Here is a 57671-nt window from a genome sequence, read left to right as displayed (position 1 = left end):
TTTCGAGGAGACCACCGAGACCGAGCTGCGGGAGCTGTTCGAACTGCACGTCTTCGGTCCGGCCGCCCTCACCCGCGCGGTGCTGCCGCACATGCGCGAGCGGCGCTCGGGCGCGGTCGTGCAGATGAGCAGCATGGGCGGCCAGATGTCCTTCGCCGGGTTCTCCGCCTACAGCGGCACCAAGTTCGCGCTGGAGGGCCTGTCCGAGGGGCTCGCCGACGAGGTGCGCGAGTACGGCGTGAAGGTGCTGATCGTCGAGCCGGGCGCCTTCCGCACCTCCCTGTTCGCGGGCAACCGGGCCGGAGCGAGCGCCGACAGCGGCCTGTACCCGAAGGTGAGCGAGACCCGCGCCTTCGTCGAGGGCGGCGACGGCAGCCAGCCCGGCGACCCCGCCAAGGCCGCCGCGCTCATCCTCCAGGCCCTCGACGCCGAGGAGACCCCGCTGCGCCTGCCCCTCGGCGACGACGGCGTCTCCGCGGTCCTCGGCCACCTGGACCAGGTCCGCGCGGAGATCACCGTCTGGGAGAAGCAGGCCCGGGCCACCGCCTTCGACGAGTGACCCGGCCCCTCACCCCCAGGAGAACGGCGACGGCTCCGCCACCCACCCCACCGCCAGCGCCACCCGACTGTGCCGGTGCACCGCAAGGAACCCGAACGGCCGCTCGAACGCCGCCTCGACGCGCGTCGTCCGCCACCGCAGCCTCGGCACCGCACCCGCCCCCGCCACGCCGAACGAGGACACCGCCGCCGCCTGGAACCCCTCCGCGTCGAACCGCGCGACCGCCGCCTGCCGGGCGGAGTTCACGGCCAGCGGCAGGCTGCCGCTGATGCCGGAGAAGTGGCCCACGCTGTCGTCGCGCGCGGCCGTCAGCCCGAACACCTCGTGCAGCGCCAGCAGATCGTGCGACGCGGCGACGTCGTACGCCACCGTCGTCACGTCCAGCACCGGCGGGTCCGGCGTCCGCGACAGCTCCCGCACCACCCGCAGCCCCGGCCCCACCTCCCCGAGCGGCAGCCGCGGCCCCGGCAGGACCGGATGCCGGCCCGCGACGATCCCGACGCCCGCGGCGAGCACCTGACCCGGCGTCATGCTCTCCTCCCCGAGCAGCAGCCGCACGTCGATGCCGTTCCCGCCGTGCACCGTCAGCCCGGTGACCAGGCCGCCGGGCGTGTCCGCGACGCCGACCCGGTCCAGCAGCGTGCTCCTGCGGCCCAGGCCGAGCAGCGTACGGCCCTGCCACGGCCCGTGCCCCACCCGCAGCGGGAAGTCGTCGAACGGCCGCGGCCACCGCGTCCGCAACGCCAGCGCGCTCGCCAGCACCAGCTCGGTGTCCTTCTCCAGCACCACCGGCATGGCCTCGACCAGCCCGCCCGTGTGCCGCGCCGCCCACGCGTCCAGCGCCCCGCGGTCGCGGTCCTCGTCGCCCGTGAGGACGCCGTGCGCCCCCACCGGGAGCCCCGCCTCCCACGCCTCCCGCAGCTCCAGCGTCCGCTTGGTCCACAAGCCGAGCGCGCTGTCCAGCCCCCGCATCGCGCGCAGGCCCGCCAGCAACTCCCGTGCCGCGGAGGCCGCTTCGCCCGCCGGCAGCCCGACCCCCTCCGCCAGCTCGGCCCGCGCCGGCCCGTGCGCGCCGTCCGCCAGGAAGGCGAGCAGCGGCCACACGCCGAGCGCCGAGCAGACGGTGTTGCCCGGACTTTCCCCGAGCGCGCCCGCCCAGCGCGCCCCGAGCCGGTTCACGGCCCGGACCGTCTCCTTGGTGACCGGCATTCCTCCCCCGTTCCCCGCCCGCTTACGATGCGCCCAGTCGTACGTCAGTTCCCGCATCTGGCGCATCCGCATTTTCCGACCGCCCCACGGTACGAACCAGGAGCACGGCACCCGTGTCCATACCCCCGCCCCCCGGGCCCCCGCAGCCCCCGTCCACGCCGGGCCCCCACGGCATGCCGTCGCAGGACCCTCACCAGGCGCAGGGCCCCTACCAGGCGCCGGGCCCGTACCAGATGCCGGGCCCTTACGGGTCGCCGTACCAGCCCTGGGGGCAGGGCTACAGCCCGTTCAACCGGCCCGCGCCGGTCAACGGCCTCGCCATCGCCGCCCTCGTCCTCGGCCTGCTCTGCTTCGTGCCCGCCGTCGGCCTGGTGCTCGGCGTGCTCGCGCTGGTGCAGATCCGCAGGAAGGGCGAGCGCGGCAAGGGCATGGCGATCGCCGGGTCCGTGCTGTCGTCGGTCGGGCTCGCCCTGTGGGTCCTGGTCCTCGCCACGGGCGGCGCCGGGGACTTCTGGGAGGGCTTCAAGGAGGGCGCCCGCGGCAGCGCCAACGCGAACCTGACCAAGGGCCAGTGCATCGACATGCCCGGCGGCCTGGCCGAGAAGGACGTGTTCGACGTCGACGAGGTGCCCTGCTCCGGCAGGCACGACGGCGAGGTGTTCCACACCTTCGAGATGGGCGACGGCTCCACCTACCCCGGCGAGAGCGCCGTGGACGACGCCGCCGAGTACGCCTGCTACCCGCACGTGAACGACTACGTCATGGACAGCTGGGCCATGACCGACGACATCGACGTGTACTACATCGGCCCGACCGCGGACACCTGGGACTTCGGCGACCGCCTCGTCGCCTGCATCCTCGGCCACACCGACGAGGGCAAGACGCTGACCGGCTCGCTGCGCAGCGACGCGACCACCCTGGACGGCGACCAGCTCGCCTTCCTCAAGGCGGGCAACGCCGTCGACGACGTCCTCACGGAGGAGCCCGAGGCCTTCCCCGAGGACGACCTGAAGGTCAATCAGGACTGGGCCGGCGATGTCCGCGACAGCCTCGCCACCCAGATCGCCGCGCTGCGCGGGCACACGTGGCCGGCCGGGGCGCAGGCCCCCGTGGACGCCTACCTGAAGGATCTGGAGTCCGCGCGCGCGGAGTGGGCGAAGGCCGCCTCCGCGGCGGACTCCGACACCTTCTACGTCCACTACGGCAACGGCTGGGACCACCTGGAGGCCGACTCCGCCGTCGACGCCCGCCGCGCCCTGAGGCTCGCGACCACGCCGCCGGACGACTCCGCCGGCGACAGCGGGGACGGCGACGGCGGCGGCGACACCGGGTCCACGGGCGGCGGCCTGGACGTGTGAGCGTCCGTGTGATCGTCACATCCGGGCCGCGCAGGTGTGAACGCGGCCATAGCGGGGAGAAACTGCCTGCGTAAAGGCCTCTCCCCGCACAAGTCATCACATCGAGTGATTCTCTGGCCTTTGCTTGCCCGGCACGACCGTGGGTTGCCACGCTGTTGCTGTCTGTACAACCTGATGGGAGCGGCCAGTGACTTTCGGTGAGCAGCCGGCGTACCTGCGCGTCGCGGGTGATCTCCGCAAGAAGATCGTCGACGGCTCGCTCCCACCGCACACCCGCCTCCCCTCCCAGGCCCGCATCCGCGAGGAGTACGGCGTCTCGGACACCGTCGCCCTGGAGGCGCGCAAGGTCCTCATGGCGGAGGGGCTGGTCGAGGGCCGCTCCGGCTCCGGCACCTATGTGCGCGAGCGGCCCGTGCCCCGCCGTATCGCCCGCTCCGGGTTCCGCCCCGCGGGCGGGGCCACCCCGTTCCGGCAGGAGCAGGCGGACGCCGAGGCGCGCGGCACCTGGGAGTCCAGCAGCGAGCAGACCGGGGCCAGCGCCGCCGTCGCCGAGCGGCTCGGCATCGAGCCCGGCGACCGCGTGATGCGCACCCGCTACCTCTTCCGGGAGGCGGGCGAGCCGATGATGCTCTCCACCTCCTTCGAACCCCTCGCCGTGACCGGGCGTACGCCGGTGATGCTGCCCGAGGAGGGACCGCTCGGCGGCATGGGCGTGGTCGAGCGCATGCGGGCCATCGACGTCATCGTGGACAACGTCACCGAGGAGGTCGGCGCCCGCCCCGGCCTCGCCGAGGAACTCCTCGCGCTCGGCGGCGTCCCCGGCCATGTCGTGCTCGTCGTCCAGCGCACCTACTACGCCTCGGGCCGCCCGGTCGAGACGGCCGACGTGGTCATCCCCGCCGACCGCTTCCGGGTCGCGTACCACCTCCCGGTGAAGTGAGCCGCGGGGGGCACCCGACCCCGTAGACCCCGCCGGCCCGTGTGAATTGGCACACGCTTGCGGGGGGTGGCGCACAACCCCGCGGCAGTTGCCCCCGGCAGCACCCACTCCGGGACGCCCCGCGCGCCCTTCGCGCGCCGTCGCGTTTCGGCCGTCTTCGCAGGTCGCCCCCGGTGTGCCCGGAATGCCCCCGAGCGGGAGCGGTGTCGTGCGGGCACGGCGCGTTCGGCGTCGTGCGCCCCTTGCGTACTGGCCGGTTGCGTACCTCTTCGTGAAAAGCCGTGTTCGCTGCGTAAAGGTAAGGCGTAGGCTCGGGCATATGCGGATTGCGGTTTCCTTGGCGGGCGGGGCACGGCGCGGACCGCGGACGGGACGCGGCCGGACCGGGGCGGGAAGGAGCGGTGGGGGACGATGAACGACAGCGTGGTCTCGCTTCCCTGGCTCGTCATCAGGCAGGACGACAACGGCAATCGCTACCGCGTCGGCCGGTACGCGACCCGCGCCGAGGCCCAGAAGATCGCCGACAGCCTCGACGCCCGCGGACACAAGCAGCTGTACTGGGTCGAGCGCATCGGGCAGCACGGCGAGGCCGCCCGCAACTGACCGGCGCGCACGCTCCCGTAGGCTCCCGCCCATGAGCGAACCGATCGTGGTGGTGGGCGCCGCCCTCCTCGACGGCGGCAGGCTGCTCGCGGCCCGCCGCAGCGCGCCCCCCGAGCTGGCCGGACGCTGGGAACTGCCCGGCGGCAAGGTGGAGCCCGGCGAGCACCCCGAGACGGCCCTCACCCGCGAACTCCACGAGGAACTGGGCGTCATCGCGGATCCGGTCGAACGCGTCCCGGGGGAGTGGCCCCTGAAACCGCCGTACGTCCTCCAGGTCTGGACGGCCCGCCTGCGCCCCGGCTCGGCCCGGCCCCGGCCCCTCCAGGACCACGACGCCCTGCGCTGGCTGACGCCGGGCGAGCTGTGGGACGTGCCGTGGCTGGACCAGGACGTCCCGGCGGTGCGGGAAGTCGCCGCCCGCTGGGACGTCCTGTAACCGCACACCCCCGAGCGCACAGACGCTCCACGGCCCACGGGGTACGCCGTTCGTGCCACAGTGCGCCCGCCCGGACGGTACCGCTCCCCGGATATCGGGTATGTGCCCATTAACCCCAAGAAACCGGACAGGGGTGCCCCCGCTGGCCTGGGAAGTGATCGGCGTGATCGACACCGAAGGCGACTGCGCCGAGTGGACCTTTCCCGCGGAGCCCGGTGCCGTGCGCACCGCCCGCGCCGCCGTGCGGGCCCGGCTGACGGCCTGGCACCTCGAAAGCCTCGGTGACATCACCGCCCTGCTCGTCAGCGAGCTGGTCACCAACGCCCTGCGGCACGCCACCGGCCCCATCGGCGTCCGCCTGGTACGGCCGGACGGTCCCGCCGGGCACGACGGCTACGGCGGCGTCCTGCTGGTGGAGGTCTCCGACCCGCTGCCCGACCCGCCGCGCGAGCGGGCCGCCCGCCCCGAGGACGAGAGCGGCCGGGGCCTGCAACTGGTGGCGTCCGCCGCCCGCCGCTGGGGCACCCGGCCGGGGGACAACGGCAAGACCGTGTGGTTCGAACTGACGGTTCCCGGGTGAACCGGGGGCACACGGGGCGGCAGGGGTGTGCACGCCGGGGTGGCACGGGTGTACACGGCGGGTGACGGTGTCGGCCGCCGTGCCCCGGCCGCCCATGATTGCCGGAAGGCGTGATTCGACGCCGTGTCCCCTGGTTAGAAGACTGGAAGTGTTCGCGCAGGACGGTCCGGAAAACACCTGGACCGTGCTGTGATCGTGAACACCGTGTTGCGCGGCGCCGTAGTGCTGGATACTGCGGGCAGCCGCCCCCGGTGACCGGTGCCGGACGCGGTGAGCTGGAGGGGACGGTTCGCGTGAGCGAGATACCAGCGAAGGCCACGGAGTCCGAGGACCCGTCGGACGGCGCGAGGACGGCCGCGGGCGCGCTCGCGGCCGACGCCACCGAGGCCCTCGCCCGCGCGGCGGCGGGCGCGGCCGCCGGTGGCGCGGGGCGGCCGGGTGACGCCCTGTGGCAGAGCAGCCCGCCCGGCTCGATCTACGACTACATCAAGGTCGCGTCCTTCTCCATCGGCCCCGACGGCCTCGTGGACCAGTGGAGCCTGCGCGCGGAGCAGATCTTCGGCATCCCGGCCGACCGGGCCGTCGGCATGGACCCCGTCGAGGCGTTCATCGACCCCGACCTGCGGGAGAACGGCCAGCGCAGGATGGCCGAGATCCTCGACGGGCGCGAGTGGACCGGCGTCGTCCCCTTCCGGATGCCCGACGCCGAGGGCGGCGGACGCGGCGAGGACGGACTCGCCGAGGTCTACGTCATGCCGACCCGCAACAAGGGCGGCGAGAAGGCCGCGGTGTGCATCGTCGTCGACGTCCGCACCCTCCGCAGCATCGAAACCGACCTAGCCGCCTCGCAGGCGATTTTCGGCCAATCCCCGTTCGGCTTCCTGCTGATCGACACCGAACTGAAGGTGCGCCGCGCCAACCAGCGCTTCGCCTCCATCTTCGGCGGCAGCCCCGACGACCACCGCGGCAAGGGCGTCCACGACTATCTGCCCCGGGCCGAGGCCGACCGGGTCTCGGCCACCCTGCGGCGGGTCCTGGAGACCGGCGAGTCCATCACCGACATGCACGTCACCGGCCATGTCCCGGGCTCCGAGGAGCGCCGCCACTGGTCGATCAACCTCTACCGCGTGCACAGCGGCTCCGGCCGCCCCATCGGCATCGCCTGGCTCGGCACCGACATCACCGCCCGCCGCGCCGCCGCCCGTGAGGCCGCCGCCGCCCGCCGCAACCTCGCCCTGCTCAACGAGGCCGGCGCGCGCATCGGCAACTCCCTGGACCTGGAGACCACCGCCCGCGAACTCCTCGACGTCGTCGTCCCCGGCTTCTGCGACCTCGCCACCGTCGACCTCTACCAGGGCCTGCTGGCCGGCGACGAGACCCCGCCCGGCCTCGCCGACGGCAGCGCCGAACTGCGCCGCGTCGCCTTCGCCAGCGCCGTCTCCGACGCCCCCTTCCGCGGCGGCTCCGGCGAACCCGTCGGTGTCGGCGCCGTCCACCACTACCCGTTCAACTCACCGTGCGCCGACGCCCTGCGCACCGCCCGCCCGAAGACCGTGCCCGGCGAGGAGGGCGGGCTCGTGCAGTCCACGCTCGCCGTGCCGATGGTCGCCCACGACACCGTCGTGGGACTCGCCCAGTTCGCGCGGACCAAGGGCAGCGAGCCGTTCGGCGACCGGGACCGCGACCTTGCCGTGGAGCTGGCGGCGCGGGCGGCGGTCTGCATCGACAACGCCCGCCTGTACCGGCGCGAGCACGAACGGGCGCTGATACTGCAACGATCCCTGCTGCCGCCCGGCGACCCCGTCGCCTCCGGCCTCGACATCGCCTGCCGCTACCTGCCCGGCAACGCCTCCACCGGCCGCACCGGCGAGGTCGGCGGCGACTGGTTCGACGTCATCGAACTGCCCGGCCACCGCACCGCGTTGGTGGTCGGCGACGTCATGGGCCGCGGCCTGCGCGCCGCCGTGGCGATGGGCGAACTGCGCACCGCCGTCCGCACCCTGGCCCTGCTCGACCTCGAACCGGCCGAAGTGCTCTCCGCGCTGGACGAGATCGCCCGCGGCCTCGGCACCCCCGGCGGCGTCCAGCAGGCCACCCGCGCCGCCCGCCGCCCCCGCGAGGCCGACCTGTCCGAGGTGTACCTGGCGACCTGCGTGTACGCCGTCTACGACTCCGTCACCCGCCGCTGCACCTTCGCCAACGCCGGTCATCTGCCGCCGGTCCTGGTCGAGCCCGGGGAGCCGGCGCTGATGCTGGACGTGCCGCCCGGGATGCCGCTCGGCGTCGGCGGGGAACCCTTCGAGGAGGTCGAGGTCGAACTGCCCGAGGGCGCGCTGCTCGCCCTCTACACCGACGGCCTCGTCGAGTCCCGCGACCACCCCCTCGACGAGGGACTGCAGGCCTTCGTCGGCGCGCTCACCGACCCCTCCCGGCCCCTGGAGGACGTCTGCGACCACGTCCTCAACACCCTCGACACCCACCACGGCGAGGACGACATCGCCCTGCTCATGGCCCGTGTGCAGGGGCTGCCCGCCGAGTCCGTCGGCGACTGGACGCTGCCGCGCGAGCCGCGCAGCGTGGGCCGCGCCCGTGAGTACGCCCGCGGGCAGCTGCTCAGCTGGGACTTGGAACCCCTCGTCGACACGGCCGAGCTGCTGGTCAGCGAGCTGGTCACCAACGCCCTGCGGTACGGCGAGGGCGAGATCCGCCTGCGGCTCCTGCTCGACCGCACCCTGGTGTGCGAGGTGTGGGACTCCGGCCTGGTGCAGCCCCGCAGGCGGCGCGCCCGCGACACCGACGAGGGCGGCCGGGGCCTGCAACTGGTCGGCCTGCTCTCCGCGGCCTGGGGCTCCCGGCGCACCCCGCGCGGCAAGACGGTGTGGTTCGAACTGCCGCTGCCCGACGGGGAGACGGGGCTGGCGGATCCCGCGGAGGCCCTGCTGAGCCTGTTCTAGCGCGTACGGTCCGAGCCCGGACAGGCGCAGGTCCGAGCGCTCAGCCGAGCCGGGCCCGGGTCTGCGGGCCGCCGAAGCGCGGGGGTGTGCCGCCGGGGAGCACGATCCCGCCGAGCACCGCGCCCGCCGCCCCGGCATCGGGGTCCTCGGGCGTGTCGGCGGACGGGGTGCCGTGCAGCCGTACGTCCTGCTCGGCCAGGTCCCTGGCCCGCCGGGCCAGCGCGTCGGCCCGTACCAGGGCGGGCAGCCCGGAGGCGCCGGACGGCCCGTCCGCGTCGAGCAGGTCCCGTGCCGCCGCCAGCAGCGTGCGGGCCGCCGCGCCCACCGCTCCCCGGTGCGTCGCGACGAAGGCCTCCGCCGCCGCGACGGCGCTGCCCGCGGTGAGCCGGGCCGCCGCCGTCAGCACTCCTGCCCTGCCGGTCGCGACCGGCGCGAGCGCCGCCACGACCCGCCGCAGCGCGGCCAGCGGGTCATGCGGCCGCCCTGCGGTCACCTCCTGCCGTACGGAGGCCAGCACGGCGTCGGCATGCAGGACCCGGGAGCGCAGCTCGCCCGGCGGGATGTCCGGGGTGCCCGGCGGTGTGCTCTCCTGCGCTGCGGGGACCGCGCCCGCCATCGCGCCCATCCCCGCGTCCCCCGGCTCCCCGCCCTCCCGCGCGGGCGGCAGTACGGCCCGTACCGCCGACAGCTCGGCCTCCGCGCCCGTGAGCGCGGGGGCGAGCAGCTCCCCGGCCCGGCCCAGCTCGGCCGCCAGCCGCGCGACCGCGTGGACGAACACCCCGGCCTGCGCGATGGCGCCCTCGGCGGCCCGCAGCCGTGCGGCGGCGTCGGCCTCCTTCCCGAGGTCGGCGGCCTGACGGGCCAGATTGAGCCGGGCGGTGGCGAACACCAGGCGGTCCTTGGCCTGTTCGAGGTACCCGACGACGTCGGCGGTCGCGGCGGGCGCGTACCGCTCGCCGAGCCCGGTCAGCGTCGCCCCCACCTCCGCCGTACGGCCGGTCAGCTCCCGGAACCGGGCCTCCGCCACCTCCAGCGCGGCGCCCGTCCCGCCCTCCAGCGCCCGCAGCGCGTCGAAGCCGGCCGCCTGGGCGTCCAGCCTGCGCCCCGCCTCCGCGCACCGCCCGACGATCCCGGCGAGCGCGTGCCGCCGGGCCGCCTCCTCGGCCGGGACCCCGTCGTCGTACCGCTGCCGCATCCGCAGCGCCGCCGCCAGCTCGGCCTCCGCCTCCCGCACCGCCCGCTCGTACGGCTCCAGCGCCCCGGCACCGAACTGCCGCACGGCGAAGCCGAGTTCCTCGCGCGCGGCCCGCACACAGTCGTCGGCCGCCACGAGAGCCGCGGCGGCCTGCCGGTCGAGTTCGGCGAGGGCGGGTTCGTAGGGCCGGGGCAGCAGGACGGCACCGGTACCGCCGGTACCGCCGGGCGCCGGGCGCGCGGCCGGTGTCGTACGGGTGCGGGCCCGGCGCCTGCGCCGCACGTACGCGTAGCCCGCGAAGGCGCCCGCCGCGCCCACCGCCAGCACCGGAAGCACCAGGTCGGCGGGGCTCGTCTCGTCCTCCTCCGGGGCTGCGGACGCGGCGCTCGCGGACGGTCCGGGCCGCGTGATCGCAACCGAAGGGTCCGTCGCCGTCGTCATCCCCGGCAACACCAGCCACAGCACCGCCGCCGCCGCGCCCAGGACGGCGTGCCCGACGCGCACGGATATGTGCGACGCGGCACGTCGGCGCGTACGGCTCCGGCTCCTGGAGGACGTCACATTTGGGAGCGTATGGCGGTGATTGCGGGGGCGCGAGCGGGGTGCGTCCGAGTCGGCGCACGGGAGGGACGCGGGGATGGAACAGGCGGGGACCGAACAGACGGAGACGGAGACGGAGCGGACGGAGGGGGAGCGGACGGAGGCGGAACGGACGGACCCGACGGCCGCCGGGCCGGAGTCGCGGCGGCCCCAGAAAAAGGGCCGTCGCTGGCTGCGGTACACCCGCCGTACCGCCCTCGCCCTCGTCCTGCTCCTCCTGCTGCCCCTCCTCGGCACCCAGGTCGCCCTGCGGGTGAACTACACCGGCGACCCCGCCGACGGCACCCGCACCCGGGGCCGGGACGCGCTCTGGCTCGGGCACGCCTGGGTGGACGGCCGCAAGAAGGACGCCGACGTCGCCGCCCTGGCCCGCCGTCTGGCGGGCACCGGCATCCACGACCTGTACGTGCACACGGGCCCCCTGGAGCACGACGGCACGCTGCCCCCGTCGCTGTACCCGAAGGCGCGGTGGTTCATCGACGCCGTGCACCGCGCGCTGCCCGGCGTACGGGTGCAGGCCTGGCTCGGGGACGTGCTGGCCACGGAGGAGCCCGACGGCATGCGACTGGAGCGGGCGGCGACCCGGGCCGCGGTCGTCCGCTCCACCCGCCAGGTCCTGGACGCAGGGTTCGACGGCGCCCACTTCGACCTGGAGCCGCTGCACTCCGGCGACCGGCACTACCTCGACCTGCTCGACGCGCTGCACCGCGAGACCGCCGCCCGCAAGGTGCCGCTGTCCGTCGCCGCCCACCAGATCGACCCGCTGCCGGGCCTGCACACCTTCTTCGGCGCGGTCGCCGGGCACCCCAAGTGGTGGTCGCAGGAGTTCTTCGGCCAGGTCGCGCGCCGCGTCGACCAGATCGCCGTCATGTCGTACGACACCATGCAGCAGTGGGAGAGCACCTACGGCGGTTACGTCGCCCAGCAGACCTCTCTCGCCCTGGAGGTCACCCCGGCCTCCACCGACCTGCTGATGGGCCTGCCCTTCTACCACGAGAACCGCTTCGGCCACCGCGGCGCGGCCGAGACCGTCCCGGCGGCCGTCCGCGGCGTCCGCCTGGGCCTGTCCCGCACGGACGCCGGCCGCCAGCACTTCGGCGTCGCCCTCTACGTGGACTTCGCGGCGACGGAGGCGGACTGGGAGGCGTACCGTACGGGCTGGATCGGCTGAACCGAGGGGTGGGGGAGACGGATTACTCCGCCCGCTACGGAGAACGCCTCCTGATCTTCGACCCGAGCCAGACCAGCGGGTCGTACTTGCGGTCCACAGCCCGTTCCTTGAGGGGGATCAGGGCGTTGTCCGTGATCTTGATGCCTTCGGGGCAGACCTCCGTGCAGCACTTGGTGATGTTGCAGTAGCCGAGGCCGTGGTCGTCCTGGGCCGTGCTCTTGCGGTCCAGGCCCGCCTCGGCGGCCGCGTCCAACGGGTGCATGTCCAGTTCGGCGATCCGCATCAGGAAGCGCGGGCCCGCGAACGCCGTCTTGTTCTCCTCGTGGTCGCGCACCACATGGCAGGTGTCCTGGCACAGGAAGCACTCGATGCACTTGCGGAACTCCTGCGAGCGGTCCACGTCCTCCTGCATCATCCGGTACTCGCCCGGGCCCAGACCGGCCGGCGGCACGAACGCCGGGATCTCGCGCGCCTTGGCGTAGTTGAAGCCGACGTCCGTCACCAGGTCGCGGATCACCGGGAAGGTGCGCAGGGGGGTAACCGTGACGGTCTCCTCGCGGTCGAACACCGACATCCGGGTCATGCACATCAGGCGGGGGCGGCCGTTGATCTCCGCCGAGCACGAACCGCACTTGCCCGCCTTGCAGTTCCAGCGCACGGCGAGGTCGGGCGCCTGCGTCGCCTGGAGGCGGTGGATGATGTCGAGCACCACCTCGCCGTCGTTGACCTCCACCCGGAAGTCCTCCAGGCCGCCGCCATCCGCGTCGCCCCGCCACACCTTGAAACGCGCCTCGTAGCCGCTCATTCGTACAGCTCCTCGTCGGCGAGGTACTTGACCAGCTCCTCCTTCTCGAAGAGGGCGAGCAGGTCCGGGCGGATGGGCTCGGTCGTCTCCCGTACGAGGTCGATCTGGCCGCGCACCGGATCGGTGGCCGCGAGCCCGCCGGTCGGATCGGTCAGCCGGCACAGCAGGTTGACCGAGCGCCACGCGCGGTCCATCGACGGGAAGTCCTCCCGGGTGTGCCCGCCGCGCGACTCGGTGCGCTCCAGCGCGGCCCGCGCCACGCACTCGCTGACCAGCAGCATGTTCCTGAGGTCCAGGGCGAGGTGCCAGCCCGGGTTGAACTGGCGGTGCCCCTCCACTCCGGCCCGCCGCGCCCTGGTCCGCAGCTCGGCGAGCTTCTCCAGCGCCCGCTCCATCTCGGGCGCGCGGCGGATGATGCCGACCAGGTCGTTCATGGTCTGCTGGAGTTCCTGGTGCAGGGTGTACGGGTTCTCCGGCGGGCCCGCGTCCGGCTCCAGCCCCTCCGCCGAGAACGGCCGCAGCGCCTCCGCCGCCGCCGAGTCCACCTGCTCCTCCGCCACCGGCACCCGGGTGGCCGCCGCCGCGTACTCGGCCGCGTACCCGCCCGCCCGGCGGCCGAACACCAGCAGGTCGGACAGCGAGTTCCCGCCGAGCCGGTTGGAGCCGTGCATGCCGCCCGCCACCTCACCGGCCGCGAACAGCCCCGGCACCCCGCGCGCCGCCGCCGTGTCCGAGTCGACGGCGATGCCGCCCATCACGTAGTGGCAGGTCGGCCCGACCTCCATCGGCTCCGCGGTGATGTCGACGTCCGCCAGCTCCTTGAACTGGTGGTACATCGACGGCAGCCGCCGCTTGATCACCTCGGCCGGCATCCGCGTCGACACGTCCAGGAACACCCCGCCGTGCGGGGAGCCGCGGCCCTCCTTCACCTCGGAGTTGATCGCGCGGGCCACCTCGTCACGGGGCAGCAGCTCGGGTGGACGCCGGTTGTCGTCCGGGTCGTCGTACCAGCGGTCGGCCTCCTCCTCCGTCTCGGCGTACTTCTCCTTGAAGACGTCGGGGATGTAGTCGAACATGAACCGCTTGCCGTCGGAGTTGCGCAGCACCCCGCCGTCGCCGCGCACCGACTCGGTGACGAGGATGCCCTTCACCGACGGAGGCCAGACCATGCCCGTCGGATGGAACTGCACGAACTCCATGTTCAGCAGCGGCGCGCCCGCGAGCAGCGCCAGCGCGTGGCCGTCGCCGGTGTACTCCCAGGAGTTCGACGTCACCTTGAACGACTTGCCGATGCCGCCGGTGGCGATCACGACGGCGGGCGCCTCCAGGACGAAGAAGCGCCCGCTCTCGCGTACGTAGCCGAAGACCCCGCCGACCCGGTCACCGTCCTTGAGGATCCGGGTGACCGTGCACTCCTGGAACACCTTCAGCCGGGACTCGTAGTCCCCGGTCTCGCGGTGGTCCTCCTGCTGGAGCGCCACGATCTTCTGCTGGAGCGTGCGGATCAGCTCCAGGCCGGTGCGGTCGCCGACGTGCGCGAGGCGCGGGTACTCGTGGCCGCCGAAGTTGCGCTGCGAGATCCGCCCGTCCTTCGTCCGGTCGAACAGCGCGCCCCACGTCTCCAGCTCCCACACCCGGTCCGGGGCCTCCTGGGCGTGCAGCTCGGCCATCCGCCACTGGTTGAGGAACTTCCCGCCGCGCATGGTGTCGCGGAAGTGGACCTGCCAGGTGTCGTGCGGGTTGGCGTTGGCCATCGCGGCGGCGATGCCGCCCTCCGCCATCACCGTGTGCGCCTTGCCGAACAGCGATTTGCAGATCACCGCCGTACGGGCGCCCCGCTCCCGGGCCTCGATGGCCGCGCGCAGGCCCGCGCCGCCCGCGCCGACGACCACGACGTCCCACTGCTGCCGTTCCACCGCTGCCATCAGAAGGCCCTCAATCTGGGAGAAGCGCTAGAAGAAGCGCGGATCGTCGAAGACACCGGACGCGACCAGATAGACGTAGAAGTCGGCGAGCGCCACGCTCAGCAGGGAGGCCCACGCCAGCTGCATGTGCCGGGCGTTGAGGCGGCCGACGAACTGCCACGCCCGGTACCGCACGGGATGCTTGGAGAAGTGCTTGAGCTTGCCGCCGACGATGTGCCGGCAGGAGTGGCAGGACAGGGTGTACGCCCAGATCAGCACGATGTTCACGAGGAACACCAGGGTGCCGAGGCCCATGTGGCCCCACGCGTAGTGCTCGTCGCGGAAGGCGAGGACGGTGTCGTAGGTGAGCACCCCGGCGACCGGGATCGCCGCGTAGAAGAAGTACCGGTGGATGTTCTGCAGGATCAGCGGGAAGCGCGTCTCACCGGTGTACTTCCCGTGCGGCTCGGCCACCGCGCAGGCCGGCGGGGACGCCCAGAAGCCCCGGTAGTAGGCCTTGCGGTAGTAGTAGCAGGTCAGGCGGAAGCCCAGCGGGAAGATCAGGATGATGATCGCGGGGGAGATGCCCCACCAGCTTCCGAACAGGTCCGCGTTGGGTCCGGCGCGCATGTCCCGGCAGTTCTCCGCCAGGCAGGGCGAGTAGAACGGCGACACGTACGGCGCCGCGTAGTAGTGGGCGTTGGCGAAGGCGCGCCACGTCGAGTAGACGACGAAGGCCAGCAGACCGGCCGCGGTGGCGGCCGGGGCCAGCCACCAGCGGTCGGTGCGCAGGTGCGGGGCGGCGATCGCGGCGCGGCCGGGCGCGCGGACGCCGCCGCCCCGGGGTGCCGTCCCGGTGGGTTCCGTACCAGTGGCCACGGTGGACTCCGGTCGGGGTCAGGGTGCGTGCCGGTCGCGGGCGCCGAGACCCTCGTCGTCCGAGTCCTGCCACAGCGACGGGTCGTACGGCGTGTCGGGGATGCTGACGAGGTCGGGCCGGATCGGCTCGCCCGGTGCGGAGGCCGCCTGCCGCAGCAGGGCGACGCTCTCGCGCAGATGGTTGGTGTCGGTACGGACGCGGCGGATCTCCAGACCGCCGCTGCCGAGCTGCTGCTCCAGCCGTCCCACCGACCGCATCAGGTCGTCGAGGCAGCGCTGGACGGCTGCCAGATCGTCGTGCACGGACATGACGTGACCTCACTTCCACGGGTCCATCGGGCCCCCAGGTGCCAACGGTCATGCGCCTGCGAGTGTTGCGCGTCACACCTGGCGCTGTGAAGGGATGTGCATCGATTGGCCGAGGCGTACAGGTGCACGACGGCGGGGATTGCGCCGCACGGGTGGCTTACCGTGCGTGGCCGCCGTGTCGCACCGCGTTGCCGGATCCTTTCCTCTTCAGTGGCTGCCATCGATCTGCATACATCTGATCAACTCCATATACCGCCAAACGTGATCATATCGCCCGCGGCCTTCCGGAGGTACCTGAGATGTCCCACGTCGGTGTCGGCCCGCGCGCGGTGGTGCGCTCGGCCGCCTTCCTCACCGCGGGAGCCCTCGCGGTCACCGTCCTGACCGGCTGCGGCGGCGCGGACGAGGCCGGCAAGCCGCTGGCCGGGCAGGACATCGCCGAGGCGGCCCGCGACCGGGTGGCCGACGGCGGCACGCTGCGCTGGGCCGTCGACGCCGTACCGGACACCCTGAACACGTTCCAGGCCGACGCCGACGCCGCCACCACCACCGTCGCCCAGGCCACCCTGCCGTCGATGTACCGGCTCGACGCCACGGGCCGCCCGCAGCGCAACGCCGACTACCTGGAATCGGCCAAGGTCGTCGAGACCGAGCCCAAGCAGGTCGTGCTGTACAAGCTGAACCAGCAGGCCGTCTGGAGCGACGGCCGCGAGATCGGCGCCGCCGACTTCGCCGCCCAGTGGCGCGCCCTGTCCGGCAAGGACTCCGCCTACTGGACGGCCCGCAACGCCGGCTACGACCGCATCGAGAAGGTCGAGCGCGGCGACAACGACCTGGAGGTCAAGGTCACCTTCAGCCGCCCCTACGCCGACTGGCGGTCGCTGTTCTCGCCGCTGTACCCCAAGGACGTCATGGGCAGCCCCGACTCCTTCAACGACGGCGCCCGCCGCAAGCTGAAGGTCTCCGCGGGCCCGTTCAAGGTCAAGGAGGTCGACCGCAAGGAGAAGGACGTCGTCCTCACCCGCAACCCGCGCTGGTGGGGCGAGCCCGCCAAGCTCGACAAGATCGTGCTGCACGCCGTGCCGCGCGACAAGCGGGTCGACGCGCTCGCCGACGGCACGGTCGACCTGGCCGCGGTCGACCCGGCCGGCGCCCGCCGCATCGCCGGCGCCGCGCAGGGCAACGCGGGCCCGCTGCACGGCCCCGGAAGCGGACGCACGGAGACCGAGGCGCTGCGCGCCTGGGGCACGGCGCACGGCTTCGACAAGGAGGCCGCCGACAGCGAGCGCGGCCTCAAGAAGCTGCGCAAGGCGATGGCCGAGTGGCACATGCGCGAGCAGCAGCTGCGCGGCTTCGAGGTCCGCAAGTCCTTCGAGCCCGCCTACACCCAGCTGGCCCTCAACGGCTCCGAGGGGCCGCTCGCCGACGAGCGGGTGCGCCGGGCGGTGGCCCGCGCGCTGAACCGCAAGGAACTGGCCGAGCTGGTGCTGAAGCCGCTCGGGCTGCCCGCCGTCCCCGTCGGCAGCCACCTCGCCCTGTCCGGCCAGGCCGCCTACGCCGACAACAGCGGCGCCCTCGGCGACCAGGACACCGGCGAGGCGCAGGCGCTGCTGGCCGACGCCGGGTGGGTGCCGGGCGGCCCGGTCGAGGAGCCGAAGAAGGCCGAGAAGGCCGCGGGCGGCAACGGCAGGAAGGCCGACGACGGCAACGACGGCGACGCGTCCGAGGGCGGCGACGACGGGACGTACATCGTCGGCGAGGACGACAAGGCGCCGCGCGAGGAGGACCGGGACGCCGAGGAGGCCCAGGGCGCCCGGGACGAGAAGCCGTCCGGCCGGCACGGTGAGGACGGCGGCCGGCACCTCGCGCAGGACGGCCTGCACGGCGGGGCGCCCGGCGCGTACGCCCCCAAGGGCACGGCGGCCCCGGCCGGCGCCGGGCCGAGGGCGCTCGCCAAGGACGGCAAGCCGCTGTCCCTGAAGTTCGTCGTCCCCTCCGGCCCCGGCTCGGAGACGCTGCGCGCGGTCGCCGGCCGGATCGCGAAGATGCTCGACCGGGTCGGCATCCGCACCGAGATCACCAAGGTCGCCGACGACAGCTACTTCAAGGACCACATCGCGGCCGGCCAGTACGACCTCGCCCTGTACTCCTGGCCCGCCTCCGCCTTCCCGGCGACCGACGCCCGCCCCGTCTACGCCAAGCCGGTCCCGGCGGCCGACGGCTCGCTGACCGTGGAGCAGAACTACACGCGCGTCGGCACCGACCAGGTCGACCAGCTCTTCGACCAGGCGATCGGCACGCTGGACGAGGACGAGGCGCGCGACCTGATCCGCAAGGCCGACTCGCGCATCTGGGCGGCGGCCGGCTCGATCCCGCTCTACCAGCGGCCCGAGCTGACCGCGGCACGCAAGGACCTGGTGAACGCGGGCGCCTTCGGGTTCCGCACGCCGGTCTACGAGGACATGGGCTTCCTGAAGAAGGGGGCGAAGATCTCGGCCTCCCCCACGAAGGGTTAGCGACCTCCCCGACAGGCCCAGCGGGCCGCCGCTGCCAAGGACACGTACCATGGGGTGAGGCCGTGGCGTGTCAAGCCCGGCAGGCCCGCGTCACACGGACGTACGCGCAGGCCATCCTCACACTCCGGGAGAACGCCCTCTATGGCCACGCGCCACGACATCCGCAACGTCGCCATCGTCGCCCACGTCGACCACGGCAAGACCACCATCGTCGACGGCATGCTCAAGCAGGCCGGTGCCTTCGCCGCGCACCAGCTCGACTCGGTCGACGACCGCATGATGGACTCGAACGACCTGGAGCGTGAGAAGGGCATCACGATCCTCGCCAAGAACACGGCGGTCAAGTACCACCCGAAGGACGGCGGGGAGCCCATCACCATCAACATCATCGACACCCCCGGCCACGCCGACTTCGGCGGCGAGGTCGAGCGCGGTCTGTCGATGGTGGACGGTGTCGTGCTGCTGGTGGACGCCTCCGAGGGCCCGCTGCCGCAGACCCGCTTCGTGCTGCGCAAGGCCCTCCAGCAGCGCCTGCCGATCATCCTGTGCATCAACAAGACGGACCGGCCGGACTCCCGGATCGACGAGGTCGTCAACGAGACGTACGACCTCTTCCTCGACCTGGACGCCGACGAGGACCAGATCGAGTTCCCGATCGTCTACGCCTGCGGCCGGGACGGCGTCGCCTCGCTGACCAAGCCCGAGGACGGCACGGTGCCGGCGGACTCCGACAGCCTGGAGCCGTTCTTCTCCACCATCCTGGACACCATCCCGGCCCCGTCCTACGACGAGGACGCCCCGCTCCAGGCCCACGTCACCAACCTCGACGCGGACAACTTCCTCGGCCGTATCGCGCTGCTGCGCGTGCACCAGGGCGAGCTGAAGAAGGGCCAGACGGTCGCGTGGATGAAGCGCGACGGCTCCGTGCAGAACGTGCGGATCTCCGAGCTGATGATGACCGAGGCGCTCACCCGCAAGCCCGCCGAGAAGGCCGGCCCGGGTGACATCTGCGCGGTCGCCGGTATCCCCGAGATCATGATCGGCGAGACGCTGGCCGACCCGGAGAACCCGATCGCGCTGCCGCTGATCACGGTGGACGAGCCGGCGATCTCGATGACCATCGGTACGAACACCTCGCCGCTGGTCGGCCGCGGCGGCACCGGCAAGGGCGCCGACGCCAAGGCCGCGGTGAAGGACCGCAAGGTCACCGCCCGCCAGGTGAAGGACCGGCTGGACCGCGAGCTGATCGGTAACGTCAGCCTCCGCGTCCTCGACACCGACCGCCCCGACGCCTGGGAGGTGCAGGGCCGCGGTGAGCTGGCGCTCGCCATCCTCGTCGAGACGATGCGCCGCGAGGGGTACGAGCTGACCGTCGGCAAGCCCCAGGTGGTCACCAAGGAGGTCGACGGCAAGGTCTACGAGCCGGTCGAGCGGATGACCATCGACGTGCCCGAGGAGCACATGGGCGCCGTCACGCAGCTCATGGGCGTCCGCAAGGGCCGGATGGACAACATGTCCAACCACGGCTCGGGCTGGGTCCGCATGGAGTTCGTGGTGCCCTCGCGCGGTCTGATCGGTTTCCGGACGGAGTTCCTGACCCAGACCCGCGGCACCGGCATCGCCCACTCCATCCACGAGGGCCACGAGCCCTGGTTCGGCACCCTGCAGACCCGTAACAACGGCTCCCTGGTCGCCGACCGCGCCGGCGCCGTGACGGCGTTCGCGATGACGAACCTCCAGGAGCGTGGCGTGCTCTTCGTGGAGCCCGGCACCGAGGTGTACGAGGGCATGATCGTCGGCGAGAACTCCCGCTCCGACGACATGGACGTCAACATCACCAAGGAGAAGAAGCTCACCAACATGCGGTCGTCCACGGCCGATGTGGCCGAGTCGATCGTCCCGCCGCGCAAGCTGTCGCTGGAGCAGTCGCTGGAGTTCTGCCGCGACGACGAGTGCGTCGAGGTGACCCCGGAGGCCGTTCGCATCCGCAAGGTGAACCTGGACGCGCGGGAGCGTGCCCGGGCCGCGAGCCGCGCCAAGCACGGCTGACCCGGCCGCCGGCCGGCACCCGGACCGCAAAGGCCCGGCCCTCGCACGAGCGGGGGCCGGGCCTTCGGCTGTTCACTTCCCGGTGGACCTGATCGTGACCGTCCGGTTATCGGTATGCGGTCGTTCAGGTTTCGGACATGTAAACCCTGAATTCGTAGCTATATGTCCGATTTGACGGTCTCTCATCTCACCTGTCAAGCGCGCGCAGGTGTCAATCTTTGCAATTTTTCCTCAAAATATGGACGGTAGGGAGATCCCTATGTCTTCCACCCTTGACGCGCGTTGAACACTTTGGCGAAAGTTCCCCCAAACCACAGAACCTGCCGGTATCTGTGCTGCGCTCAACTCTCCAACCCCCCGGGGGAAGAACACACATGACCAGTCCAGTCGCCTTGGACCCTGAGCTCGAGTCGACGCCCGAGCCCGCGAAGGGCGAGCAGAAGCTCGAGGGACGTTCTCCCGGCCAGTTGATGTGGCAGCGCTTCAAACGGGACCGTACCGGTGTCATCTGTGCCTGGGTAGTGATTTTCTACTTCGTCGTCGCCCTGGGCGCCCCGCTGCTGACGAAGCTGAGCGGCACCGACCCGTACACGCTGTACGGCCAGGACCCCACCTACGCGGACAAGCCCGTGCTCGACGACTTCGGGCTGCCGCTCGGGTACTTCGGCGGCGTCTCCGGCGACCACTGGTTCGGCGTGGAGCCGCAGTTCGGCCGCGACCTGTTCGCCATGCTCGTGTACGGCATGCGGACCTCGCTGTTCATGGCGCTCGGCGTCACCGTCCTGATGATGGTCACCGGCATCGTCCTCGGCCTCATCGGCGGTTACTTCGGCGGCAAGACGGACTACTGGCTGGGCCGGGTCACGGACTTCTTCCTGTCCTTCCCGCAGCAGCTGTTCTTCATCGCCTTCATGCCCGTCGTGACGTCCTTCTTCGTGGACCCGCGGGAGGAGACGCCCACCTACTTCCGGGCGCTGGCGATGCTGATCGTGCTGTGGGTGCTGGGCTGGATGAGCATGTCCCGCCTGGTCCGCTCCACCGTGCTGTCGCTGCGCGAGCGGGAGTTCGTCGAGGCCGCCAAGGTCTCCGGCGCCTCGCCGGCCCGGATCATCCGCAAGGAGATCCTGCCGAACGTGGTGACGCCGATCCTGGTGCAGTTCACGTACACGCTGCCCAGCACCATCCTCACCATCGCCTTCCTCTCCTTCGCGGGCGTCGGCTTCGTCGAGCCGACCCCGGACTGGGGACGACTGTTCGCCGCGGGTGCCACGTACACCCAGCAGGACCCGGCGTTCATCTTCTTCCCCGGTCTGGCGCTGGTGATCTTCGTCCTGGCCTTCAACCTCCTCGGAGACTCGGTCCGGGACGCCTTCGACCCCAAGTCCGGGCGGTAACCGTCCATTGGTGGGGGGTGGCTGCCGCCCCCGCGTCGGCCTACCAGCCGCGTCCGGCAGCACTCATGGATAACAACCGACAGGTAGGTGCATTCGCCTCATGAAGTCGCTCACGTCGCGCAGAGCGCGCGCCATCGTGGTCGCCATCGCGGCCGGCTCGCTCGCCCTCACCGCGTGCTCCAAGAACGAGGGGGGCAAGTCCAACGCGGACTCCAAGAAGGACCAGCAGGAGGCCTCGGTCCAGTCGAAGGCGGTCACCTACGCCGACGCCGCCGGCTCCACCGGCCCGGCCCCCGAGATCGCCGGCGCCAAGAGCGGTGGCACGATCCAGGTCTACCAGGAGGCGGGCCTGTCCCACCTCGACCCGGGCCAGATCTACGTCTCCGACGCCGGCCAGGTCGCCAACCTGCTCTTCCGCCGCCTGACCCAGTTCAAGGAGGACGACAAGGGCAACGTGTCGGTCGTCGGCGACCTCGCCACCGACTCCGGCCAGTCCTCCGACGGCGGCAAGACCTGGACGTACAAGCTGAAGGACGGCGTCAAGGACGCCAACGGCAAGCCGATCACGTCCGCCGACGTCCGCCACAGCGTCGAGCGCCTGTACGCGAAGTTCATCTTCGACGGCCCGACCTACCTGCAGACCTGGCTGAGCGGCGCCGACTACCGCAAGGCGCTGCCCGGCGGCGGCTTCGACGGCAAGCACCTGCCGGCCACCGTCCTGGACACCCCGGACGACAAGACGGTCGTCTTCCACTTCGACACCGCCCGCCCGGACCTGCCGCAGACGCTGGCCATGGCCGGCTACGGCGTCGTCCCGGAGGAGTCGGACACCAAGGAGAAGTACGACAAGGCCCCGGTCGCCACGGGCCCGTACAAGATCCAGTCGTACAAGGCCGACAAGTCCCTGGTCCTGGTCAAGAACACCAACTGGGACCCGAAGACCGACTCCGTGCGCCACCAGTACGTCGACGGCTTCAACTTCCAGTTCGGCATCACCGAGTCCACCCAGACCAAGCGTCTGATCGCCGACCAGGGCGAGGACAAGAACGCCATCCAGCTCACCAACGGCGTCGAGGCCACCCAGATCCAGGACGTCGTCGGCAACCCGAAGGTCAACGCCCGCGTGACCAAGGGCTACCAGCCCTACGTCATGCAGCTGACCTTCAACCTGGACCGCGTCAAGGACAAGAAGGTCCGCGAGGCCGTCACCTACGCCGTCAACTCCAAGGCCCTGATCGCCGGCGAGGGTGGTGTCTACGGCGGTGACGTGGCCCCGAACTACTTCGCCCCGACCCTGCCCGGCTACGAGCCGACCTACGACCCGTACGGCCGTCTGAAGACGCCGCAGGGCAACATCGCCAAGGCCTCCGAGATGGTCAAGGCGCTGCCGGAGAACGAGAAGACCCTCGTCTTCGCCTACGCCAACAGCGAGAACGGCCAGAAGCGCAAGGTCGCCATCGAGGACGCCCTGACCAAGGTCGGCTTCAAGGTCGTCGCCAAGGAGATCGACGCGGCGAGCTACTACGAGCAGATCGGCAAGCTCGCCAACCCGTACGACATCTACATCACGGGCTGGGGCCAGGACTGGCCGTCCGCGGGCACGGTCGTCACGCCGATCTACGACGGTTCGCAGGTCGCCGACGGTTCCTCGAACTACTCGCACGTCAAGGACCAGAAGGTCGACGCGCTGATCAAGAAGGCCCTCACGCAGGAGCCGACCGAGGCCGCGGCCACCTGGAAGGAGGCGCACCACTACCTCCTCGAGAACGTGATCCCGTCCGCGCCGCTGTGGTACACGAAGCAGATCATGCTCTCCGGCTCCAACATCGGTGGTGCCCGCTACGGCTCGGTGTCCAGCCTCATCGACATCAACCACCTGTTCCTGAAGTCGTAACTCTCTACGGCTGATCGCGGGGGCGCGCACCAGGCGGAGCGCGCCCCCGCACCTCCGTGAAACCTCCCACCGTCTCCGCAGAGAGCAGCCAACCCGCCATGCTTCAGTTCATCCTCCGGCGCACGGTCGGTGCCGTCGTCACCCTCTTCCTCATCGGCGCCGCCACATTCTTCCTGTTCGTCGCCGCGCCCTCCGACTACGCCTCCCTGGCCTGTGGCAAGGACTGCTCTCCCCAGAGACTGGCGGACATCCGGGAGGCGCTCGGACTCGACCTTCCGCTCGTCCAGCAGTTCTGGGACTTCATGACCGGCATCGTGATGGGCCGTGACTTCCCGACCGGACACTGCAGCGCCCCGTGCCTCGGCCAGTCGTTCTACTCGGGCGAGATGGTGTGGGACACGATCATGGACCGGTTCCCGACGACCCTGACGCTCACCGCGGGTGGTGCGGTGGTCTTCCTCGTCGTCGGTGTCGGTGCGGGCATGATCTCCGCCTACCGGCGCGGATCCCTCCTGGACAAGATCGCCACCGGCGGCTCGATGGTCCTCAGCTCCTTCCAGATCTACTTCCTCGGCCCGATCGTCCTGTGGATCTTCGTCTACAGCAGCGGTCTGATGGACAACCCCAAGTACGTCCCCATCACCCAGGACCCCGCCGGCTGGTTCGTCGGCATGCTGCTGCCGACCCTCGTGATGGCCACCATCTTCACCGCGCAGTACACCCGTATGGCGCGCTCGTCGATGATCGAGCAGCTCGCCGAGGAGCACGTGCGCACCGCCCGCGCCAAGGGCATGTCGAAGCCGTACGTCTTCTTCCGCTACGCCTGGCGCGGCTCGCTGATCCCGATCGTCACCGTCTTCGGCATGGACGTCAGCTCCATGCTCGGCGGCGCCGTCGTCACCGAGCTGACCTTCTCCCTGCAGGGCATCGGCCGGCTGGCCGTGGACGGTGCGGTCCACAAGGACCTGCCGATGACCATGGGCGTGATGCTGTTCGGAGCCTTCTTCATCCTGCTCATCAACATCCTCACCGACATCGCCTACGCCTACATCGACCCGCGCATCCGGCTCTCCTAGGAAGAACGAACCACCGTGACCACACTGACCAAGACCGAGGACTCTCCGGCCCCGACCGGCCCGGACAGCTTCCTGTCGGTGCGCGATCTGAAGGTGCGGTTCTCCACCGAGGACGGCATCGTCAAGGCGGTCGACGGACTCTCCTTCGACGTCGAGCGCGGCAAGACCCTGGGCATCGTCGGCGAGTCCGGCTCCGGCAAGTCCGTCACCAACCTGACGATCCTGGGCCTGCACAACCCGCGCACCTCCACCGTCGAAGGCGAGATCGTCCTCGACGGCAAGGAACTCGTCACCGCCACCGAGCGCGAGCTGGAGCGGCTCCGCGGCAACAAGATGGCGATGATCTTCCAGGACCCGCTGACCGCGCTGTCCCCGTTCTACACGGTGGGCCGGCAGCTGTCCGAGCCGTACATGAAGCACAAGGGCGCCTCCAAGAAGGAGGCGAAGGACCGCGCCATCGAGATGCTGACCAAGGTCGGCATCCCGCAGCCCAAGATGCGCTTCGACGACTACCCGCACCAGTTCTCCGGCGGTATGCGCCAGCGCGCCATGATCGCCATGGCCCTGATGTGCGACCCCGACCTGCTGATCGCCGACGAGCCGACCACCGCGCTCGACGTGACCGTCCAGGCGCAGATCCTCGACCTGCTCAAGGACCTCCAGCAGGAGTTCGGCTCCGCGATCATCTTCATCACCCACGACCTCGGCGTCATCTCGCACGTGGCCGACGACCTGCTGGTGATGTACGCGGGCCGGGCCGTGGAGCGCGGTTCCGTCCGCGAGGTCATGCGCGAGCCGAAGCACCCCTACACCTGGGGCCTGCTCAGCTCCATGCCGCGGCTGGACAGCAGCGTCGACGAGGCGCTGGAGCCGATCCCCGGCTCCCCGCCCTCGCTGCTCAACCCGCCCTCCGGCTGCCCCTTCCACCCGCGCTGCGCCTTCCGCGACCAGGTCCCCGGCACCCTGTGCTCGGACACCCGGCCGCCGCTGGGCGAGGGCCGGGCCGCCGCCTGTCATCTGACGGCGGAGCAGAAGCAGACCATCTTCATCGACAAGATCCAGCCCCGGCTGCGCTAGGGAGATCCGAGACATGAGCGACAACCTCACCCTCCCCGCACAGCAGGGCCCCTCCGACGCCACGCCGTCCTCGACGGAGCCGCTGCTCGAGGTCGAGGGTCTGACCAAGCACTTCCCGATCTACGGCGGCTTCCCGATCAAGCGGAAGGTCGGCGCCGTGCAGGCCGTCGACGGGGTGTCCCTGAGCGTCGGCGTCGCCGAGAGCGTCGGCCTCGTCGGCGAGTCCGGCTGTGGCAAGTCGACCACCGGCCGGCTCATCACGCGGCTCCTGGAGCCGACCGCCGGCAAGATCACGTACGCGGGGCAGGACATCACGCACGCCTCGCGGCGGCAGCTGGCGCCGGTGCGGTCCGAGATCCAGATGATCTTCCAGGACCCGTACTCCTCGCTGAACCCGCGGCAGACCGTCGGCTCCATCATCAAGTCGCCGATGGAGGTCAACGGGATCGAGCCCGCGGGCGGGCGCGAGAAGAAGGTCCGCGAGCTGCTGGAGCTGGTCGGCCTCAACCCCGAGCACTACAACCGGTTCCCGCACGAGTTCTCCGGCGGTCAGCGGCAGCGCATCGGTGTCGCGCGGGCGCTGGCGCTGGAGCCGAAGCTGATCGTCGCCGACGAGCCGGTGTCCGCGCTGGACGTGTCGATCCAGGCGCAGGTCGTCAACCTGCTGCAGCAGGTGCAGAAGGAACTGGGCATCGCGTTCCTGTTCATCGCGCACGACCTGGCCGTCGTGCGGCACTTCTCGCAGCGGGTGGCGGTGATGTACCTCGGCAAGGTGGTCGAGGTCGGTGACCGCGACTCCATCTACAACCGGCCGCGGCACCCCTACACGCACGCGCTGCTGTCCGCCGTGCCGGAGATCGAGCTGGACGGCGGTTCGCCGGAGGGGCGCGAGCGGATCCGGCTGTCCGGTGACGTGCCGTCGCCGATCTCGCCGCCGTCCGGGTGCCGGTTCCGTACGCGGTGCTGGAAGGCGCAGGACAAGTGCGCGACGGAGGAGCCGCCGCTGGTGCAGCTGTCCGGGAACCGGGCGGGGCATCTCACTGCGTGCCACTTCCCGGAGGAGCCGACGACGGAGGCGCGGGACGAGGACGTGGTGCTGGACCCGGCGCTGAAGGCGCTGGAGGGCGACGCGGACTGAGCGTCCGGAGCTGAAGCGGCGGCGGGGATCCCACCATCCCCGCCGCCGCTTCTTGCGTTGTGCCTGCGGCGGCCTGTGCGGGTGCGTGGTGGGGTCGGGGCCCCGCCGTGCCCCTCTGGCGTAGCTGCGGGCAGTCGTGCCGCTGGGGCGATGGGGGTCCCCCCTGCTCGAGCGAAGCCGAGAGCTTGGGGGAGGGTGGGCGCAGCGGCACCCCGTCAGCGCCGGGCTGCGCCTCCCACCCCCGGCCCGCACCAGCGCCGGGCACCCCGTCAGCGCCGGGCTGCGCCGCCCACCCCCGGCCGGCACAGTCACCGCCTCCCCCAAAAGGCCCTGTACAGGTGCGTTATATGCCATCCGCACGGATATTGGCCGGTAACGGACCTGCGCCCCGGCGCGTCAAGGAGGAGGCACTCCATGGGTGGAGCCACGCACGCCAAACGGGTCGCCTGCGCGGCGGCCGTAGCTCTCGCGGCGACGGCCTGCGGGGGCGGCGGCGACGACAGCGGGGGCGGCAGCGGTGCCGGCGGTGGTGTGCTCAGTTCCTCCTGGGGCGACCCGCAGAACCCGCTGGAGCCGGCCAACACCAATGAGGTGCAGGGCGGCAAGGTGCTGGACATGATCTTCCGGGGGCTGAAGCGGTACAACCCGCAGACCGGCGCCGCCGAGGACATGCTCGCCGAGAAGATCGCCACCAAGGACTCGCAGAACTTCACCATCACCGTCAAGAACGGCTGGACCTTCAGCAACGGGGAGAAGGTGACGGCCAAGTCGTTCGTGGACGCGTGGAATTACGGGGCCAGTCTGAAGAACAACCAGAAGAACGCGTATTTCTTCGGGTATATCGAGGGGTATGGAAAGGTTCACCCCGAGGACGGCAGCAAGCAGAGCGCCGACACGCTCAGCGGGCTGAAGGTCGTCGACGACCGGACCTTCACCGTCAAGCTGACGCAGAAATTCAGCACGTTCCCCGACACCCTCGGCTACCCCGCCTTCGCCCCGCTGCCGCAGGCGTTCTTCTCCGACCACGCCGGCTGGATCAAGAAGCCCGTCGGGAACGGCCCGTACATGATCGACTCGTACACCAAGGGATCGCAGATGTCCCTGCGGAAGTGGGACAAGTACCCGGGGGCGGACAAGGCGCAGAACGGGGGCGTCGATCTGAAGGTGTACACCGACAACAACACCGCCTACACCGACCTCATGGCCGGCAATCTCGACCTCGTCGACGACGTGCCCGCCGCGCAGTTGAAGAATGTGAAGAGTGACCTCGGGGATCGCTATCTGAACACTCCCGCCGGGATCATTCAGACGCTTGCCTTTCCGTTCTACGACGCGCAGTGGAACAAGGCCGACAGCGACAAGGTCCGCAAGGGCCTGTCCATGGCCATCAACCGCAAGCAGATCACCGAGACCATCTTCCAGAAGACCCGTACCCCCGCCACCGACTGGACCTCCCCGGTGCTGGGCAAGGACGGCGGCTTCCAGGACGGGCTCTGCGGGGACTTCTGCGACTACGACCCCGAGCAGGCCAAGAAGCTCGTCGCGGAGGGCGGCGGCATCCCCGGCGGGCAGGTGAAGATCTCGTACAACGCGGACACCGGCTCGCACAAGCAGTGGGTCGACGCCGTCTGCAACTCCATCAACAACGCCCTCGGCAACGACAAGGCGTGCGTGGGCAGCCCCGTCGGGACCTTCGCCGACTTCCGCACCCGCATCACCCAGAAGAAGATGAGCGGCCCCTTCCGGGCCGGCTGGCAGATGGACTACCCGCTCATCCAGAACTTCCTCCAGCCGCTCTACTACACCAACGCCTCCTCCAACGACGGCAAGTGGAGCAACAAGAAGTTCGACGGCCTGGTCGACCAGGCCAACAAGGAGACCGACACCGCCAAGGCCATCGGCCTGTTCCAGCAGGCCGAGGAAGTGGTCCGGGACAACATGGCGGCCATTCCGCTGTGGTACCAGAACGGCAGCGCCGGCTGGTCCGAGCGGCTCTCGAACGTCAAACTGAACCCGTTCAGCGTGCCCGTCTACAACGAGATCAAGGTCGGCTGATCCGCCATGGGGCGCTATGTCGTCCGGCGGCTGCTCCAGATGATCCCCGTGTTCATCGGGGCCACGCTGCTCATCTTCCTCATGGTGAACGTGATGGGCGATCCCATCGCGGGACTGTGCGGCGACCGGCAGTGCGACCCGGCGACCGCCGCCCAGCTGAAGAAGGAGTTCGGCCTCGACAAGCCGGTGTGGCAGCAGTACCTGACCTACATGGGGAACGTCTTCACCGGGGACTTCGGGACGGCGTTCAACGGGCAGGAGGTCACCGAGCTGATGTCCACCGCCTTCCCGGTGACCATCCGGCTGACCGTCGTGGCGATCGTCTTCGAGGTCGTCATCGGGATCACGCTCGGGGTGATCACCGGGCTGCGGCGCGGGCGGCCCGTCGACACGGGCGTGCTGCTCGTCACGCTCGTCGTGATCTCCGTGCCCACCTTCGTCACCGGCCTGCTGCTCCAGCTGCTGCTCGGCGTGAAGTGGGGGTGGATCCGGCCCTCCGTCTCCAGTGACGCCCCCCTCGACGAGCTGATCCTGCCGGGGCTGGTGCTCGCCTCGGTGTCGCTGGCGTACGTGGTGCGGCTGACGCGTACGTCGATCGCGGAGAACCGGCGATCGGACTATGTGCGGACCGCCATCGCCAAGGGGCTGCCCCGGCGGCGGGTCGTCACCCGGCATCTGCTGCGCAACTCCCTGATCCCGGTGATCACCTTCATCGGCGCCGATGTGGGGTTCCTGATGGGCGGGGCGATCGTCACCGAGCGGATCTTCAACATCCACGGCGTCGGCTACCAGCTCTACCAGGGCATCCTGCGGCAGAACACACAGACCGTGGTCGGGTTCGTGACCGTCCTCGTGCTGGTCTTCCTGGTCTGCAATCTCGTCGTCGACCTCCTGTACGCCGTACTCGACCCGAGGATCCGCTATGCCTGAGCCTCCGTACGAACACGACGGCGCCATCGCCGGCACGGGCTTCGGCGGTGCCATGGACCTCGCCACGAGTGAGGCCGAGACGCTGGAGAAGACGCCCGGCGGGCCGGAGGGGACCGGGCCGGCCGGGAAGCCGCGTTCGCTGTGGTCGGATGCGTGGCGGGATCTGCGGCGCAATCCCGTGTTCATCGTGTCCGCGCTGGTCATCCTCTTCCTCGTCTTCATCTCGCTGTGGCCGTCGGCCATCGCTTCCGGGAATCCGCTCAGCTGCGATCTGGCGAAGGCGCAGGAGGGGTCGCAGCCCGGGCATCCCTTCGGGTTCGACGGACAGGGCTGCGACGTGTACACGCGGACCGTGTACGGCGCCCGGAAGTCGGTGACGGTCGGCGTCTGCGCCACCGTCGGTGTCGCCCTCCTCGGGTCGGTGCTGGGCGGGCTCGCCGGGTTCTTCGGCGGGGTGTGGGACTCCGTGCTGTCCCGGATCACCGATGTCTTCTTCGCCATTCCGGTGGTGCTCGGCGGTCTGGTGCTGCTGTCGGTCGTGACCAGCAACACCGTGTGGCCCGTCATCGGGTTCATGGTGCTGCTGGGGTGGCCGCAGATCTCCCGTATCGCCCGGGGTTCGGTGATCACCGCGAAGCAGAACGACTACGTGCAGGCCGCGCGGGCGCTGGGTGCCTCCAACTCGCGGATGCTGCTCCGGCACATCGCGCCGAACGCGGTCGCCCCCGTCATCGTCGTGGCGACCATCGCGCTCGGCACGTACATCGCGCTGGAGGCGACCCTGTCGTACCTGGGAGTGGGACTGAAGCCGCCCAGCGTGTCCTGGGGGATCGACATCTCCGCCGCTTCCCCCTACATCCGCAACGCCCCCCACGCGCTGCTGTGGCCGTCGGGTGCGCTGGCGGTGACCGTGCTGGCGTTCATCATGCTCGGCGACGCGGTGCGCGACGCCCTCGACCCGAAGCTGAGGTGAGCCCGTGCTCCTCGAAGTGCGTGACCTGCACGTGGAGTTCCGCACCCGGGACGGCGTCGCCAAGGCCGTCAACGGGGTCACCTACGGCGTGGACGCGGGCGAGACCCTGGCGGTGCTCGGCGAGTCCGGCTCCGGCAAGTCGGTCACCGCGCAGGCGATCATGGGCATCCTCGACATGCCGCCCGGGCGGATCGCCGGCGGCGAGATCCTCTTCCAGGGCCAGGACCTGCTGAAGCTGAAGGAGGAGGAGCGGCGGAAGATCCGCGGCGCGGGGATGGCGATGATCTTCCAGGACGCCCTGTCCTCGCTCAACCCGGTGCTGACCGTCGGCGACCAGCTGGGGGAGATGTTCACCGTCCACCGGGGCATGTCCCGCAAGGACGCGCGGGCCAAGGCCGTCGAGCTGATGGACCGGGTGCGCATCCCGGCCGCCAAGGAGCGGGTGCGGCAGTACCCGCACCAGTTCTCCGGCGGTATGCGCCAGCGCATCATGATCGCCATGGCGCTCGCCCTGGAGCCCGCCCTCATCATCGCCGACGAGCCCACCACCGCCCTGGACGTGACCGTGCAGGCCCAGGTGATGGACCTGCTCGCGGAGCTGCAGCGCGAGTACCGGATAGGGCTCATCCTCATCACGCACGACCTGGGCGTGGTCGCCGACGTCGCCGACCGCATCGCCGTGATGTACGCGGGCCGCATCGTGGAGTCGGCGCCCGTCCACGACATCTACAAGGCGCCGGCCCACCCGTACACCCGCGGCCTGCTGGAGTCCATCCCGCGCCTGGACCAGAAGGGTCAGGAGCTGTACGCCATCAAGGGCCTGCCGCCCAACCTGCTGCACATCCCGCCCGGTTGCCCCTTCCACCCGCGCTGCCCGATGGCCCGGGACGTGTGCCGCACGGACGTGCCGCCGCTGTACGAGGTCTCCCCGACCCGGGGCAGTGCCTGCCACTTCTGGAGGGAGTGCCTCGATGACTACGACGGCTGAGCCGATCCTCCAGGTCAGCGGGCTCGTCAAGCACTACCCGCTCACCCAGGGCGTCCTCGTCAAGAAGCAGGTCGGCGCGGTCAAGGCCGTCGACGGCGTCGACTTCTCCCTCGCCCCGGGCGAGACCCTCGGCATCGTCGGGGAGTCCGGCTGCGGCAAGTCGACCGTCGCCAAGATGCTGGTCAACCTGGAGCGGCCGACCGCCGGGTCCATCCGGTACAAGGGCGAGGACATCACCAGGCTGTCCGCGCGGGCCCTGAAGGCCGTACGCCGCAACATCCAGATGGTGTTCCAGGACCCCTACACCTCCCTCAACCCCCGGATGACGGTCGGCGACATCATCGGGGAGCCGTACGAGATCCACCCCGAGGTGGCCCCCAAGGGCGACCGGCGCAAGAAGGTGCAGGAACTGCTGGACGTCGTCGGCCTCAACCCGGAGTACATCAACCGCTATCCGCACCAGTTCTCCGGCGGCCAGCGCCAGCGCATCGGCATCGCCCGCGGGCTCGCGCTGCGCCCGGAGATCATCGTCGCCGACGAGCCGGTCTCCGCGCTCGACGTGTCGGTGCAGGCCCAGGTCATCAACCTGCTCGACCAACTGCAGAACGACTTCGACCTCTCCTACGTCTTCATCGCGCACGACCTGTCGATCGTCCGGCACATCTCCGACCGGGTCGGCGTGATGTACCTCGGGCGGATCGTGGAGATCGGCACCGACGAGCAGATCTACGAGCACCCCACGCACCCCTACACCCAGGCCCTGCTCTCCGCCGTCCCCGTGCCCGACCCCGAGGCCCGCGAGCACCGCGAGCGCATCATCCTCCACGGCGACGTGCCGTCCCCGACCAACATCCCCTCCGGGTGCCGCTTCCGCACCCGCTGCTGGAAGGCGCGGGAGCGGTGCGCGGTGGAGGTGCCGCTGCTCGCGGTGCCGGAGGTGTTCCGGCACGCGACGGGCCCGGCGGCGCACGACTCGGCGTGCCACTTCGCCGAGGAGAAGGTGGTCGTGCCGGTGGAGGAGCCGTAGGGGCTTTCCCCGGGCTACGGGTGTACGGCAGCGGGCCGGGGCGCACAGTGTCGCCCCGGCCCGCTTACGGCACCCGCACGGCCGTACGCTGTTCAGCCTCGCGCGTCCGTATATCGGTACCGCTTCCGTGAAGTTGCCTGTGTGTTAACGCAGTTCGCCGCTCTTTGACCCGCTATGGCCGGGCAGCGACCGGCGCAGGAAGTCCAGCTGGAGGCGGAGCAGGTTCTCCGCGACCGTCTCCTGCGGGGTCATGTGCGTGACGCCGGACAGCGGCAGCACCTCGTGCGGGCGGCCGGCGGCCAGCAGGGCCGAGGACAGCCGCAAGGAGTGCGCGACCACCACGTTGTCGTCGGCGAGGCCATGAATGATCATCATCGGCCGGTGCGGCTCGGCCGCGTCGACCAGGCCCGCGTCGTCGATCACCGAGTTGCGCCGGTACACCTCCGGCTGCTCGGCCGGGTGGCCCACATACCGCTCCTGGTAGTGCGTGTCGTACAGGCGCAGGTCGGTGACCGGGGCGCCGACCACCGCCGCGTGGAAGACGTCCGGGCGGCGCAGCACGGCGAGGGCCGCCAGATAGCCGCCGAAGGACCAGCCGCGGATCGCGACCCGGCCGAGGTCCAGCGGGAACTCCTTGGCGAGGGCCTGGAGCGCGTCGACCTGGTCCTGCACGACGACCGCGGCGATGTCGTCCCGGACGGCCTTCTCCCAGGCGGGGGAGCGGCCCGGGGTGCCCCGGCCGTCCGCGACGACCACCGCGAAGCCCTGGTCGGCGAACCACTGCGAGGTGAGGTGCGCGTTGTGCGCCGCGACCACCCGCTGGCCGTGCGGGCCACCGTAGGGGTCCAGGAGGACGGGCAGGGGGGTGTCACCGGCGTAGTCCCGAGGCATAAGCACGGCGCACGGAATGCGGCGTGCGCCCCCCTCGGTGAGCGTCACGCGCGGGGACATCCCGGGGTCCTCGGCGTACGACCGGACCGTCGCCGTCTGCTTGCCGTCCCGCAGCACCCGCACCAGTGCACCGGGCCGGTCGAGCGTCGCCGACACGAGCACGGTCACCTCCCCGGCCCGCACCGCCGTGTGCACGCCCGGCTCCTGCGACACGCGCTGCACGCCCAGTTCGTTCACCCGGTAGACATGGATCTCCCCGGTCTCCGGAGCCTCCGCTTCCGCCCCGGCCGAGGCCGAGACCAGCACATCCCGGGGGCCGACGTCGAGCACCGCCCGCACATGCAACTGCCCGTTCGTCAACGGCCGTTCACCTACGGCGAGGACCCGCGCACCGCCCTCGTCCGCGATCCGGACGAGCTGTCCGGAGGGTGACCAGCACGGCACCCCGGCGAAAAGTTCCAGCCAAATCGGATCTTCGTCGGCGTGCACCATCCGGGTCGCCCCGGTGTCCGGGTCCACCGCCAGGTACAGCTGACTGCGCTGGTCCCGCGCCTGCACCAGGATCAGCGGCGCACCCGCCGCCGACCAGTGCACTCGCGCCAGATACGGGTACCGCCGCCGGTCCCAGGAGACCTCCGTGCGCACCCCGTCGAGGCCCACGACGAACAGCCGTACGTCCGCGTTGGCCGTGCCCGCCGCCGGATACGCGACGTGGGATGGCTCACGTTTCGGACGGGACGGATCGGCGATCCACCACCGCTCCACCGGCGTGTCGTCCACCCGCGCCACCAGCAGCCGGTCCGACTCCGGCGCCCACCAGAAACCGCGTGACCGGGACATCTCCTCGGCCGCGACGAACTCCGCGAGCCCGTAGGTGACCCCCTCGCCCTCCGGTTCCGCCAGCGCCCGGTCGTCCTCGCCCTCGGCGCCCACCACCCGCAGCGCGCCCCGCGCCACATAGGCGACATGGCGGCCGTCGGGGGAGGGGCGCGGGTCGATCACCGGCCCGGCGACGCGGAGTTCACGTGCCGTACCGGCCCGCAGCTCCGCCGTGAAAAGCCGCCCTGACAAGGCGAAAGACGCCAACTCCACGGCCGCGTCGGTGGCATAGCCGACGATGCCGGCCCCGCCCTCCCGGCTGCGCTCGCGGCGCGCCCGCTCCTCGGGCGGCAGGTCCTCGTCGGCGCCGCCCAGCAGGGCGACCGGGTCGGCGGCCGGCCGCTCGCTCCCGTCCGCCGGGTCCAGCACCCACAGGGCGCCCGCCCGGTCGGTGCCGGACGCGGTCCTCAGGAACACGACACGGGTGCCGTCGGGCGCCACCGTGAACGAACGCGGCGCGCCGAGGGTGAAACGCTGCGTGCGGGCGTGCCGCCGGGGGAATGACTCAGGCTCGGTCGTCATGCCCCGACCATATTGGCCATGCGCCCCCTTGCGCGTCCGTGCGCCGACATATGCGCGCGTACGGATAGCTATGATCACTAACGCTGCGTGGGTATGAACCCGCTGGCTCACGCATGGAATGACAAGGTGCCCTGCTCTGTCTGGAGGTGAACCGCCGTGGCACTCTCGATTTCGGCGGTGGTGCTGCTGGCGATCATCGTCTTCCTTCTGATCAGGAAGTCGGGCCTGAAAGCGGGGCATGCCGTCGTCTGCATGCTGCTCGGGTTCTACCTCGCGTCCTCGACGGTGGCCCCGACGATCAGCGAGCTGACCACCAACGTCGCGAGCATGATCGGCAGCATCAAGTTCTAGGTGACACGGCCTAGGGTGTGTTCCATGACGGAACACCCAGCCCGGCGTCTGCTGCTGGTGCACGCGCACCCGGACGACGAGTCGATCAACAACGGCGCGACCATGGCCCGGTACGTGGCCGAGGGTGCCCAGGTCACGCTGGTGACCTGCACCCTCGGGGAGCGCGGCGAGGTCATCCCGCCCGAGCTGGCGCACCTGAGCGGCGCCGCGCTGGGGCAGTGGCGGCTGGGTGAGCTGAGGGCGGCGATGCGCGCCCTCGGCGTCACGGACTTCCGGCTGCTGGGCGGGGCCGGGCGGTACGGGGACTCCGGGATGATGGGCCTCCCCGACAACGACGACCCGCACTGCTTCTGGCAGGCCGACCTCGACGAGGCCGCCGGCCACCTCGTCCGGGTCATCCTGGAGATCCGGCCCCAGGTGCTGGTCACCTACGACGACAACGGCGGCTACGGCCACCCCGACCACATCCAGGCCCACCGCGTCGCCCTGCGCGCCGCCGAGCTGGCCGCCGGGGCCGGCTGGGAGATCCCCCGGATCTGCTTCAACCGCGTCCCGCGCCCCGTCGCCGAGGCCGCCTTCGCCCGGCTGGAGGGCGACCTGCCCGGCCTGCCCTTCGACAAGAGCGCCGCCGTCGACGACGTACCCGGCGTGGTCGGCGAGGAGCGCGTCGCCATCGAGATCGACGGCACCGCGTACGCCGCCGCCAAGGCCGCCGCGATGCGGGCGCACGCCACCCAGATCGAGGTCGCCGAGCCCTACTTCGCCCTCTCCAACGCACTGGCCCAGCCGCTGTTCACCACCGAGTACTACGAAGTGGTGCACGGGGAGCGCACCGAGGGCCGGGCGCACGACCTCTTCGCCGGGATCGAGGCCACCGCATGAGCGACCGCACCGCCTCCATGCTCGCGCAGCCCCTCAAGCCGCCCTCCGCCGCCCGCGTCGCCGCCTACGTCGGCCTCTTCCTGCTCGGCGCGGTCACCGGCACCGCCGGGGCGCTCGTACAGGCCGGCTGGTTCCCGGGCGGGCTGCTGCTCGCCCTCGCGGGCGCGGCCGGCCTCTTCCTCGGCGGCGCCCGCGCCACGCGCGGCCGCGCCGGGGCCGTCGCCCCCGCCGCCGGCTGGGTCGTCACCGTCATCTTCCTCACCGCGAGCCGCGCGGAGGGCGACTTCCTCTTCGGCGCGGGCGTCGGCTCCTATCTCTTCCTGCTCGGCGGCATGGCCCTCGCTGTGATCTGTGCCACCCTCGGCGCGGGGCGGCAACCGGAGGGCGACCCCGTCCGACTTGGCAAGTGACGTACCACTTCGCCATAACACGCGCGTGCGGGTGTGGTGGGGGTTTCGCCAGCGGTCGTGGGATACACGCCCGAAGTGGCCAGTATGGTGGTGCGCGCCGCCGAGCTGCCCGAGAGGATCTGACGCGGGCGGCGGAGCCAACCGGGAGAACCTGCCTTGAGTCGTGAAACTGACACTCCGTCCTCCGGGCCCAACGGGCGCGGCGGAGCCGCCTACCCCTCGGGGACCCCGCCGTACGGCACGCCCACGTCTTCCGACGGCGGTACGGACGCGGGCCGTTCGGCCGCGCAGCCCGAGGAACGCAAGACCGAGACCACGCTGACGACGCGGATCCGGATCAACATCCCCGGATCCCGGCCGATTCCGCCGGTCGTCGTGCGCAAGCCCGTCGGCGACTCCGACGGCGCCGAGCCCGAGGCCGCCGAACCGCAGCGGGCCGCCACCGCCACCTCCACGACCGAGCCGGCGGGCGAACCCGAGCCCGCGGCCGAGGAGAAGGCGACCAGCGACTGGTTCGCGCCGCGCAAGTCCCCGTCGGCCAAGGCCCCGCAGAACGGCGGCACGGCCAACGGCACCGGCGCGCCCGGCGCTTCGAACCCGGCCGGCGGCTCCGCCGCACCCTCCGCGCCCTCGGGGCCGTCCGGCTCCGGCAGCTCGCCCGCGTCCGGCGCCCCCGCCGGCGCGCGCCCCGGCGCGGGCCGCCCCGGCGGCGTGGTCGGCTCCATGAAGGCGCCCGGCGCCTCCCGGCCCGGCGGCTCCCAGCCCGCCCCCGGCCCGACCGGCGGCCCCGTCGCGCCCGGCCACGGCGGCGGCACCGGCTCCTTCGACGTCACCGAGGCGCTGGCCGCCGGCCCGCTCGGCGGCTCCCGTTCCGGCGGCCACTCCGGTGAGCCCAGCCGCGACGACCTGCCGTACTTCGCCGAGAGCGGCACCGACGGCGGCTACGGCGGCCCCGGCGCCCCGGGCGGCTCCGGCGGCCCCACCGGCTTCAACGGCCCCGGCGGCCCGACCGGCTCCCCGGGCCCGCGCGGCCCGCAGGGTCCCTCCGGCCCGACCAGCGGCCCCGTCACCGGCGACGGCCCGATGGTGCCCCCGGTCGGCGGCGTCTCCTCCGGCCCCGGCGTTCCGGGGTCCGGCCCCGGCACCCAGGGCCCCGGCGTCCCCGACGCCGGCATGTTCTCCGGCCCGGGCGGCCCGGGCGCCCCCGGCATCTCCTCCGGCCCCGGCGTCCCCGGAACCTCCGGCATCTCCTCCGGCCCGGGCGTCCCCGGTGCCGGTCACGGGTTCAGCGACGACACCGCGATCCTCACCCCGCAGAAGCCGGCCCCCGAGCCGCCCCCGGGCAGCTTCGCCGCGCCCCACGACAACGTCTCCGGGCACACCGTCACCAGCGGCATCCCCGTCGTCCCGCCGGGCGGCGGCGACAGCGGCCCGTTCGGCGCCGGCGGCCCCGGCGGCCCCGCGGCGCCCGCCGCGCCGAAGCCGGCCCCGAAGAGCGCCCCGGCCCCGAAGAAGAAGGGCCGCAACAAGCTCGTCCTGCTCGCCGGCGGCGTCATCGTGCTGGCCGCCGGCGCGTACGGCGCCGGGCTGCTGATGAACCACTCCGACGTGCCCAAGGGCACCACCGTGCTCGGCGTCGACATCGGCGGCGGCACCCGCGACGAGGCCGTCAAGAAGCTCGACGAGGCCTTCGGCAAGCGCGTCGACCAGCCGCTCAGGCTGACCGTCGGCGGGTCCACCGTCACCCTCAAGCCCGACCAGGCCGGCCTCCACTTCGACGAGGACGCCACGGTCGGCGCCGCCGCGAAGAGCGACTACAACCCGGTCTCCGTCATCGGCTCGCTCTTCGGGCAGCAGCGCGAGGTCGAGCCGGTCATGCCGGTCGACGAGGAGAAGCTCCAGGCCGCGCTGGAGAACGCCGGGGGCGGCTCCGCCGGGGCCACCGACGGCACGATCCGCTTCGAGTCCGGCAAGGCCGTCGCCGTGTACGGCAAGCCCTTCAAGGGCATCGACGTCGCCGCCTCCAAGCAGGCCGTCGAGCAGGCCTACCGCACCCAGGTGGAGACCGGCGCGACCACCCCGGTGACCGTCCCGACCACCACCCGGCAGCCCACGGTCACCAACGCCGAGGTCGACCGGATGATGAAGGAGTTCGCCGAGCCCGCGATGTCCGGCAAGGTCACCGTCCAGACCAAGGACGGCCTGCACAAGATCGCCTTCAGCCCGCAGAAGTCCCTGTGGAAGTTCCTCCGGGTCAAGGCCGTCGACGGCAAGCTGGTCGACGCCCCGGACGAGGCCGCCCTGAAGGAGCTGTACGGCAACACCTTCGACGGCGTGCTCATCGCCCGCGCCAACGGCCAGAAGACCCCGGTCACCGTCCAGGACGTCTACGGCGCGCTGCGGCTCGCGCTGAAGAGCACCACCGACCGGGTCGCGGTCATCGAGACCAACCCGAGCTGACGCACCGGCGGCGTCCGGAGTGCCGTACGGCATGACATCTGTCATGCGGCACTCCGGACGGCCGACACTGCCGCCGTATCCGGCCCCGAGGCCACCATGGCCATATGACAACGACAGCCGCGGTGGTCGCGTTCGACCAGGTCAGCAAGGCGTACGGCAGTGTGCGGGCGGTGGACGGGCTGACCCTGTCCCTGCACCCGGGCGAGACGGTGGCCCTGCTGGGCCCCAACGGCGCCGGCAAGTCCACCACCCTCGACCTGCTGCTCGGCCTCAAGCAGGCCGACAGCGGCAGCGTGCGTCTCTTCGGCGGCACCCCGCGCGAGGCGATCGTCGCCGGACGCGTCGGGGCCATGCTGCAGAGCGGCGGGCTGATGGACGAGGTCACCGTCGCCGAGCTGGTCCGCCTCGCCTGCGACCTGCACCCGCGGCCGTACCGCGTCTCCGACGTGCTCAGCCGCGCCGGGGTCGAGCAGATCGCCGACCGCAAGGTCAACAAGCTCTCCGGCGGCCAGGCCCAGCGCGTGCGCTTCGCCCTCGCCACCGCCGGCGACAGCGACCTCATCGTCCTGGACGAGCCGACCACCGGCATGGACGTCACCACCCGGCAGGCCTTCTGGGCCACCATGCGCGAGCAGGCCGACGCCGGCCGTACGGTGCTGTTCGCCACCCACTACCTGGAGGAGGCCGACGCCGTCGCCGACCGGGTGCTCGTGCTGCACCGGGGCCGGCTGCTGGCCGACGGCACGGCCGCCGAGATCAAGGCCAAGGCCGGTGCCCGGCGGATCGCCTTCGACCTGGAGGGCGCGATCGACGAGACCGCGCTGCGGGCGCTGCCGTTCCTCACCACGATCGACGTCTCCGGCGCGACCGTCCGCATCCAGTCCTCCGACGCCGACGCCACCGTGCACGCCCTGTACGGGCTCGGCCTCTACCCGCGCAATCTGGAGGTCGCCGGGCTCGGCCTGGAGCAGGCCTTCGTCGCCATCACCGCCGCCGAGGAGGCGAAGTCGCTGTGAACAGCCTGATCAAGCTCGAACTGACCCGTGCCCTGCGCAACCGCAAGTTCCTGTTCTTCTCGGTGATGTACCCGTCGCTGCTGTTCCTGCTGATCGCGGGCAACGCCGACAGCACCACGAAGGTCGACGGCACGGGGCTGACCCTGCCGACGTACATGATGGTCTCCATGGCCTCCTTCGGCGCCTTGACGGCCGTGCTCATGGGCAACAGCGAGCGCATCGCCAAGGAGCGCGAGAGCGGCTGGGTACGGCAGTTGCGGCTGACCACCCTGCCCGGCCGCGGCTATGTCCTCGCCAAGACCGCGAGCGCCGCCGTGGTGAGCCTGCCGTCGGTCGTGGTGGTGTTCGCCGTCGCGGCGATCGCCAAGGGCGTACGGCTGGACGCCTGGCAGTGGCTCGCGCTCACCGGCGTGATCTGGGCCGGCAGCCTGGTCTTCGCCGCGCTCGGCGTCGCCATCGGGTACCTGGCCAGCGGTGACGCGGTCCGCCCGATCACCATGATCACGTACTTCGGGCTGTCGATGCTGGGCGGTCTGTGGATGCCGGCGACGAGCTTCCCGCAGTGGTTGCAGGACATCGCCGAGTGGCTGCCCACACACGCGTACGCTGCCCTGGGGCAGGCGATCGAACAGAGCCACGCCCCGCACGCCCAGGACATCGCTCTCCTCGCCGTGTTCTTCGTCCTCTTCGCGGGCGGCGCGGCCTGGCTGTACCGGAAGGACACGCTGAAGGCGTGAGCACGATGACGGACGACCGGCGCACCGAGGACGTCGAGCTGCTGCGGCTCGGACAGGCCCCCCGCAACCGCCGTGACCTGCTGCGCAAGCTGGTGTGGATCGGGGTGTGGCTGGTCTTCCTCAGCTCTCCCGTGCACGACCTGGCCACCGGCGACCACACCGTCGGCGGCCGGGCGGCGGGCTGGGCCGGCCTCGCCGTCTTCGTCGGGCTGTATCTGACGCTCGTCCTGCGCAACATGGGGCGGCCGCTGCGCCCGGCGGTCGTGGTGGCCGTGATCGCTGCGATGGCCGTGTTCGCCACCGTGCTGTGCCTGACCCTGGGGGCCCCGTTCCTCGGCCTGTTCTGCTACGTCTCCGTCTCGTGCGGCGCGGCTCTGCCGCTGCGGGCCGCCGGCTGGGCGATCCCGGCGACGGCCGTGGTGACGCTGGTGCTCGGTCTGCACACCGGCGAGGACGACATCTGGACGCTGCTGATCATCCTGCTGCTGATCGGCTTCGCGATGAGCGGGGTCGCCCAGCTCATCCGGACCACGGTGGAGCTGCGCAAGGCGCGTGCCACGGTCGCCCAACTCGCGGCCAACGAGGAGCGGTTGCGGCTCGCCCGGGACCTGCACGACCTGCTCGGGCACTCGCTGTCCCTGATCACCCTCAAGAGCGAGCTGGCGGGCCGGATGCTGCCCGACCACCCCGAGAAGGCGGCCCAGCAGGTCGCCGACATCGAACAGGTCAGCCGGCAGGCCCTGGTCGACGTCCGCGAGGCCGTGACCGGCTACCGCCGCCCCCGCCTGTCGGCGGAACTGGCGGGCGCCCAGGTCGCGTTGACGGCGGCCGGCGTGACGGCCGACATCCCCGCCGAACCCGACCTGACGGGCGTCCCCGAGGAGAGCGAGGCGGCCCTGGCCTGGGCGCTGCGGGAGGCCGTCACCAACGTCGTCCGGCACAGCGGCGCCCGCCGCTGCACGGTGACGCTGGTGCGCCACCAGACCCTGAACGGCCCCGTCCTCGAACTCACCGTCGAGGACGACGGCGCGGGCGCCGCCGGGAGCACCCCCGGCAACGGCCTGACGGGCCTGCGCGAGCGCCTGGAGAAGACGGGCGGCACCCTGGAGACGACCGCCCAGCGTCACGGCTTCCGCCTCACGGCCAGAACCCCGGCGGGGGAGGCAACGGACGCGACGCCGGGGGCCTGACCGCCGGGCCGGGCCCGGCCAGGCCCCCGACCGGGCCCCCGGAAGCGGGGCGTCCGGAAGCCGGCGCCCGCCCCGGCAGCCGGGCCTCGGACTCCTCAGGTGCCCTTTCGCGCCATTCGCCGGGGAAGCCCCCGCGGGGGAGGAATCGGTCGGTCACCATACGACGCACGCCCGTTCGTATTCGGACCGTGGGAGTGCCCGTGTCGCGAAACGTTTCGTCGTCGTCCGTGGTCATCGACAACCCGTCCGTGAAGTTCTCCAGCGCCCCCGAACGCCCACCCCTGCGCCACCTGGGAATGCCCTCCCTGCGCCGCTCCGTCTCCGGCACGCGGCGCCGCGCCCGCGGGGAGATGCCCCGTGTGCTGCTCCTCGTCCCGTCCTACACCCGCGTCGTCGAACCCTCCCCGGAGCGCAGCAGCTTCCGGGCCCTCGGCCTGGACACCTTCGAGGTGATGAAGCGCGCGGGCACCCCGATCGGCTTATTACGCATCGCGGCCAACGCCCGCCTCGCCGGGTTCGACGTCCGGATCGTCGACTCGCCCTTCGCCGGCTGGGAGCAGGAGCGCCGCCTCGTCGACCTCGGCGGCGGCAGCAGCCTCGTCCGCTACGGCCTCGACGACGCGCAACTGCGCGCGCTGATCGAGGACTTCGACCCGGACATCGTCGGCGTCCAGTGCATCTACACCGTGCAGTGGGGCAACGCCCGCGCCCTCGCCGACCTGATCAAGGACATCGACCCGGGGATCGTGACCGTCACCGGCGGCGCCCACCCCAGCGGCGACTGGCAGTACGCCGTCCCCGACTCGCCCTTCGACCACGTCGTCATCAACGAGGCCGACCAGACCTTCACCGCCCTGCTCCAGGCGCTCACCGACCCGGACGGCGACCTCGACGCCGTCCCCGGGATCGCCTACCGGCGGGCCGACGGCGCCGTCGTGCGCACCACGGCCCGGTCGCCGTACATGCGGATCCTGCCCAAGCGGCAGGGCCTGGACGAGCGGCTCGGCATGATGCCGCTGCCCGACTTCGGCATGCTCGACATGGGCCAGTACGAGCAGGCGTACCACTCCTCCGGCAAGCGGGTGCGCGACCACGGCTCCTGGGCGCAGATCTTCTCCACCATCGGCTGCAACGTCGGCTGCGATTTCTGCTACATCCCCATGGTGAACGGCCCCTGGCGGGCCCTCGGCACCGACTGGTTCGACCTGCACCTCGCCGAGATCCGCAAGCAGGGCGTCACCGAGGTCCTCATCGAGGACGACCACCTCCTGCACGACCCGCTGTACGCGATGCGCGTCTTCGAGCTGCTGCGCAAGCACGACCTGCCGTGGGTCGAGGAGGGCGGCCTCAGCCTCTTCAACCTCGTCCTGCTGCACCTGGGCGAGAAGTTCGCCGCGGAGATGGACGACGCCGAGCGGCGCAACCCCAACTTCCGCAACATCCTCGCGGCGATGCGCTCCGGCCTCACCTGCCGCGACTTGATCAAGGCGATGGCCGACGGCGGCTGCTACAGCGTCTACCTGGCGGTGGAGAGCGCCAACGAGGACAGCCTCGTCGAGTCCGGCAAGCCCCGCCTCAACGCCTTCCAGCAGGCCACCGGCGAGATCGTGGAGATGTTCACCGAGTACGGCATCCAGGTCACCGGCGGCTTCATGCTCGGCTTCGTCAACCCGCCCGAACGGCCGGGCGGCGAGCCGTACATCGAGTCGCTGGAGCAGATCGAGAAGACCATCGACTACGCGGTCACGCTCATGGGCCACGGCATGGCGTACGCCAACCCCTTCATCGTGACCCCGCTGCCGGGGACGAAGATGTGGGACTTCCAGAAGGACTACGTCGTCCGCCACTACGACAACGGCTGGTCCCACGAGAAGGCGACCATGGCCACGGAGAAGTGGACCGCCGAGGACATCGAGCGGATGCGGCTGGAGCTGCTGGTGCGGGCCAACGGCCCCGACAAAGTGACCGAAATGGTCCGCCGGGGCACCTGGCCGGTGGACGCCTGAGGCAGCCGGCGCCCGAGGCGGCCGCCTGACGGTCAGCCGTCGCCGGTCCGGGCGCGGCGGCGGGCCGCGCGCAGCGCCTCCGCCGAGGCCAGCAGGGCGCCCCCGGTGATCAGCACACAGGCGACGGCGACGGGCCAGCTCGCGTCGGCCCGTCCCGTCGCCACCAGCAGCCCCGTGGACAGCAGCGGGGCGAAGTACGACAGCGTGCCCAGCAGCCGGATGTCCCCGTGCTTGGTGCCGTGGTCCCATACGTAGAACGCGCCGCCGACCGGCCCGAGACCGAGCGCGAGGACCGCGGCCCACTGCCAGCCCTCGGGCCGTACCGTCGTCTCGAACAGCACATGGCACACGGCCGCGAGCAGGGCCGTGGCCAGGCAGAAGAGCGCCACCAGGTCCGTCGGCACCTGCGGATAGCGGCGGTTGGCCACGGAGTACGCCGACCACACCAGCGCGCAGACGCCCGCGGAGCCGTAGCCGAGCAGGTACTCGCCCCTGAAGTGCACCCCCTGCCCGCCGGTGACGAGCAGGAAGGTCCCGGCGAGCCCGAGCAGCGCCCCCGCGGTGTGCCACCAGCGCAGCCGCTCGCCGGGCAGCAGCGCCGAGAACACCACGATCAGCAGCGGCCACAGGTAGGCGATGAGACCGGCGTCGACGGCGGGGGCGTTGCGCAGGGCGAGGAAGTAGAAGAAGTGGTAGCCGAACAGCCCGCCGATGCCCAGCGCCCAGGCCCCGGCGGGCAGTCCGCGCAGCGCGGTGCCGTGGCCGCGCAGCACCCGGGGCAGTCCGAGGAGCCCGCCCACCGCGAACGCCATCGCGGTCAGCTGGAAGGGCGGTATCCGCCCGGTCGACGTGGTGAACAGCGCCAGCGACGCCCACAGCAGCACGGCCGCGGCGCCCATGCCGGTGGCCCTGAGCCGACGCGCCTGATCCTCCACGAGCCCTCCCGTCACGCCCTGGTCGACCACCGGGGCATCGTAAGGATGTATCGCGCACCCACCCGCGCTTTCCGGACAGGGGAGTTGGGCCCGGGAGGCGGGGGCGCGCGTACCGGCCCGGTGCGGCGCGGACGTAGGATCCACGCCATGAGTTCCACGATCAGGGTCCTGCTGGCCGAGGATCAGTCGATGGTCCGCGAGGCCCTGGCCGCGCTGCTCGGCCTGGAGGAGGACATCGAGGTCGTCGCCCAGGTGGCCCGCGGCGACGAGGTGCTGGCGGCCGTTCGCGAGCACGACGTGGACGTGGCTCTGCTCGACATCGAGATGCCGGGCGCGACGGGGATCGAGGCGGCGGCGCAGCTGCACCGGGAGTTCCCGGCGCTGAAGCTGGTCATCCTGACCACGTTCGGCCGCCCCGGTTATCTGCGCAGCGCCATGGAGTCCGGTGCGGACGCCTTCCTGGTCAAGGACGCGCCCGCCGCCCAACTCGCCGCCGCCGTCCGCAAGGTGCTGGCCGGCGAGCGGGTCATCGACCCCACGCTGGCCGCGGCGGCCCTCGCCGAGGGCGCGAACCCACTGACCGACCGGGAGCGCGAGGTGCTGCGCGCGGCGGCCGACGGATCGACCAACGCGGAACTGGCGGCGGCGCTGCACCTGTCGCAGGGCACGGTCCGCAACTACCTCTCCACGGCGATCCAGAAGCTGGCGGCCCGCAACCGCACGGAGGCGGTGCGCATCGCGCGGGAGAAGGGCTGGCTCTGACCCCGGGCGCCGTCCGGCGGCCGGCATGATCCCGGTGCTTTTGAGCGACGCGGTCAAGGGGAACCCGACGGTCCGGTAATCCCGGACCCACCGGGTGGATAATGATCGAATTCTGGCCCCGAGTCGCTTTTGCGGTGATCTGATGTCCCACGGCTCCGCCCCGCCCCCCGACCGGAACCGCCCCGTCCCGGGCCGCGGAGGCACCCCGGCCACCGACCGGATGCTGCGGATCCTGCTCCGCCGGCGCAAGCAGATGCTCACCCCCGCCGACGTCACCGTCACCGACCGCCCCGCGGTCCGCCGCGCGGTCTCCGCCGCCGCGATGGGCAACATGATGGAGTGGTTCGACTTCGGCGTGTACGCCTACGTCGCCCCGGTCCTCGGCAAGGTCTTCTTCCCCTCCAGCTCGCCCGGCGCCCAGGTGGTCTCGACGTTCGCCACCTTCGCGGCCGCGTTCGTCGTCCGCCCCCTCGGCGGCATCGTCTTCGGCCCGCTCGGCGACCGCATCGGCCGGCAGCGCGTCCTCGCCGCCACCATGATCATGATGGCGATCAGCACGTTCGCGGTGGGCTTCCTGCCGTCGTACGCGGCCGTGGGCTTCGTCGCCCCGCTCCTGCTGCTGCTGTGCCGTCTGGTCCAGGGCTTCTCCACCGGCGGCGAGTACGCGGGCGCCACCACGTACATCGCCGAGTACGCCCCCGACACCCGGCGCGGCTTCCTCGGCAGCTGGCTCGACTTCGGCACCTTCGTCGGCTACGCGCTGGGCTCCGCCCTGGTCACCGGGCTCACGGCGGCCCTGGGCGCGGGCGGCATGGAGGACTACGGCTGGCGCATCCCGTTCCTGGTGGCCGGGCCCATCGGTGTGATCGGCCTCTACGTCCGGCTGAAGCTGGAGGAGACCCCCGCCTTCCGGCGGGAGGCCGAACAGGCGCAGGAGGAGCGGGCCGTGCACCGGGCCGGCGGCGGCGAGGACCCGGTCGAGGAGGCCCGCCAGTCCGGCCACGGCCGTCTGCGGGAGATCTTCACCGGCCACTGGCAGGCGGTGCTCATCTGCATGGGCCTGGTCCTGCTCTACAACGTCACCAACTACATGGTGACCTCCTACCTCCCCACGTACATGACGGCGACCCTGGGCGAGGACGAGAACACGGCCCAACTCCTGGTCCTCGGCACGATGGTGGTGGTGGCCCTGACCATCACCACGGTCGGCCGCACCACCGACCGCTGGGGCCGCCGCCCGGTCTTCATGGCGGGCAGCATCGCCCTGATCGCGCTGTCGGTCCCGGCGTTCCTGCTGATCCGCGCGGGCGGCATCCTCGCCCCCGCGATCGGCTGCCTGATCCTCGGCCTGCTGCTGGTCTGCTTCGCGGGCGCCTCCGCGGCGACGCTCCCGGCGCTCTTCCCGACCCGCATCCGCTACGGCGCCCTGTCGATCGCCTTCAACATCTCCGTCTCCCTCTTCGGCGGCACGACCCCGCTGTTCACCTCCGCGCTGGTCGACGGCCTGGACGACGAGATGATCCCGGCGTACTACCTGATGGGCGCGGGCGTCGTCGGCCTCGCCGCGTCCCTCGTCCTCTACGAGACGGCGGGCCGCCCCCTGCGCGGCTCCGGCCCGATGGTCGAGTCCCCCGAACAGGCCCGCCGCCTGGTGGCCGAGAGCCGCACGGAGGCCGGCCGCCGGGCCCGCGACATCTGGGTCCGCATCCGAAGGCACCCGCACTAGACCGTGCTGCGGAAGTTCTCTGGGGGCCTCAGTTGAGCAGCGCCCGGGCCGCGCGGGCCTCCGCGCGGAGGCGGTCGGCCGCCGCGGTGTCCACGGGGGCGACCACCTGCGCGTACGCCTCCAGTTCCGTCGCCGCCGCGAGGAACTCGCCCCGGCGCAGCAGCACCTGGGCCAGTTCGTGGCGGAGGCGGGCCGGGTGGGAGGGCAGCAGCAGCGAGAGCTGGACCGCCCACAGGGCGACGTCGGAGCGTTCCGGGCGGGCCGCCGCCCAGGCACGGATGTTGTTGAGGATCCGCAGGATCACGTCCAGCGGGGCCGCCGGGGTGAGGTAGGACGGGTCGAGCGGGGAGCCGGTCGCGCCGACGACCAGCAGCTCCGCGTCCGTACCGGTCAGCACCCGGCCCCCGCCGAACGGGTCGGCGAGGACCTGGTCCTCCTCGGGGCCGAAGCCGACCACGAAATGTCCGGGCAGGGCCACGCCGTAGACGGGCGCGCCGGCCCGGCGGGCCACCTCCATCCACACCACCGACAGCAGGATCGGCAGGCCCCGGCGGCGCCGCAGCACCTCGTGCAGCAGCGAGGACTCCAGCCGGCGGTAGTCGCCCGGCGTGCCGTGGAAGCCGTGCCGGTCGCCCAGCGCCTGCCGCAGCGCCACCGCCCACGCGGCCGGGGCGCCCGGCCGGTACGGCAGCTCGCCGGCCAGCCGGTCCAGTTCCACCTGGGCCGCGTCCATCCCGGCCTCGTCCAGCGACCCGTCCGCCACCGCGCCGATCAGCAGGCACAGCGCGGCCAGGTCGGGGCGCTCGGCGCGGGCCTCGGCGGCGAACCGGCGGTGCAGTTCGGCCGCGTGCCCGGAGGACGGAGGCTGCATGTCGGCCTACGCCCCCTCCGGCCGCGGCTCGCGGTAGTGGTGGTACGCGTGGTGCGCCGCGAACCCCATCCGGGCGTACAGCGCCCGCGCCCCCTCGTTGCCGGCCTCCACCTGGAGCCACGCCGCCGACGCGCCCTCGTCGAGCGCCTGCCGGGCCAGCGCCGCCATCACGGTCGTCGCCAGCCCCTGCCGCCGCAGCGCCGGGTCCACCTCGACCGCCGCGAAACCGGCCCAGCGGCCGTCCACCACCAGCCGCCCGATCGCGGCGGGGGCGCCCGACTCGCCCGGCACGCTCGCGAACCACACCGACGGCCCCGACCCCAGCACCTTCAGCGCCACCTCGCTCATGCCCTTGCGCTGGTAGCGCGCCAGCCACGCCTCGTCGGCCTCCCGCGCCAGCACCACCCCGCCGGCCTCCGCCAGGTCGGCGAGGGGCGCGAGCGAGCCCACCCACAGCTCGGCGGTCACCTCACGCGTCCAGCCCCGCTTCTCCAGCTCCGCGCACAGCAGCTCCTGCGTGCCCTCGGCGCCGGTCGCCGTCTGCACGTACGCGGGCAGGCCGCGCTCGCCGTACCAGCGCCGTACGACGGTCAGCGCCTCGTCCAGCGGCAGCCCGGGGTCGCCCAGCGGCAGCACCGAGTTGGCCCGCCGGGTGAACCCGGCCGCCGCCCGCAGCTCCCACTCGCCCAGCCGCTCGCTCTCCACCGGCCGCCACCCGCGCGAGACGATCCGCGCCAGCTCCGGGTAGGAGGCCGCCGGACCCCGCCGCCGCGCCGGGGCCGCCGGTACGACCTTGCCCGCGACCAGCGCCGATTCCGGGATCCGGACGCTCGTCCCGTCCTTTCGTGTGATCACCACCACACCGTCGTCCCACGATGTGAGAACACCCACCGTGTCGGTGAATTTCCCGTCGGTGGCCCCGGGGTCGTTCCAACGCCGTACGGAGACGCGTTTGCCCACGTCAGCAGCGGTGATACGGACCTCAAGGCGGCCGGCCGCAGAGATTTCCACAGGTCAGTTCACCCCTCCTGTTCGGATCATGCCCCGGAACGGAGATACTAGGGGCGGGCATCGACGACGCCGCGCTCCCGCGCGCCAGGCGGCGGAGCCTGTGGGAGGCCCGCCAGCGCCCTATCGAGGAGGAACGACAGCGTGACCTACGTCATCGCAGAGCCTTGTGTCGACGTCAAGGACAAGGCGTGCATCGAGGAGTGCCCGGTCGACTGCATCTACGAGGGCAAGCGGTCCTTGTACATCCACCCGGACGAATGCGTCGACTGTGGTGCCTGTGAGCCGGTCTGCCCGGTCGAGGCGATCTTCTACGAGGACGACGTGCCGGAGGAGTGGAAGGACTACTACAAGGCGAACGTCGAGTTCTTCGACGAGCTCGGCTCGCCCGGCGGCGCCAGCAAGCTGGGCCTGATCGAGCGTGACCACCCGTTCGTCGAGGCGCTGCCGCCGCAGGGCGAGTGACTTCCTGAGCGGCCCGCAGCAGTAGCCGCGCCGCCTCGGTCCCGTACGGCCTCGATCGGTTCCCCGATCTTCGTGCCGCACGGGACCGAGGCGTTTGCCGTCACCGACGAAAGTGAGCCTGATCCCCGTGTCCGCAGTCTCCGACCGCCTTCCCGTCTTCCCCTGGGACAAGCTGGAGCCGTACAAGAAGACGGCCGCCGCGCACCCGGACGGCATCGTCGACCTCTCCGTCGGCACCCCGGTCGACCCCGTCCCCGAGCTGATCCAGAAGGCGCTGGTCGACGCGGCCGACTCGCCGGGCTACCCCACGGTCTGGGGCACCCCCGCACTGCGCGACGCGATCACGGGCTGGCTGGAGCGCCGTCTCGGCGCCCGTGAGGTCACCCACCGCCACGTCCTGCCGATCGTCGGCTCCAAGGAGCTGGTGGCCTGGCTGCCGACCCAGCTCGGCCTCGGCCCCGGCGACCGGGTCGCCTTCCCGCGCCTGGCCTACCCGACGTACGAGGTCGGCGCCCGCCTGGCCCGCGCGGAGTTCGAGGCCTACGACGACCCGACCGAGCTGGACCCGGCCGGGCTGAGGCTGCTCTGGCTGAACTCCCCGTCGAACCCGACCGGACGCGTGCTGTCGAAGGAGGAGCTGACCCGGATCGTCGCCTGGGCCCGCGAGCACGGCGTGCTGCTCTTCTCCGACGAGTGCTACATCGAGCTGGGCTGGGAGGCCGACCCCGTCTCGGTCCTGCACCCCGACGTCAACGGTGGCTCCTACGACGGCATCGTCTCGGTCCACTCGCTGTCCAAGCGCTCGAACCTGGCGGGCTACCGCGCCGCCTTCCTGGCCGGCGACCCGGCCGTCCTCGGCCCCCTGCTGGAGATCCGCAAGCACGGCGGCATGATGACCTCGGCGCCGACGCAGGCGGCGGTGGTGGCGGCCCTCGGCGACGACAAGCACGTCCGCGTGCAGCGCGAGCGCTACGCCGCCCGCCGTGAGGCCCTGCGCGCGGCCCTGCTGTCCCACGGCTTCCGCATCGAGCACAGCGAGGCCAGCCTCTACCTGTGGGCGACGCGCGACGAGTCCTGCTGGCAGACGGTGGCCCACCTGGCCGAGCGCGGCATCCTGGTCGCCCCCGGCGACTTCTACGGCCCGGCGGGCGAGAACTTCGTCCGCGTGGCCCTGACGGCGACGGACGAGCGCGTCCGGGCGGCCGTGGAGCGACTGGCGTAGCGGACTTCCGGACCGGCGTACGGCACGCAAGGCGGCGGCACACAGACAGACGGCACACAGAAAAACGACGGGGCCCGGGAAACACCCCGGACCCCGTCGGCGTCACCTCGGCGTCGGCGTCGGCGCCGTCAGCCGAGCGGCAGCTCCTTGACCGGCAGGGACTCGGCCGGGCCGCCCTTGGTCAGCCCGTCCGTCGGCAGGCCGCCCTTCGTCGCGGACTGCGCGGTGTCCCCGAGGATCTCCCCGGCCGACCCCGCCGCCTCGCCCGCGGCCTTCTGCGCCACCGGCGTCGCCTTCTTCACGGCCTTGCCGCCGGTCTTGCCCGCGGCCGGCACCGCGTGCTCGACCACCTTGCCGCCGGCGTCGCCCGCGAGCCCGGTGGCGCTCTGCGCCGCGCCGTCCGCGGTGTTGCCGACGCTCGCCCCGTCCACGGCGGTCAGCCCACCGAGGTTCGGGGCCGCGGGCAGGTCGGGGGCCGCGCTGGCGGAGCCGGCCGCACCGACCCCGGCAGCCGCTCCCGCTGCGACGAGCAGCGCGGCACGGGCGATCCGGCGGGTCAGGGGGAGGGTCATGATGCTCCTTCGACGGGAGGAAAAAGTGAAACGGTGGGAACTGTCCGTCCGTGCCCGTCAGTTGAACGTGTCCACCGTCCGGGCCCGGACGCAGTGACTACCGCTCGAAGTCCGCGAAGGTTGCGGCGATCCGACGTAAAGAGTTGGTAATGCGTCGCATTATCGGCTGCGGATGAAAACGGGCAAAAGGCGCCCGGTATGAAAGTCCGCCGAATCCTTACGGCCCTTTGTCCGCAAGGGATTCCGCGCATTCGGGAGTGAGCGCACGAAAACCTGCCCGGCCCCCCTCGCCGCACGCCCCGCATTACCCGTCCGGGTGACGGCCCGCACTACTGCCCGGTGACGATCCGCACGGAACCCCCGGCCCGTTCGGCCCCGCGCGACCCGGAACCGCCGTCCCGGTCGCGCCACCGCCCGTCGGTGCTGCCCGCGACCCACTCCCGGCCGGCGTAGGAGACACGCTCGATGTGCAGCGCGGAGGCGTGGGCCACCGCCCAGTGCGCGACCTGCCAGCCGCGCTCGTGCTCCGGCCGCCCCGACGCCCCGCCGTCCGGGTCCGCCGCGGGCACCGGCACCGTCACCGTCCGCCCGTCGGACCCGGTCGTCCCGGGCGGCGACGGCGAGGCGCTGCCCGCCCCCCGGTCGCCGACCTCCGCACCGGCCTCCTGGAACGCCTCCCGCCCGAAGTCCCGCACCAGCGCCGCCCGCACCGCGCCCGGACCCTCCCCGGCCGGAGCGGTGTCCGGGCGTCCCGTACAGGTCAGCGTGGCCGCCGAGTGCCCGGTCAGCGCGGCGGCCAGCAGCTCCGCGTCCGGCTCGTGCTTGGCGTACGCCTCCGGATAGCCGCTGCGCTGCACCCGCTGCGCCGCCACCGTGAGCGGCAGCGCGGTGTAGTCCGGGACCTTCGCCAGATGCGTGTAGAACATCCCCGCCGCGTACGTCGGATCCATGATCTGCCGCGGCGTCCCCCAGCCCTGCGACGGCCGCTGCTGGAACAGGCCCAGCGAGTCCCGGTCCCCGTGGTCGAGGTTGCGCAGTCCGGACTCCTGCAACGCCGTCGCCAGCGCGATCGTCACCGCCCGCTCGGGCAGCGCGCGGCCCGTGCCGACGGCCGCGATCGTCGCCGCGTTGACCGCCTGCTCCGGTGTGAACGCGTACGACGCCCCGTCGCCCCGGCCCGAGACGACCTTGCAGCCCGGCGCGCCCGAGCCGCCGGTGACGTACTGCACGGTGAGGTAGCCCGCGACCGCGCACAGGGCCGCCAGGCCCGCCCCGTAGCGCAGCAGGCGTGAGCGGCGTCCGCGGCGCGTGGGGGCGGGGGCGGACGCGGGGGACGTGGGAGAGGTGGGGGACGGCTCGGACACGCCGTACAAGGTACTGGAGGTGTTCGAGATACCGGAGTCCGGTTCGCACGCTGCTTCGAAGACCGCCCGGGATAGGGTCGAGGGCATGGCCGACACCCCGCTTGACCTCACGCTGGACGCCGCCGAGCTGACCGCGCGGCTCGTCGACTTCCCCTCCGAGAGCGGCACGGAGAAGCCGCTCGCGGACGCGATCGAGAGCGCGCTGCGCGCCCTGCCGCACCTGACCGTGGACCGGTACGGCAACAACGTCGTCGCGCGCACCCGGCTCGGCCGGGCCGAGCGCGTGATCCTCGCGGGCCACATCGACACCGTGCCGATCGCCGGCAACGTGCCCTCCCGCCTCGACGACGAGGGCGTGCTGTGGGGCTGCGGCACCTGCGACATGAAGTCCGGCGTCGCCGTGCAGCTGCGCATCGCGGCCACCGTCCCGGCCCCCAACCGCGACCTGACCTTCGTCTTCTACGACAACGAGGAGGTCGCCGCCGAGCTGAACGGCCTGAAGCACATCGCCGACACGCACCCCGACTGGCTGCACGGCGACTTCGCGGTGCTGCTGGAGCCGTCCGACGGGCAGGTCGAGGGCGGCTGCCAGGGCACCCTGCGGGTCCTGCTGAAGACCAAGGGCGAGCGCGCCCACTCGGCGCGGAGCTGGATGGGCTCCAACGCGATCCACGCCGCCGCGCCGATCCTGGCCCGGCTGGCCGCGTACGAGCCGCGGTACCCGCTGATCGACGGCCTGGAGTACCGCGAGGGCCTCAACGCGGTCGGCGTCTCCGGCGGCGTCGCGGGCAACGTCATCCCCGACGAGTGCGTGGTCACCGTCAACTTCCGCTACGCGCCCGACCGCACCGAAGAGGAGGCGATCGCGCACGTCCGTGAGGTCTTCGCGGACTGCGGGGTCGAGGAGTTCGTCGTCGACGACCACAGCGGCGGCGCGCTGCCCGGCCTGTCCCACCCCGCGGCGGCGGCCTTCATCGAGGCGGTCGGCGGCACCCCGCAGCCCAAGTACGGCTGGACCGACGTCTCCCGCTTCTCCGCCCTCGGCATTCCCGCGGTCAATTACGGGCCCGGCAACCCGCATCTGGCACATCGGCGCGATGAGCGGGTAGAGACGGCGAAGATCCTCGCGGCGGAGGAGCGGCTGCGGAACTGGCTGACGGCCTAGCCGGCCGGCCGGGCCCGCGGCACCTCGGGGGGAGCATGGCGCTTCATGGCGGACATGCTCACGTCCCCCGTCCGTAACCGTCGTGGATCTACGCTGAACCGGACACACCGCACGACGGAGGGAGCGCGTACATGGCTACCGGCAACCCCGAGGGGAAGAAGCAGCCGCCGGAGGAGCAGCGCCTGGGACCGGTCCTCCGACGGCGGGAACAGGTGCAGGCCAGCACGACGGACCAGCGGCTGCTGGACGAGCGCGCGCCCTCGGACTGGGTGCACACCGACCCCTGGCGGGTCCTGCGCATCCAGTCGGAGTTCATCGAGGGCTTCGGCACGCTGGCCGAACTGCCCGCCGCGATCAGCGTGTTCGGCTCGGCCCGCACCCCCGCGGACTCCCCGGAGTACGACGCCGGCGTCCGCCTCGGCCGCGGTCTGGTGGAGGCCGGGTTCGCGGTGATCACCGGCGGTGGTCCCGGCGCGATGGAGGCGGCGAACAAGGGCGCCTGCGAGGCGGGCGGCATCTCGGTCGGCCTCGGCATCGAGCTGCCCTTCGAGCAGGGCCTGAACCCCTACGTCGACATCGGCCTGAACTTCCGGTACTTCTTCGTCCGCAAGATGATGTTCGTGAAGTACGCGCAGGGGTTCGTGGTCCTCCCCGGCGGCCTCGGCACCCTCGACGAACTCTTCGAGGCCCTCACCCTCGTCCAGACCAAGAAGGTCACCCGCTTCCCGATCGTCCTGTTCGGCAGCGACTACTGGGGCGGCCTGATCGACTGGCTGAAGAACACCCTGGTCGCCCAGGGCAAGGCCGCGGAGAAGGACCTCCTGCTGTTCCACGTCACGGACGACGTGGAGGAGGCGGTGGCCCTGGTGTCCAAGGAGGCGGGCCGCTAGCCGACACAGGTGCTGCCGGGGCCGGTCCCGGCAGCACCGTAGCGTCACGCCAGGCCCCGCCTCGCCACCGCAGGCTCCCGGTGACCGGCGATCGTCGCCACCATGTCCAGGACCTGCTTCGTCTCCGCCACCTCGTGCACGCGGTACACCTGCGCGCCCAGCCACGCCGACACCGCCGTCGTCGCCAGCGTGCCCAGCACCCGCTCCTTGACCGGCTTGTCCAGCGTCTCCCCGACGAAGTCCTTGTTCGACAGGGACACCAGCACCGGCCACCCCGTCTCCACCATCTCGCCGAGCCGCCGCGTCGCCTCCAGGCTGTGCCGGGTGTTCTTGCCGAAGTCGTGCCCGGGGTCGATCAGCACCGACTCGCGCGGCACACCGAGCGCCACCGCCCGCTCCGCCAGACCCAGCGTCACCCGCAGGATGTCGGCCATGACGTCGTCGTACTCCACCCGGTGCGGCCGGGTACGCGGCTCCGCGCCGCCCGCGTGCGTGCACACCAGGCCCACGCCGTAGCGCGCGGCCACCTCCGCGAGGCCCGGGTCCACCCCGCCCCACGCGTCGTTCAGCAGGTCCGCGCCCGCCTCGCAGACCGCCTCGCCGACCGACGCCCGCCAGGTGTCCACGCTGATGATCACGTCCGGGAAGCGGCGCCGCACCTCCGCGACGAAGCCGACCGTGCGCCGCGCCTCCTCCTCGGCGCTCACCTCCTCACCGGGACCCGCCTTGACCCCGCCGACGTCGATGATCGCCGCGCCCTCGGCCACCGCCTGCTCCACCCGGGCCAGCGCCGGCTCGTCCCGGAAAGTCGCCCCCTGGTCGTAGAAGGAGTCCGGGGTCCGGTTCACGATCGCCATGATCACCGGCTCGTGCGCGCCGAATTCACGCCTGCCCAGCCTGAGCATCCCTTGTGACCTCTCCTAGTACGTGCTGCGACCGTCCCGGTCTTCCGCCGCCTGCGACCCTAACCGTCAGCGTCGCATGGCACGATCGGACCCACACACCGAAGACACCGAGCACACCGTGGGGAAGCAGCGATGGTTATGTTCCTGTTCCTGGTCGTCGCGCTCGCCGTCGTGGTCGCCGCGGTGACGCTCGCCGTGGTGGGCGGCGGCGACGGCACCGGCCCGCTGCCCGAGGCGGCCCCCGAGCGGCTGCACGACCCGCTGCCCCCGGACCGCCCGGTGGACCGCGCCGACATCGACCGCCTGCGCTTCCCGCTCGCCGCCCGCGGCTACCGCATGGCCGACGTCGACGACGCCCTCAACCGCCTCGCCGCCGAACTCGCCGAGCGCGACGCCCGGATCGCCGACCTGGAGGCCGCGCTCGCCGGGGCCCGGGCCGCCGCCGCGACCGCCCCGGCGCAGCAGCCCCCGCAGGAGGACCAGCAGTGAGCGACGGCCAGCCGGTCGCCGGCCCGGACGGCGCGCTGCGCTGCCCGTGGGCGCTGTCCACACCGGACTACGTGACCTACCACGACGAGGAATGGGGCCGTCCGGTCCACGGCGACGACGCCCTGTTCGAACGGCTCGCCCTGGAGGCCTTCCAGTCCGGGCTGTCCTGGATCACCATCCTGCGCCGCCGCCCCGGCTTCCGCGCCGCCTTCGCCGGCTTCGAGATCGCCAAGGTCGCCGAGTTCACCGACACCGACCGCGAGCGCCTGCTCGCCGACCCCGGCATCATCCGCAACCGCGCCAAGATCGACGCCACGCTCGCCAACGCCAAGGTGCTGGCCGGGTGGGAGCCGGGCGACCTGGACGACCTGATCTGGTCCCACGCCCCGGACCCGGCCGCCCGCCCGGCCCCCAGGACCCTCGCCGACGTCCCCGCGGTCACCCCCGAGTCGACGGCCCTGTCCAAGGCGCTGAAGAGACGGGGCCTGCGCTTCGTCGGCCCGACGACGGCGTACGCGCTGATGCAGGCCTGCGGACTGGTCGACGACCACCTCGAAACCTGCGTGGCCCGCGTCGCCGCCTGACTCCGGGTGACTGCGGGCTACCGCCCGAGGTACTTCGGCTTCTCCTTGTTGACGAACGCCTGGACGGCGATGGTGTGGTCCTCGGAGGCGCCCGCGCGGGTCTGCAGCTCGTCCTCCTTCTCCAGCGTCTCGGCCAGGCTGTGCGTCATGCCGAAGGCCATCGACTCCTTGATCGCCGCGTACGCCACGGTCGGCCCCGCCGCCAGCTGCCGCGCCACCTTCTCGGCCTCCGCGCGCAGCTCCGCGGCCGGGACGACCCGGTTGGCGATGCCCAGCTCCAGCGCCTCCTGCGCGGAGATGTTCCGCGGGAAGAGCAGCAGGTCGGCGGCGCGGCCCGGCCCGACCACCCGCGGCAGCGTCCAGGAGATGCCGGAGTCGGCGGTGAGCGCGACACCGGCGAACGAGGTGTTGAACGCCGCCGTGTCGGCCACGATCCGGTAGTCCGCCGCCAGCGCGAACCCGAAGCCCGCGCCCGCCGCGACGCCGTTCACCGCGGCGACGACCGGCTTCGCCGCCCCGGCCAGCGCCCGCGCGATCGGGTTGTAGTGCTCCTTGACGGTGCTCATCGTCTGCCCCGAACCGGTCTCCCGGTCCGACGCCAGCAGCCCGATGTGCTCCTTGAGGTCCTGCCCCACGCAGAACGCCCGCTCCCCGGCGGCGGTCAGCAGCACCGCCCGGACGGCCGTGTCGGCCGCCGCGGACTCGGCCGCCTCACGGAGGGCGACCTTGGTCGCGATGTTCAGCGCGTTC

50 protein-coding genes (2 of these 50 cut by a window edge) are annotated in these 57671 nt (G+C 72.0%); 36 read left to right on the top strand and 14 right to left on the bottom strand.

Annotation, left to right across the window (positions count from 1 at the left end; all coding sequences use genetic code 11):
* Window positions 1-559: the 3' portion of an SDR family NAD(P)-dependent oxidoreductase gene (locus IE308_RS17910; protein ID WP_190218683.1), read on the top strand. 272 nt of this gene lie to the left of the window's left edge; 559 of the gene's 831 nt are visible here — the last part of the coding sequence; its start codon lies beyond the left edge, outside the window; the stop codon is at window positions 557-559.
* 9 nt (window positions 560-568) lie between these two features.
* On the opposite strand, the gene IE308_RS17905 is transcribed toward IE308_RS17910, so the two are convergent.
* The gene (locus tag IE308_RS17905; protein WP_190218848.1) at window positions 569-1768 is read right to left on the bottom strand and encodes a serpin family protein; all 1200 of its coding nucleotides are present in this window, start codon (window positions 1766-1768) and stop codon (window positions 569-571) included.
* 113 nt (window positions 1769-1881) lie between these two features.
* On the opposite strand from IE308_RS17905, the gene IE308_RS17900 reads away from it, so the two are divergent.
* The 6 genes from IE308_RS17900 (at window position 1882) to IE308_RS17875 (ending at window position 8639) form a co-directional block, all read left to right on the top strand.
* Window positions 1882-3126, top strand: coding sequence for a DUF4190 domain-containing protein (locus IE308_RS17900; protein WP_229908914.1), 1245 nt, complete (start codon window positions 1882-1884; stop codon window positions 3124-3126).
* Between the two features lie 187 nt (window positions 3127-3313).
* On the top strand, window positions 3314-4066 hold the full coding sequence (locus tag IE308_RS17895) for a GntR family transcriptional regulator (RefSeq protein WP_190218682.1): 753 nt from the start codon (window positions 3314-3316) through the stop codon (window positions 4064-4066).
* Window positions 4067-4477: 411 nt separating this feature from the next.
* Window positions 4478-4669: an SPOR domain-containing protein gene (locus tag IE308_RS17890; protein WP_110630175.1), complete on the top strand. Its 192-nt coding sequence runs from the start codon at window positions 4478-4480 to the stop codon at window positions 4667-4669.
* A 31-nt stretch (window positions 4670-4700) separates the two neighbouring features.
* Window positions 4701-5105: a (deoxy)nucleoside triphosphate pyrophosphohydrolase gene (locus IE308_RS17885; RefSeq protein ID WP_110630177.1), complete on the top strand. Its 405-nt coding sequence runs from the start codon at window positions 4701-4703 to the stop codon at window positions 5103-5105.
* A 100-nt stretch (window positions 5106-5205) separates the two neighbouring features.
* Window positions 5206-5685: an ATP-binding protein gene (locus tag IE308_RS17880; RefSeq protein ID WP_373314514.1), complete on the top strand. Its 480-nt coding sequence runs from the start codon at window positions 5206-5208 to the stop codon at window positions 5683-5685.
* A gap of 293 nt (window positions 5686-5978) precedes the next feature.
* Window positions 5979-8639: a SpoIIE family protein phosphatase gene (locus IE308_RS17875; protein ID WP_190218680.1), complete on the top strand. Its 2661-nt coding sequence runs from the start codon at window positions 5979-5981 to the stop codon at window positions 8637-8639.
* A 40-nt stretch (window positions 8640-8679) separates the two neighbouring features.
* Here IE308_RS17875 and IE308_RS17870 read toward each other — a convergent pair whose 3' ends face one another.
* Window positions 8680-10395 (bottom strand): hypothetical protein, encoded by a 1716-nt coding sequence (locus IE308_RS17870; protein WP_190218679.1) that lies wholly within the window; start codon window positions 10393-10395, stop codon window positions 8680-8682.
* 76 nt (window positions 10396-10471) lie between these two features.
* Here IE308_RS17870 and IE308_RS17865 point away from each other — a divergent pair, with 76 nt between their 5' ends.
* Window positions 10472-11605, top strand: coding sequence for a glycoside hydrolase family 18 protein (locus IE308_RS17865; protein WP_229908913.1), 1134 nt, complete (start codon window positions 10472-10474; stop codon window positions 11603-11605).
* A gap of 34 nt (window positions 11606-11639) precedes the next feature.
* On the opposite strand, the gene IE308_RS17860 is transcribed toward IE308_RS17865, so the two are convergent.
* Genes IE308_RS17860 through IE308_RS17845 form a run of 4 tightly spaced genes read right to left on the bottom strand, consistent with a single transcriptional unit; the run spans window position 11640 to window position 15502 of the window.
* Window positions 11640-12410, bottom strand: coding sequence for a succinate dehydrogenase/fumarate reductase iron-sulfur subunit (locus IE308_RS17860; RefSeq protein WP_190218678.1), 771 nt, complete (start codon window positions 12408-12410; stop codon window positions 11640-11642).
* Window positions 12407-14335 (bottom strand): fumarate reductase/succinate dehydrogenase flavoprotein subunit, encoded by a 1929-nt coding sequence (locus IE308_RS17855; RefSeq protein ID WP_190218677.1) that lies wholly within the window; start codon window positions 14333-14335, stop codon window positions 12407-12409. Before IE308_RS17855 ends, IE308_RS17860 begins: the two co-directional genes overlap by 4 nt.
* Window positions 14336-14362: 27 nt before the next feature.
* A complete protein-coding gene (gene sdhC / locus IE308_RS17850) occupies window positions 14363-15193 on the bottom strand; it encodes a succinate dehydrogenase subunit SdhC (protein ID WP_190218676.1) in 831 nt (276 codons plus the stop codon).
* A gap of 18 nt (window positions 15194-15211) precedes the next feature.
* A complete protein-coding gene (locus tag IE308_RS17845) occupies window positions 15212-15502 on the bottom strand; it encodes an Rv0250c family protein (RefSeq protein ID WP_110630191.1) in 291 nt (96 codons plus the stop codon).
* Window positions 15503-15801: 299 nt separating this feature from the next.
* Here IE308_RS17845 and IE308_RS17840 point away from each other — a divergent pair, with 299 nt between their 5' ends.
* The 12 genes from IE308_RS17840 to IE308_RS17785 all read left to right on the top strand — a co-directional run bounded on the left by IE308_RS17840 (window position 15802) and on the right by IE308_RS17785 (window position 32619).
* Window positions 15802-18018 carry an ABC transporter family substrate-binding protein gene (locus IE308_RS17840; protein ID WP_190218675.1) on the top strand — a complete coding sequence of 739 codons (2217 nt, stop codon included), beginning with the start codon at window positions 15802-15804 and terminating at the stop codon, window positions 18016-18018.
* A gap of 141 nt (window positions 18019-18159) precedes the next feature.
* Window positions 18160-20067, top strand: coding sequence for a translational GTPase TypA (typA, locus tag IE308_RS17835; RefSeq protein WP_110630195.1), 1908 nt, complete (start codon window positions 18160-18162; stop codon window positions 20065-20067).
* A gap of 374 nt (window positions 20068-20441) precedes the next feature.
* Window positions 20442-21461 (top strand): ABC transporter permease, encoded by a 1020-nt coding sequence (locus IE308_RS17830; protein ID WP_190218674.1) that lies wholly within the window; start codon window positions 20442-20444, stop codon window positions 21459-21461.
* Window positions 21462-21561: 100 nt separating this feature from the next.
* A complete protein-coding gene (locus tag IE308_RS17825; RefSeq protein WP_190218673.1) occupies window positions 21562-23355 on the top strand; it encodes an ABC transporter substrate-binding protein in 1794 nt (597 codons plus the stop codon).
* A 98-nt stretch (window positions 23356-23453) separates the two neighbouring features.
* Entirely contained in the window at window positions 23454-24431 is a 978-nt protein-coding gene (locus tag IE308_RS17820; protein ID WP_110630197.1) for an ABC transporter permease, read from the top strand.
* Window positions 24432-24446: 15 nt separating this feature from the next.
* Window positions 24447-25508 carry an ABC transporter ATP-binding protein gene (locus IE308_RS17815; protein WP_110630199.1) on the top strand — a complete coding sequence of 354 codons (1062 nt, stop codon included), beginning with the start codon at window positions 24447-24449 and terminating at the stop codon, window positions 25506-25508.
* 13 nt (window positions 25509-25521) lie between these two features.
* Window positions 25522-26646 (top strand): ABC transporter ATP-binding protein, encoded by a 1125-nt coding sequence (locus IE308_RS17810; RefSeq protein ID WP_110630201.1) that lies wholly within the window; start codon window positions 25522-25524, stop codon window positions 26644-26646.
* Window positions 26647-27060: 414 nt separating this feature from the next.
* Window positions 27061-28701, top strand: coding sequence for a peptide ABC transporter substrate-binding protein (locus IE308_RS17805; RefSeq protein ID WP_190218672.1), 1641 nt, complete (start codon window positions 27061-27063; stop codon window positions 28699-28701).
* A 6-nt stretch (window positions 28702-28707) separates the two neighbouring features.
* On the top strand, window positions 28708-29631 hold the full coding sequence (locus IE308_RS17800) for an ABC transporter permease (protein ID WP_110630206.1): 924 nt from the start codon (window positions 28708-28710) through the stop codon (window positions 29629-29631).
* Window positions 29624-30604 carry an ABC transporter permease gene (locus tag IE308_RS17795; RefSeq protein WP_190218671.1) on the top strand — a complete coding sequence of 327 codons (981 nt, stop codon included), beginning with the start codon at window positions 29624-29626 and terminating at the stop codon, window positions 30602-30604. Before IE308_RS17800 ends, IE308_RS17795 begins: the two co-directional genes overlap by 8 nt.
* Before the next feature lie 4 nt (window positions 30605-30608).
* Entirely contained in the window at window positions 30609-31592 is a 984-nt protein-coding gene (locus IE308_RS17790) for an ABC transporter ATP-binding protein (RefSeq protein WP_190218670.1), read from the top strand.
* Window positions 31576-32619, top strand: a complete 1044-nt coding sequence (locus tag IE308_RS17785) for an ABC transporter ATP-binding protein (RefSeq protein ID WP_190218669.1) — start codon at window positions 31576-31578, stop codon at window positions 32617-32619. Before IE308_RS17790 ends, IE308_RS17785 begins: the two co-directional genes overlap by 17 nt.
* Before the next feature lie 144 nt (window positions 32620-32763).
* On the opposite strand, the gene IE308_RS17780 is transcribed toward IE308_RS17785, so the two are convergent.
* A complete protein-coding gene (locus IE308_RS17780; RefSeq protein ID WP_190218668.1) occupies window positions 32764-34911 on the bottom strand; it encodes a S9 family peptidase in 2148 nt (715 codons plus the stop codon).
* A gap of 156 nt (window positions 34912-35067) precedes the next feature.
* Between IE308_RS17780 and IE308_RS17775 the strand changes: the two genes are divergently transcribed.
* The 8 genes from IE308_RS17775 to IE308_RS17740 all read left to right on the top strand — a co-directional run bounded on the left by IE308_RS17775 (window position 35068) and on the right by IE308_RS17740 (window position 43963).
* Window positions 35068-35262: a hypothetical protein gene (locus IE308_RS17775; protein WP_110630215.1), complete on the top strand. Its 195-nt coding sequence runs from the start codon at window positions 35068-35070 to the stop codon at window positions 35260-35262.
* A gap of 24 nt (window positions 35263-35286) precedes the next feature.
* On the top strand, window positions 35287-36144 hold the full coding sequence (gene mshB, locus IE308_RS17770) for an N-acetyl-1-D-myo-inositol-2-amino-2-deoxy-alpha-D-glucopyranoside deacetylase (RefSeq protein WP_190218667.1): 858 nt from the start codon (window positions 35287-35289) through the stop codon (window positions 36142-36144).
* Complete coding sequence (locus IE308_RS17765) at window positions 36141-36554, top strand: DUF6113 family protein (RefSeq protein ID WP_110630219.1); 414 nt, start codon at window positions 36141-36143, stop codon at window positions 36552-36554. The genes mshB and IE308_RS17765 overlap by 4 nt, the downstream gene beginning before the upstream one ends.
* A gap of 156 nt (window positions 36555-36710) precedes the next feature.
* Window positions 36711-39014 carry a hypothetical protein gene (locus tag IE308_RS17760; protein WP_190218666.1) on the top strand — a complete coding sequence of 768 codons (2304 nt, stop codon included), beginning with the start codon at window positions 36711-36713 and terminating at the stop codon, window positions 39012-39014.
* A 104-nt stretch (window positions 39015-39118) separates the two neighbouring features.
* Complete coding sequence (locus tag IE308_RS17755; protein ID WP_110630223.1) at window positions 39119-40030, top strand: ABC transporter ATP-binding protein; 912 nt, start codon at window positions 39119-39121, stop codon at window positions 40028-40030.
* Window positions 40027-40767, top strand: coding sequence for an ABC transporter permease (locus tag IE308_RS17750; protein WP_110630225.1), 741 nt, complete (start codon window positions 40027-40029; stop codon window positions 40765-40767). The genes IE308_RS17755 and IE308_RS17750 overlap by 4 nt, the downstream gene beginning before the upstream one ends.
* Before the next feature lie 5 nt (window positions 40768-40772).
* The gene (locus tag IE308_RS17745; RefSeq protein WP_190218846.1) at window positions 40773-41957 is read left to right on the top strand and encodes a sensor histidine kinase; all 1185 of its coding nucleotides are present in this window, start codon (window positions 40773-40775) and stop codon (window positions 41955-41957) included.
* Window positions 41958-42157: 200 nt separating this feature from the next.
* Window positions 42158-43963: a B12-binding domain-containing radical SAM protein gene (locus IE308_RS17740; RefSeq protein WP_229908912.1), complete on the top strand. Its 1806-nt coding sequence runs from the start codon at window positions 42158-42160 to the stop codon at window positions 43961-43963.
* A gap of 32 nt (window positions 43964-43995) precedes the next feature.
* Here the strand turns inward: IE308_RS17740 and yddG are convergent, their stop codons facing one another.
* Complete coding sequence (gene yddG, locus IE308_RS17735) at window positions 43996-44928, bottom strand: aromatic amino acid exporter YddG (RefSeq protein ID WP_229908911.1); 933 nt, start codon at window positions 44926-44928, stop codon at window positions 43996-43998.
* A 117-nt stretch (window positions 44929-45045) separates the two neighbouring features.
* Between yddG and IE308_RS17730 the strand changes: the two genes are divergently transcribed.
* Together IE308_RS17730 and IE308_RS17725 are read left to right on the top strand one after the other, a co-directional pair.
* Complete coding sequence (locus tag IE308_RS17730; RefSeq protein WP_110630231.1) at window positions 45046-45660, top strand: response regulator transcription factor; 615 nt, start codon at window positions 45046-45048, stop codon at window positions 45658-45660.
* A gap of 220 nt (window positions 45661-45880) precedes the next feature.
* Entirely contained in the window at window positions 45881-47386 is a 1506-nt protein-coding gene (locus tag IE308_RS17725; protein WP_190218844.1) for an MFS transporter, read from the top strand.
* Window positions 47387-47414: 28 nt separating this feature from the next.
* On the opposite strand, the gene IE308_RS17720 is transcribed toward IE308_RS17725, so the two are convergent.
* Window positions 47415-48257 carry a transglutaminase-like and tetratricopeptide repeat-containing protein gene (locus tag IE308_RS17720; protein ID WP_190218665.1) on the bottom strand — a complete coding sequence of 281 codons (843 nt, stop codon included), beginning with the start codon at window positions 48255-48257 and terminating at the stop codon, window positions 47415-47417.
* Between the two features lie 6 nt (window positions 48258-48263).
* Window positions 48264-49268: a GNAT family N-acetyltransferase gene (locus IE308_RS17715; RefSeq protein ID WP_190218664.1), complete on the bottom strand. Its 1005-nt coding sequence runs from the start codon at window positions 49266-49268 to the stop codon at window positions 48264-48266.
* 141 nt (window positions 49269-49409) lie between these two features.
* Here IE308_RS17715 and fdxA point away from each other — a divergent pair, with 141 nt between their 5' ends.
* Window positions 49410-49730: a ferredoxin gene (fdxA, locus tag IE308_RS17710; protein ID WP_110630239.1), complete on the top strand. Its 321-nt coding sequence runs from the start codon at window positions 49410-49412 to the stop codon at window positions 49728-49730.
* Between the two features lie 127 nt (window positions 49731-49857).
* Complete coding sequence (locus IE308_RS17705; protein ID WP_190218663.1) at window positions 49858-50952, top strand: bifunctional succinyldiaminopimelate transaminase/glutamate-prephenate aminotransferase; 1095 nt, start codon at window positions 49858-49860, stop codon at window positions 50950-50952.
* Between the two features lie 128 nt (window positions 50953-51080).
* On the opposite strand, the gene IE308_RS17700 is transcribed toward IE308_RS17705, so the two are convergent.
* Together IE308_RS17700 and IE308_RS17695 are read right to left on the bottom strand one after the other, a co-directional pair.
* Complete coding sequence (locus IE308_RS17700; protein ID WP_110630241.1) at window positions 51081-51524, bottom strand: ATP-binding protein; 444 nt, start codon at window positions 51522-51524, stop codon at window positions 51081-51083.
* Between the two features lie 329 nt (window positions 51525-51853).
* Window positions 51854-52888 (bottom strand): heavy metal transporter, encoded by a 1035-nt coding sequence (locus tag IE308_RS17695; protein WP_444545356.1) that lies wholly within the window; start codon window positions 52886-52888, stop codon window positions 51854-51856.
* An 85-nt stretch (window positions 52889-52973) separates the two neighbouring features.
* On the opposite strand from IE308_RS17695, the gene dapE reads away from it, so the two are divergent.
* Together dapE and IE308_RS17685 are read left to right on the top strand one after the other, a co-directional pair.
* A complete protein-coding gene (gene dapE, locus IE308_RS17690; RefSeq protein WP_190218662.1) occupies window positions 52974-54053 on the top strand; it encodes a succinyl-diaminopimelate desuccinylase in 1080 nt (359 codons plus the stop codon).
* Window positions 54054-54184: 131 nt separating this feature from the next.
* The gene (locus tag IE308_RS17685; protein WP_110630245.1) at window positions 54185-54943 is read left to right on the top strand and encodes an LOG family protein; all 759 of its coding nucleotides are present in this window, start codon (window positions 54185-54187) and stop codon (window positions 54941-54943) included.
* 44 nt (window positions 54944-54987) lie between these two features.
* Here IE308_RS17685 and folP read toward each other — a convergent pair whose 3' ends face one another.
* Window positions 54988-55848: a dihydropteroate synthase gene (folP, locus tag IE308_RS17680; protein WP_190218661.1), complete on the bottom strand. Its 861-nt coding sequence runs from the start codon at window positions 55846-55848 to the stop codon at window positions 54988-54990.
* A 138-nt stretch (window positions 55849-55986) separates the two neighbouring features.
* Between folP and IE308_RS37470 the strand changes: the two genes are divergently transcribed.
* Window positions 55987-56337, top strand: a complete 351-nt coding sequence (locus IE308_RS37470; protein WP_190218842.1) for a DivIVA domain-containing protein — start codon at window positions 55987-55989, stop codon at window positions 56335-56337.
* Window positions 56334-56921: a DNA-3-methyladenine glycosylase I gene (locus IE308_RS17670; protein ID WP_190218660.1), complete on the top strand. Its 588-nt coding sequence runs from the start codon at window positions 56334-56336 to the stop codon at window positions 56919-56921. Before IE308_RS37470 ends, IE308_RS17670 begins: the two co-directional genes overlap by 4 nt.
* Before the next feature lie 17 nt (window positions 56922-56938).
* Here IE308_RS17670 and chcB read toward each other — a convergent pair whose 3' ends face one another.
* Window positions 56939-57671: the 3' portion of a 2-cyclohexenylcarbonyl CoA isomerase gene (gene chcB / locus IE308_RS17665; protein ID WP_190218659.1), read on the bottom strand. 71 nt of this gene lie beyond the right edge of the window; the window shows 733 of its 804 coding nt (coding positions 72-804); its start codon lies off the right edge, out of view; its stop codon occupies window positions 56939-56941.

The organism is Streptomyces griseosporeus, assembly GCF_014656055.1.
Lineage (GTDB): Bacteria > Actinomycetota > Actinomycetes > Streptomycetales > Streptomycetaceae > Streptomyces > Streptomyces griseosporeus.
The sequence above is the reverse complement of the archived record's forward strand: the minus strand, read 5'-3'. Positions and strand labels throughout refer to the sequence as shown.

What these genes read in the sequence shown, in the direction of transcription:
- IE308_RS17730 (WP_110630231.1), top strand. Translation starts at nt 45,046, where the DNA reads ATGAGTTCCACGATCAGGGTCCTGCTGGCCGAGGATCAGTCGATGGTC.
- IE308_RS17825 (WP_190218673.1), top strand. Translation starts at nt 21,562, where the DNA reads ATGAAGTCGCTCACGTCGCGCAGAGCGCGCGCCATCGTGGTCGCCATC.
- IE308_RS17865 (WP_229908913.1), top strand. Translation starts at nt 10,472, where the DNA reads ATGGAACAGGCGGGGACCGAACAGACGGAGACGGAGACGGAGCGGACG.
- mshB (WP_190218667.1), top strand. Translation starts at nt 35,287, where the DNA reads ATGACGGAACACCCAGCCCGGCGTCTGCTGCTGGTGCACGCGCACCCG.
- IE308_RS17765 (WP_110630219.1), top strand. Translation starts at nt 36,141, where the DNA reads ATGAGCGACCGCACCGCCTCCATGCTCGCGCAGCCCCTCAAGCCGCCC.
- IE308_RS17890 (WP_110630175.1), top strand. Translation starts at nt 4,478, where the DNA reads ATGAACGACAGCGTGGTCTCGCTTCCCTGGCTCGTCATCAGGCAGGAC.
- typA (WP_110630195.1), top strand. Translation starts at nt 18,160, where the DNA reads ATGGCCACGCGCCACGACATCCGCAACGTCGCCATCGTCGCCCACGTC.
- IE308_RS17810 (WP_110630201.1), top strand. Translation starts at nt 25,522, where the DNA reads ATGAGCGACAACCTCACCCTCCCCGCACAGCAGGGCCCCTCCGACGCC.
- IE308_RS17840 (WP_190218675.1), top strand. Translation starts at nt 15,802, where the DNA reads ATGTCCCACGTCGGTGTCGGCCCGCGCGCGGTGGTGCGCTCGGCCGCC.
- IE308_RS17745 (WP_190218846.1), top strand. Translation starts at nt 40,773, where the DNA reads ATGACGGACGACCGGCGCACCGAGGACGTCGAGCTGCTGCGGCTCGGA.
- IE308_RS17800 (WP_110630206.1), top strand. Translation starts at nt 28,708, where the DNA reads ATGGGGCGCTATGTCGTCCGGCGGCTGCTCCAGATGATCCCCGTGTTC.
- IE308_RS17820 (WP_110630197.1), top strand. Translation starts at nt 23,454, where the DNA reads ATGCTTCAGTTCATCCTCCGGCGCACGGTCGGTGCCGTCGTCACCCTC.
- IE308_RS17805 (WP_190218672.1), top strand. Translation starts at nt 27,061, where the DNA reads ATGGGTGGAGCCACGCACGCCAAACGGGTCGCCTGCGCGGCGGCCGTA.
- IE308_RS17855 (WP_190218677.1), bottom strand. Translation starts at nt 14,335, where the DNA reads ATGGCAGCGGTGGAACGGCAGCAGTGGGACGTCGTGGTCGTCGGCGCG.
- IE308_RS17685 (WP_110630245.1), top strand. Translation starts at nt 54,185, where the DNA reads ATGGCTACCGGCAACCCCGAGGGGAAGAAGCAGCCGCCGGAGGAGCAG.
- folP (WP_190218661.1), bottom strand. Translation starts at nt 55,848, where the DNA reads ATGCTCAGGCTGGGCAGGCGTGAATTCGGCGCGCACGAGCCGGTGATC.
- IE308_RS17720 (WP_190218665.1), bottom strand. Translation starts at nt 48,257, where the DNA reads ATGCAGCCTCCGTCCTCCGGGCACGCGGCCGAACTGCACCGCCGGTTC.
- IE308_RS17725 (WP_190218844.1), top strand. Translation starts at nt 45,881, where the DNA reads ATGCTGCGGATCCTGCTCCGCCGGCGCAAGCAGATGCTCACCCCCGCC.
- IE308_RS17700 (WP_110630241.1), bottom strand. Translation starts at nt 51,524, where the DNA reads ATGACCCTCCCCCTGACCCGCCGGATCGCCCGTGCCGCGCTGCTCGTC.
- IE308_RS17860 (WP_190218678.1), bottom strand. Translation starts at nt 12,410, where the DNA reads ATGAGCGGCTACGAGGCGCGTTTCAAGGTGTGGCGGGGCGACGCGGAT.
- IE308_RS17785 (WP_190218669.1), top strand. Translation starts at nt 31,576, where the DNA reads ATGACTACGACGGCTGAGCCGATCCTCCAGGTCAGCGGGCTCGTCAAG.
- IE308_RS17830 (WP_190218674.1), top strand. Translation starts at nt 20,442, where the DNA reads ATGACCAGTCCAGTCGCCTTGGACCCTGAGCTCGAGTCGACGCCCGAG.
- dapE (WP_190218662.1), top strand. Translation starts at nt 52,974, where the DNA reads ATGGCCGACACCCCGCTTGACCTCACGCTGGACGCCGCCGAGCTGACC.
- IE308_RS17780 (WP_190218668.1), bottom strand. Translation starts at nt 34,911, where the DNA reads ATGACGACCGAGCCTGAGTCATTCCCCCGGCGGCACGCCCGCACGCAG.
- IE308_RS17795 (WP_190218671.1), top strand. Translation starts at nt 29,624, where the DNA reads ATGCCTGAGCCTCCGTACGAACACGACGGCGCCATCGCCGGCACGGGC.
- IE308_RS17885 (WP_110630177.1), top strand. Translation starts at nt 4,701, where the DNA reads ATGAGCGAACCGATCGTGGTGGTGGGCGCCGCCCTCCTCGACGGCGGC.
- IE308_RS17905 (WP_190218848.1), bottom strand. Translation starts at nt 1,768, where the DNA reads ATGCCGGTCACCAAGGAGACGGTCCGGGCCGTGAACCGGCTCGGGGCG.
- IE308_RS17880 (WP_373314514.1), top strand. Translation starts at nt 5,206, where the DNA reads ATGTGCCCATTAACCCCAAGAAACCGGACAGGGGTGCCCCCGCTGGCC.
- IE308_RS17755 (WP_110630223.1), top strand. Translation starts at nt 39,119, where the DNA reads ATGACAACGACAGCCGCGGTGGTCGCGTTCGACCAGGTCAGCAAGGCG.
- IE308_RS17845 (WP_110630191.1), bottom strand. Translation starts at nt 15,502, where the DNA reads ATGTCCGTGCACGACGATCTGGCAGCCGTCCAGCGCTGCCTCGACGAC.
- IE308_RS37470 (WP_190218842.1), top strand. Translation starts at nt 55,987, where the DNA reads ATGTTCCTGTTCCTGGTCGTCGCGCTCGCCGTCGTGGTCGCCGCGGTG.